This is a genomic window from Synechococcus sp. KORDI-49 (assembly GCF_000737575.1).
Classification (GTDB): domain Bacteria; phylum Cyanobacteriota; class Cyanobacteriia; order PCC-6307; family Cyanobiaceae; genus Parasynechococcus.
This window is the reverse complement of record NZ_CP006270.1, coordinates 214850-269732: the sequence shown is the minus strand read 5'-3', so window position 1 is coordinate 269732 and position 54883 is coordinate 214850. Positions and strand designations below refer to the sequence as shown.

Annotated in this window: 60 protein-coding genes and 1 other RNA gene (1 of these 61 only partly in view); 30 read left to right on the top strand and 31 right to left on the bottom strand. The window is 61.8% G+C overall.

The genetic code is table 11. From position 1 onward, the window contains the following. Positions 1-62: 62 nt before the first annotated feature. On the top strand, positions 63-710 hold the full coding sequence (gene psb29 / locus KR49_RS01490; protein WP_043691015.1) for a photosystem II biogenesis protein Psp29: 648 nt from the start codon (positions 63-65) through the stop codon (positions 708-710). Here psb29 and KR49_RS01485 read toward each other — a convergent pair. The 3 genes from KR49_RS01485 to petN are packed head-to-tail and all read right to left on the bottom strand — an operon-like array spanning position 692 to position 2342. Next, positions 692-2074, bottom strand: a complete 1383-nt coding sequence (locus KR49_RS01485; protein WP_162176149.1) for a hypothetical protein — start codon at positions 2072-2074, stop codon at positions 692-694. The two genes, psb29 and KR49_RS01485, sit on opposite strands and share 19 nt — an antisense overlap. Positions 2075-2103: 29 nt before the next feature. Continuing rightward, entirely contained in the window at positions 2104-2235 is a 132-nt protein-coding gene (locus tag KR49_RS14460) for a hypothetical protein (protein ID WP_256381027.1), read from the bottom strand. Positions 2236-2240: 5 nt separating this feature from the next. Further along, positions 2241-2342 (bottom strand): cytochrome b6-f complex subunit PetN, encoded by a 102-nt coding sequence (petN, locus tag KR49_RS01480; RefSeq protein WP_043691012.1) that lies wholly within the window; start codon positions 2340-2342, stop codon positions 2241-2243. A 71-nt stretch (positions 2343-2413) separates the two neighbouring features. Here petN and clpS point away from each other — a divergent pair, with 71 nt between their 5' ends. Beyond that, positions 2414-2710, top strand: coding sequence for an ATP-dependent Clp protease adapter ClpS (clpS, locus tag KR49_RS01475; protein WP_043691010.1), 297 nt, complete (start codon positions 2414-2416; stop codon positions 2708-2710). A gap of 1 nt (position 2711) precedes the next feature. Here the strand turns inward: clpS and KR49_RS01470 are convergent, their stop codons facing one another. Beyond that, positions 2712-2939, bottom strand: coding sequence for a hypothetical protein (locus KR49_RS01470; protein WP_043691007.1), 228 nt, complete (start codon positions 2937-2939; stop codon positions 2712-2714). A 73-nt stretch (positions 2940-3012) separates the two neighbouring features. Between KR49_RS01470 and KR49_RS01465 the strand changes: the two genes are divergently transcribed. Next, on the top strand, positions 3013-3288 hold the full coding sequence (locus KR49_RS01465) for a DUF2103 domain-containing protein (RefSeq protein WP_043696445.1): 276 nt from the start codon (positions 3013-3015) through the stop codon (positions 3286-3288). An 18-nt stretch (positions 3289-3306) separates the two neighbouring features. On the opposite strand, the gene KR49_RS01460 is transcribed toward KR49_RS01465, so the two are convergent. The 4 genes from KR49_RS01460 to KR49_RS01450 all read right to left on the bottom strand — a co-directional run bounded on the left by KR49_RS01460 (position 3307) and on the right by KR49_RS01450 (position 5844). Continuing rightward, entirely contained in the window at positions 3307-3540 is a 234-nt protein-coding gene (locus KR49_RS01460) for a hypothetical protein (protein WP_043691004.1), read from the bottom strand. Positions 3541-3570: 30 nt separating this feature from the next. Beyond that, positions 3571-3753, bottom strand: a non-coding RNA gene (gene ssrS, locus KR49_RS13170) — 6S RNA. A 6-nt stretch (positions 3754-3759) separates the two neighbouring features. Further along, on the bottom strand, positions 3760-4920 hold the full coding sequence (locus KR49_RS01455) for a 5-(carboxyamino)imidazole ribonucleotide synthase (RefSeq protein WP_043691003.1): 1161 nt from the start codon (positions 4918-4920) through the stop codon (positions 3760-3762). Positions 4921-4971: 51 nt separating this feature from the next. Further along, positions 4972-5844, bottom strand: a complete 873-nt coding sequence (locus KR49_RS01450) for a carbohydrate ABC transporter permease (RefSeq protein ID WP_043696442.1) — start codon at positions 5842-5844, stop codon at positions 4972-4974. 79 nt (positions 5845-5923) lie between these two features. Here KR49_RS01450 and aroB point away from each other — a divergent pair, with 79 nt between their 5' ends. After that, entirely contained in the window at positions 5924-7036 is a 1113-nt protein-coding gene (aroB, locus tag KR49_RS01445) for a 3-dehydroquinate synthase (RefSeq protein WP_043691001.1), read from the top strand. Here the strand turns inward: aroB and KR49_RS01440 are convergent, their stop codons facing one another. From KR49_RS01440 to KR49_RS01425, 4 genes are all read right to left on the bottom strand, one after another. Next, positions 7037-8839, bottom strand: coding sequence for a hypothetical protein (locus KR49_RS01440; protein WP_043690999.1), 1803 nt, complete (start codon positions 8837-8839; stop codon positions 7037-7039). Positions 8840-9028: 189 nt separating this feature from the next. Further along, on the bottom strand, positions 9029-14629 hold the full coding sequence (locus tag KR49_RS01435) for an esterase-like activity of phytase family protein (RefSeq protein ID WP_084187924.1): 5601 nt from the start codon (positions 14627-14629) through the stop codon (positions 9029-9031). A 144-nt stretch (positions 14630-14773) separates the two neighbouring features. Beyond that, positions 14774-20443: a lamin tail domain-containing protein gene (locus KR49_RS13505; protein ID WP_084187922.1), complete on the bottom strand. Its 5670-nt coding sequence runs from the start codon at positions 20441-20443 to the stop codon at positions 14774-14776. Positions 20444-20684: 241 nt separating this feature from the next. After that, a complete protein-coding gene (locus KR49_RS01425; protein ID WP_043690995.1) occupies positions 20685-21887 on the bottom strand; it encodes a class I SAM-dependent methyltransferase in 1203 nt (400 codons plus the stop codon). 31 nt (positions 21888-21918) lie between these two features. On the opposite strand from KR49_RS01425, the gene KR49_RS01420 reads away from it, so the two are divergent. Next, on the top strand, positions 21919-22725 hold the full coding sequence (locus KR49_RS01420) for a TPM domain-containing protein (protein WP_043690993.1): 807 nt from the start codon (positions 21919-21921) through the stop codon (positions 22723-22725). A 13-nt stretch (positions 22726-22738) separates the two neighbouring features. On the opposite strand, the gene KR49_RS01415 is transcribed toward KR49_RS01420, so the two are convergent. The 3 genes from KR49_RS01415 to KR49_RS01405 all read right to left on the bottom strand — a co-directional run bounded on the left by KR49_RS01415 (position 22739) and on the right by KR49_RS01405 (position 25576). Beyond that, complete coding sequence (locus tag KR49_RS01415) at positions 22739-23464, bottom strand: glycoside hydrolase family 104 protein (protein WP_043690990.1); 726 nt, start codon at positions 23462-23464, stop codon at positions 22739-22741. 253 nt (positions 23465-23717) lie between these two features. Continuing rightward, complete coding sequence (locus KR49_RS01410) at positions 23718-24794, bottom strand: hypothetical protein (RefSeq protein ID WP_043690989.1); 1077 nt, start codon at positions 24792-24794, stop codon at positions 23718-23720. Then, positions 24788-25576 (bottom strand): TIGR04168 family protein, encoded by a 789-nt coding sequence (locus tag KR49_RS01405; protein ID WP_043690987.1) that lies wholly within the window; start codon positions 25574-25576, stop codon positions 24788-24790. The genes KR49_RS01410 and KR49_RS01405 overlap by 7 nt, the downstream gene beginning before the upstream one ends. Before the next feature lie 113 nt (positions 25577-25689). On the opposite strand from KR49_RS01405, the gene nadA reads away from it, so the two are divergent. Then, positions 25690-26622, top strand: a complete 933-nt coding sequence (gene nadA / locus KR49_RS01400) for a quinolinate synthase NadA (protein WP_043690984.1) — start codon at positions 25690-25692, stop codon at positions 26620-26622. 10 nt (positions 26623-26632) lie between these two features. On the opposite strand, the gene KR49_RS01395 is transcribed toward nadA, so the two are convergent. Further along, a complete protein-coding gene (locus KR49_RS01395; RefSeq protein ID WP_043690981.1) occupies positions 26633-26869 on the bottom strand; it encodes a hypothetical protein in 237 nt (78 codons plus the stop codon). A gap of 68 nt (positions 26870-26937) precedes the next feature. Between KR49_RS01395 and KR49_RS01390 the strand changes: the two genes are divergently transcribed. Then, on the top strand, positions 26938-27924 hold the full coding sequence (locus tag KR49_RS01390; RefSeq protein WP_043690979.1) for a ligase-associated DNA damage response exonuclease: 987 nt from the start codon (positions 26938-26940) through the stop codon (positions 27922-27924). Between the two features lie 16 nt (positions 27925-27940). Here KR49_RS01390 and KR49_RS01385 read toward each other — a convergent pair whose 3' ends face one another. Beyond that, positions 27941-28204 carry a hypothetical protein gene (locus tag KR49_RS01385; protein ID WP_043690978.1) on the bottom strand — a complete coding sequence of 88 codons (264 nt, stop codon included), beginning with the start codon at positions 28202-28204 and terminating at the stop codon, positions 27941-27943. A 195-nt stretch (positions 28205-28399) separates the two neighbouring features. On the opposite strand from KR49_RS01385, the gene KR49_RS01380 reads away from it, so the two are divergent. Then, a complete protein-coding gene (locus tag KR49_RS01380; protein WP_043690977.1) occupies positions 28400-29113 on the top strand; it encodes a GAF domain-containing protein in 714 nt (237 codons plus the stop codon). A gap of 17 nt (positions 29114-29130) precedes the next feature. Here the strand turns inward: KR49_RS01380 and KR49_RS01375 are convergent, their stop codons facing one another. After that, positions 29131-29883, bottom strand: coding sequence for a YdcF family protein (locus tag KR49_RS01375; protein WP_043690976.1), 753 nt, complete (start codon positions 29881-29883; stop codon positions 29131-29133). Positions 29884-29935: 52 nt separating this feature from the next. Here KR49_RS01375 and KR49_RS01370 point away from each other — a divergent pair, with 52 nt between their 5' ends. Then, complete coding sequence (locus tag KR49_RS01370; protein WP_043690974.1) at positions 29936-31603, top strand: ATP-dependent DNA ligase; 1668 nt, start codon at positions 29936-29938, stop codon at positions 31601-31603. Here the strand turns inward: KR49_RS01370 and KR49_RS01365 are convergent. Beyond that, positions 31578-33395: an alpha-amylase family glycosyl hydrolase gene (locus tag KR49_RS01365; protein ID WP_043690972.1), complete on the bottom strand. Its 1818-nt coding sequence runs from the start codon at positions 33393-33395 to the stop codon at positions 31578-31580. The genes KR49_RS01370 and KR49_RS01365 overlap by 26 nt on opposite strands. A 70-nt stretch (positions 33396-33465) precedes the next feature. Here KR49_RS01365 and KR49_RS01360 point away from each other — a divergent pair, with 70 nt between their 5' ends. From KR49_RS01360 to KR49_RS13155, 6 genes are all read left to right on the top strand, one after another. Further along, the gene (locus KR49_RS01360; protein ID WP_043690970.1) at positions 33466-35928 is read left to right on the top strand and encodes a ligase-associated DNA damage response DEXH box helicase; all 2463 of its coding nucleotides are present in this window, start codon (positions 33466-33468) and stop codon (positions 35926-35928) included. Positions 35929-35987: 59 nt separating this feature from the next. Further along, the gene (gene chrA, locus KR49_RS01355) at positions 35988-37190 is read left to right on the top strand and encodes a chromate efflux transporter (RefSeq protein WP_052378126.1); all 1203 of its coding nucleotides are present in this window, start codon (positions 35988-35990) and stop codon (positions 37188-37190) included. A gap of 1 nt (position 37191) precedes the next feature. Beyond that, the gene (locus KR49_RS01350) at positions 37192-37728 is read left to right on the top strand and encodes a DUF1543 domain-containing protein (RefSeq protein ID WP_043690969.1); all 537 of its coding nucleotides are present in this window, start codon (positions 37192-37194) and stop codon (positions 37726-37728) included. A gap of 47 nt (positions 37729-37775) precedes the next feature. After that, positions 37776-38075, top strand: coding sequence for a hypothetical protein (locus KR49_RS01345; RefSeq protein ID WP_043690967.1), 300 nt, complete (start codon positions 37776-37778; stop codon positions 38073-38075). Then, on the top strand, positions 38072-38335 hold the full coding sequence (locus tag KR49_RS01340) for a hypothetical protein (protein ID WP_043690966.1): 264 nt from the start codon (positions 38072-38074) through the stop codon (positions 38333-38335). The genes KR49_RS01345 and KR49_RS01340 overlap by 4 nt, the downstream gene beginning before the upstream one ends. A 153-nt stretch (positions 38336-38488) precedes the next feature. Beyond that, a complete protein-coding gene (locus KR49_RS13155; protein ID WP_071839758.1) occupies positions 38489-38587 on the top strand; it encodes an adenylosuccinate lyase in 99 nt (32 codons plus the stop codon). Between the two features lie 3 nt (positions 38588-38590). On the opposite strand, the gene KR49_RS01335 is transcribed toward KR49_RS13155, so the two are convergent. Together KR49_RS01335 and KR49_RS01330 are read right to left on the bottom strand one after the other, a co-directional pair. Beyond that, a complete protein-coding gene (locus KR49_RS01335) occupies positions 38591-38917 on the bottom strand; it encodes a molecular chaperone DnaJ (RefSeq protein WP_043690964.1) in 327 nt (108 codons plus the stop codon). 136 nt (positions 38918-39053) lie between these two features. Beyond that, entirely contained in the window at positions 39054-39251 is a 198-nt protein-coding gene (locus KR49_RS01330) for a hypothetical protein (protein WP_043690962.1), read from the bottom strand. A 172-nt stretch (positions 39252-39423) separates the two neighbouring features. Between KR49_RS01330 and KR49_RS01325 the strand changes: the two genes are divergently transcribed. Then, positions 39424-39897 (top strand): DUF427 domain-containing protein, encoded by a 474-nt coding sequence (locus KR49_RS01325; RefSeq protein WP_043690961.1) that lies wholly within the window; start codon positions 39424-39426, stop codon positions 39895-39897. On the opposite strand, the gene KR49_RS01320 is transcribed toward KR49_RS01325, so the two are convergent. From KR49_RS01320 to KR49_RS01310, 3 genes are read right to left on the bottom strand one after another with little or no spacing between them, the layout of a single operon-like run. Beyond that, positions 39898-40554: a class I SAM-dependent methyltransferase gene (locus tag KR49_RS01320; RefSeq protein ID WP_043690959.1), complete on the bottom strand. Its 657-nt coding sequence runs from the start codon at positions 40552-40554 to the stop codon at positions 39898-39900. A 3-nt stretch (positions 40555-40557) separates the two neighbouring features. After that, positions 40558-40779 carry a chlorophyll a/b-binding protein gene (locus KR49_RS01315; RefSeq protein ID WP_043690957.1) on the bottom strand — a complete coding sequence of 74 codons (222 nt, stop codon included), beginning with the start codon at positions 40777-40779 and terminating at the stop codon, positions 40558-40560. Then, on the bottom strand, positions 40776-41231 hold the full coding sequence (locus tag KR49_RS01310; RefSeq protein WP_043690955.1) for a hypothetical protein: 456 nt from the start codon (positions 41229-41231) through the stop codon (positions 40776-40778). Before KR49_RS01310 ends, KR49_RS01315 begins: the two co-directional genes overlap by 4 nt. 24 nt (positions 41232-41255) lie before the next feature. Between KR49_RS01310 and KR49_RS01305 the strand changes: the two genes are divergently transcribed. Beyond that, the gene (locus KR49_RS01305) at positions 41256-41792 is read left to right on the top strand and encodes a PAP/fibrillin family protein (protein ID WP_043690953.1); all 537 of its coding nucleotides are present in this window, start codon (positions 41256-41258) and stop codon (positions 41790-41792) included. Positions 41793-41805: 13 nt separating this feature from the next. On the opposite strand, the gene KR49_RS01300 is transcribed toward KR49_RS01305, so the two are convergent. Then, complete coding sequence (locus tag KR49_RS01300; RefSeq protein ID WP_043690952.1) at positions 41806-42492, bottom strand: peroxiredoxin-like family protein; 687 nt, start codon at positions 42490-42492, stop codon at positions 41806-41808. Between the two features lie 85 nt (positions 42493-42577). Here KR49_RS01300 and KR49_RS01295 point away from each other — a divergent pair, with 85 nt between their 5' ends. After that, positions 42578-42811: a hypothetical protein gene (locus KR49_RS01295; protein ID WP_043690950.1), complete on the top strand. Its 234-nt coding sequence runs from the start codon at positions 42578-42580 to the stop codon at positions 42809-42811. A 208-nt stretch (positions 42812-43019) separates the two neighbouring features. Here the strand turns inward: KR49_RS01295 and KR49_RS01290 are convergent, their stop codons facing one another. Next, on the bottom strand, positions 43020-43223 hold the full coding sequence (locus KR49_RS01290) for a hypothetical protein (protein ID WP_156957071.1): 204 nt from the start codon (positions 43221-43223) through the stop codon (positions 43020-43022). A 175-nt stretch (positions 43224-43398) separates the two neighbouring features. Between KR49_RS01290 and KR49_RS01285 the strand changes: the two genes are divergently transcribed. Further along, positions 43399-43578, top strand: a complete 180-nt coding sequence (locus KR49_RS01285; RefSeq protein WP_071839757.1) for a hypothetical protein — start codon at positions 43399-43401, stop codon at positions 43576-43578. Positions 43579-43590: 12 nt separating this feature from the next. Here KR49_RS01285 and KR49_RS01280 read toward each other — a convergent pair whose 3' ends face one another. Beyond that, positions 43591-43767: a hypothetical protein gene (locus tag KR49_RS01280; RefSeq protein ID WP_371257641.1), complete on the bottom strand. Its 177-nt coding sequence runs from the start codon at positions 43765-43767 to the stop codon at positions 43591-43593. Between the two features lie 23 nt (positions 43768-43790). On the opposite strand from KR49_RS01280, the gene KR49_RS01275 reads away from it, so the two are divergent. The 4 genes from KR49_RS01275 (at position 43791) to KR49_RS01260 (ending at position 46099) form a co-directional block, all read left to right on the top strand. Beyond that, positions 43791-44276 (top strand): hypothetical protein, encoded by a 486-nt coding sequence (locus KR49_RS01275; RefSeq protein WP_043696431.1) that lies wholly within the window; start codon positions 43791-43793, stop codon positions 44274-44276. A gap of 72 nt (positions 44277-44348) precedes the next feature. Further along, the gene (locus KR49_RS01270) at positions 44349-44858 is read left to right on the top strand and encodes a hypothetical protein (RefSeq protein ID WP_043690944.1); all 510 of its coding nucleotides are present in this window, start codon (positions 44349-44351) and stop codon (positions 44856-44858) included. 16 nt (positions 44859-44874) lie between these two features. Continuing rightward, positions 44875-45303 carry an NUDIX hydrolase gene (locus KR49_RS01265; RefSeq protein WP_043690941.1) on the top strand — a complete coding sequence of 143 codons (429 nt, stop codon included), beginning with the start codon at positions 44875-44877 and terminating at the stop codon, positions 45301-45303. Next, positions 45296-46099 carry an ABC transporter ATP-binding protein gene (locus tag KR49_RS01260; RefSeq protein WP_043690939.1) on the top strand — a complete coding sequence of 268 codons (804 nt, stop codon included), beginning with the start codon at positions 45296-45298 and terminating at the stop codon, positions 46097-46099. Before KR49_RS01265 ends, KR49_RS01260 begins: the two co-directional genes overlap by 8 nt. On the opposite strand, the gene KR49_RS01255 is transcribed toward KR49_RS01260, so the two are convergent. Together KR49_RS01255 and KR49_RS01250 are read right to left on the bottom strand one after the other, a co-directional pair. After that, positions 46080-46358, bottom strand: a complete 279-nt coding sequence (locus KR49_RS01255; RefSeq protein WP_043690936.1) for a DUF3764 family protein — start codon at positions 46356-46358, stop codon at positions 46080-46082. The genes KR49_RS01260 and KR49_RS01255 overlap by 20 nt on opposite strands. A gap of 16 nt (positions 46359-46374) precedes the next feature. After that, the gene (locus KR49_RS01250; protein WP_043690934.1) at positions 46375-47214 is read right to left on the bottom strand and encodes a metal ABC transporter permease; all 840 of its coding nucleotides are present in this window, start codon (positions 47212-47214) and stop codon (positions 46375-46377) included. A gap of 131 nt (positions 47215-47345) precedes the next feature. On the opposite strand from KR49_RS01250, the gene KR49_RS01245 reads away from it, so the two are divergent. Genes KR49_RS01245 through KR49_RS01225 form a run of 5 tightly spaced genes read left to right on the top strand, consistent with a single transcriptional unit; the run spans position 47346 to position 52080 of the window. Next, on the top strand, positions 47346-48665 hold the full coding sequence (locus KR49_RS01245; RefSeq protein WP_043690929.1) for a 1-acyl-sn-glycerol-3-phosphate acyltransferase: 1320 nt from the start codon (positions 47346-47348) through the stop codon (positions 48663-48665). Positions 48666-48677: 12 nt separating this feature from the next. Then, positions 48678-49178, top strand: coding sequence for an NfeD family protein (locus tag KR49_RS01240; protein WP_043690926.1), 501 nt, complete (start codon positions 48678-48680; stop codon positions 49176-49178). A gap of 50 nt (positions 49179-49228) precedes the next feature. Beyond that, positions 49229-50572, top strand: coding sequence for a flotillin family protein (locus tag KR49_RS01235; RefSeq protein ID WP_043690924.1), 1344 nt, complete (start codon positions 49229-49231; stop codon positions 50570-50572). Beyond that, positions 50572-51798, top strand: a complete 1227-nt coding sequence (locus KR49_RS01230; RefSeq protein ID WP_043690922.1) for a flotillin family protein — start codon at positions 50572-50574, stop codon at positions 51796-51798. Before KR49_RS01235 ends, KR49_RS01230 begins: the two co-directional genes overlap by 1 nt. 30 nt (positions 51799-51828) lie before the next feature. Further along, positions 51829-52080, top strand: coding sequence for a hypothetical protein (locus tag KR49_RS01225; RefSeq protein ID WP_043690920.1), 252 nt, complete (start codon positions 51829-51831; stop codon positions 52078-52080). Here the strand turns inward: KR49_RS01225 and KR49_RS01220 are convergent, their stop codons facing one another. Further along, positions 52081-52836: a metal ABC transporter ATP-binding protein gene (locus tag KR49_RS01220; RefSeq protein WP_043690918.1), complete on the bottom strand. Its 756-nt coding sequence runs from the start codon at positions 52834-52836 to the stop codon at positions 52081-52083. Next, positions 52836-53711, bottom strand: coding sequence for a metal ABC transporter substrate-binding protein (locus tag KR49_RS01215; protein ID WP_084188073.1), 876 nt, complete (start codon positions 53709-53711; stop codon positions 52836-52838). The genes KR49_RS01220 and KR49_RS01215 overlap by 1 nt, the downstream gene beginning before the upstream one ends. 198 nt (positions 53712-53909) lie before the next feature. Between KR49_RS01215 and KR49_RS01210 the strand changes: the two genes are divergently transcribed. Beyond that, a complete protein-coding gene (locus KR49_RS01210) occupies positions 53910-54290 on the top strand; it encodes a DUF6447 family protein (protein WP_043690914.1) in 381 nt (126 codons plus the stop codon). 6 nt (positions 54291-54296) lie between these two features. Further along, positions 54297-54883, top strand: partial view of an endonuclease III gene (gene nth, locus KR49_RS01205; protein ID WP_043690911.1) — the 5' portion only. 67 nt of this gene lie beyond the right edge of the window; only the first 587 of its 654 coding nucleotides appear in the window; the start codon lies at positions 54297-54299; its stop codon lies beyond the right edge, outside the window.

Below are 54883 nucleotides of genomic sequence, written 5' to 3'. Positions count from 1 at the left end.
CGTCAATCCTAACGGCGTCGTCCTCGGCGCTATGGTCATTGCCGACATTCCAGGGTTCCGACTTGGGCGATCGTCAGACCATTGCTGACAGCAAGCGGGCGTTTCATCAGGCGTTCCCCCATGTCATCGCCCCCCTCTACCGGCGGGTGAGCGATGAGCTGCTGGTGGAACTGCATCTACTCAGCCATCAGACACAGTTCAGCAGCACGCCACTGTTCGCGGTAGGCCTCGAAAAGGTCTTCACAACCTTCACGCGAGGGTATCGACCGGAAAGCCATCCCGATCGTCTCTTCGAAGCGATCTGCAGCAGCAACGGCTTTGATGCCGACGCCCTGAAACGGGAGGCTTCTCAAACCCGCGACGCCGCTGCCTCCGCAGCGATGGAAGGCATTACGACAATGCTGGCCGAGCAGCGGTTGCCCGAGGGATCGCACTACTCGCGGATGATGGCGATCGGCCTGCTGACCGTGCTCGAAACCGCTCGCGGCAAGCAGGACAGTCCAGACGGCAAGGCTCTGGCCCAACAGGCTGTCGATCTCTGCACTGACCTCAACTTCCCTTCTGAACGGGTGGAGAAGGACCTGAACTTGTTCGCCTCCAACAGTGAACGGATGGAACAGGCCGTGGAACTGATGGAGGAAACCCTGGCCTCCGACCGAAGGAAGCGGGAAAAACGTCAGGATGAAGCCGCTCAGGGAACATCGAGCTGACCACGCACCCATCGCCAGGAGTCGTCCCGGGCTGTCTGCCCACGCAGCGGCATCGTGCGCAGCATCAGCCTTTCCGCTGATCGCACCACAGTCGGCCAGCTGACGGGCAGCAGACCGTGGGTGACCAGATCCCTTGGAGACAGCATGAGATTCATGCTGCTGTCGGAGCCGAGCTCGGCCGTTGCCGAGCGTTTCAGCGTGGGCGCACCGGCAAGCACCATGCGGAGCAGAGCGGGGTGTCCATGGCTTGCATCTCTGGGCAGCCAGGTCCATCCCCCAAGCACCCGTCCAGGGTCCTCGTCATCATCGAGCCAGAGAGTCGCCCGGATGACGGTCTGGCCATCCGGGTGAACCAGATCGACGCGTCGTCGCCGGAATCCCTGCTTCTCGAGACGGGTCGCCGTCAACTCAAGTGCTCGTCTCACGTCCGGATCCCGATAGGGGAGCTGCAGATCGATCTGCACACGGGCCTGGAAAGGACCTTTCGCCTGAGGTTCGACACTCAGGCGCATCGGCACCTCAAGAAGCTGGCGACGCATGGCCAGCGTCAACCCGTAGTCCTTCTCAAGACCGTCCCGGATCAGAGGGCGATTCAGAATTCCACTGAGCACGGGCTCCGCAGTTGAACTGTCCAGCTGCAACATCGGCAGCAGCGAAGGATCGGAAGCCATGGGAGCCCGAAGCCTGCCCGGTGCCAGAGGCGTTGTCCCTCTTGGAGGCTTGAGTCGTCGTGGGGCATCCCGAAGCGGTCGACTGGCAAACACCCCGCTCCAACGCAGATCCTTGGCGTCGACATTCAGGACAAGACAGCCATGGGAGGCCGAATTGAGCATCGAAGCGAGTGGTCCGGCCATCGGAAGCAGGGCCTCCGGCGTCCATCGCACAGCCGTTGAGACCTCGAGGGCCCTCAGACAGAACCGTTCCAACGGTGATGGGTCCCCTGGCTGGGGACGCAACGACTCCATGAAGCTGCTGCGTTCAGCGGGATCGGAAAAGACAAGATCAAACCCGGGCAGGAGCCGATCCAGAGGACTGTTGCCCGCCGTTGAGCCCTGTTGGCGTGGCAGCACAAGCACACTGCTGCCCGAGGAAACCCACCCTTTCCACCAGATCTGCTCCCTGGAGGCACGCCAGCGTCGGGAGGCCTGCTCCGGACCGAGCCGTTCAGACCAGATCTCCGGAACGGATTGCCCGGAATCCACTTGAAAGCTCTGCAACATCACCAGGGATGCGCTGAGCAGATCCAGCTGCTGCGTCAGAGAATCTCTGGGCGAGAGCTCCCGCCGGGCGACATGCGTCAGCCAAGCCGTGGACAGCATCAGCAGCAACAGCAGTGCCGGGGCGGTGATCGGAAAGGTCGCCAAGCGGCGAAACAGACCTGCCGCGACCTTCATCAGCGGCGTCGGCGTCGGTCTTTCCACTCGATCAGCGACAGGTAGATCACCGATACACTCACGAACACCAGCAGAACGGCTGCCGAGACCGCCAGTGACTGACTGATCAGGGAACCATCAAGGGACGGCAACGGCCTCAGAACTTCAGAGTTCCGTCACCGTTGCGACCCCAGACGACCATCGCAATGGAGAAGCTGAATATGGCGGCTAGAGATGCCCAGGCCAGGGTGAACAGCATGTGCTTGACCGCTTCGCTCGTGTGATCCTACCTAGGTTCCCGTCCTCGCAACCCAAGCGCCAGCATCTGTCATGAGCAGCTCCAGCCCGGGATCCACAACGCTGCTGGAGCGTCAGAGGACAACCCAGCGCTATCCAGAGGCCAGGGTCATCGTCCTCGACGATGACGTGAACACCTTTCAGCATGTGGTGGACTGCCTGCGGCGGATCATCCCGGGGATGAGTGAGGAAAAGGCCTGGACCCTGGCGAATCGCATCGACAGTCAGGGGTCTGCAGAAGTGTGGTGCGGCCCGCTCGAGCAGGCCGAGCTCTACCACCAGCAACTGGGATCCGAGGGTCTGACCATGGCACCACTCGAACGCTGCTGATTCAGGCTGCTGGTTTGCGGGTGGCCCGGGTTAACCGCAACAGGTCAACGGTGTCCAGGTGAGACTTCTGTGCATCGAGCACATAGCGCACAACCCGTCCCGGGCAGATGGCGAGGCCGCGCACTTCACTGCCATGCACTTCAGCGGTGAGCATGCGGGCCTGGGGACCGCAGCTGTCGGTGAGTGGACCGGAGACTGCTCGGCGCAGGGCATCCACGGATCTCAGCATGGCGACACAGCACCCTCTCTCCGGCATAGCCATGGCCGCTAACTTCGACCAGTTCCTGGGAAAGTGTTCGGTTTTGGGCCGGGTTGTGATCACCCACAGCACCTACGTCGAGGGTCTGATCCCCTGGCTGAGATCCCTGGCGTCCGAGCAGGGCATCCAGACGATCACCCCGGCGGTGATCAACCGGGTCAAGGGTCGCTGCCCGACCCTTGAACTGCGGGTGTCCACGCCAATCCGGGGCGGCTACAAACTTGTGGCCCGTCGTGGAACGACAGTGCAGGAGGTGTTCATCATCACGGACCTGCCGAAACCGGATCTTCAGCAGGCGATGGAGCGACATCGCCCCTGAAGGGCGCGATGGAGTCGCTCAGGGATTCTCGGGATCGGCCTGCATGGCCAGTCGGCAGGCCTCCGGATGAGCCTCCAACAACGAGGGATCGGTTCGGCAGAGCTCAGCCCAGTCCGCCCGCGTGAAGCACTGAGGAAGGATGGCGCGGCAGGCCACCATGGCATCGTCTGGACGAAAGCTGATCCCGTCGGCCTTCACGGGTGAGGAACAGGCGAGGAGCATCAGAACGATGGTCGGAAACGAGAGATTCACGTGATCTCCTCGAGAACGCCTGAAGAAAGTGGGTGAACCGCCATGCCGTGCGAGCCCCAGTGGTCGACCTGGAAGAACCAGAAGGGGAGTCAAAATGAGGCTTCGTTTCCGGCTGCAAGGCCGGTTTACGGCACCTTCACGACAGTCTCCCCAAGTCGAAAGAGAGTCAGATCAGAGCACTAGAAAAGGCCGTCACCAACACAGCAGTTCAATGCCACGTTAGTCGGAGCCGAAGCAAGGCAACGGCCAGATCTCTCTGATCCTGGTGGTGATCCTGTGCGCTTCATCGGAGCGCTCATCCGCGGTCGCCCCATGCAGCACCACGGTGATGTGGCCGAGTTTCCGCCCCGGCGATTCCGGGCTCTTTCCATACCAGTGGAGCGTGGCATCGGGCAGTTGACGCAGTGAGGCCAGCCGATGATCAAGGGGGGCGGCGATTCCGTCGGACAGACCGAGGAGATTCACCATCACCGCACCCTGGCAGGCGAGCTGAGGAGCTGGCACCGGCAGCCCGGCTGCAATGCACAGCTGCTGATCGAACTGGCTGCTGGTGCAGGCCTCGATCGAGAAATGGCCGGAGTTGTGGGTCCGGGGTGCGATCTCGTTCACCTGAAGACCGTCAGGGCCGAAGAAGAATTCCAGAGCGAGAACCCCGACATAGTTGAGCTTCGTCAGCAGCGACGAGGCTGCGTTGAAAGCAAGCGCTTCCACGGCCTGGGGCACGGCGGCAGGTGCGAGGACCCAGTCGCAGACCTGCTGGCTCTGATGGGTTTCCACCAGGGGGAATGCCCGGACGCATCCGCTGGTGTCGCGGCTGACCACCAACGCCAGTTCGCGCTCGTAGTCCACCCAGGCCTCGAGCATCCACTCCTCGGCAGTGACCGAGCGGATCAACTGAGCCAGCGCATCGATGTCCTTGAGGATCAGGGTGCCCTTGCCGTCGTATCCACCCCTGGCGGCCTTGGCCATCACAGGAAAACTCCAGCCTTGAGGAAGGGCCGGCTGAGCAGGGGACACCAGGCTCAGCGGGCACCAGGGCGGGCTCGGAATCAGAAGATCGGCAAGCAGCTGGCGCTGGGAGAGCTTGTCGACCAGGGGAGAGAGCGCAGCCAGGGAAGGCCGGAAGCGAACTCCTTGCTGCTCAAGGGGGATCAGAGCATCGATATTCACCCATTCGTTCTCAAAGGTGATGCCGCTGCATCCCTCCACCAGCTGGCGCGTACCGGCAACATCCCTGGGATCCGCCGTCACAAGCCTGGAGGCCCCCTCCACGGCAGGGTCGTCATCGGAGCCCGTCTGAACAGCGACGGGAATCTGACGTGAAGCCGCCGCCTGAACCAGCATGCGGGCCAGCTGGCCTCCTCCCACAACGCCGATCATCCAGGTCGAGCAGACTCCCGCAGCTTGCCACCGGGATCCGCGATCGGCTGCTTAGATCAAGGCGCGATCGCCACTGAAGGCCAGGCGGATCAGGGTGAAGAGCATCACCAGCAGGAACAGCGCCAGTCCAAGCGTGCAGGCATAACTGATTTCAAGTTCCGCGAAAGCCTGGTCGTAGACGTAGTAAACGATGGTTCTGGTGGAGTCGGCCGGGCCTCCCTGGGTCATCAGGTACACCTCCTCGAAGACCTTGGTTGCGGCGATGGATGAGACCACGGCAACCAGCGCGACGTAGGGACGCAGCAACGGAAGCGTGATGTCGAGATGCTGACGCCAGCCTTCGCTGCCGTCGAGCTCGGCAGCCTCGTACAACTCCTTGGGAATCCCCTGAAGACCGGCCAGAAAGATGACCATGTAATAGCCGAGTCCTTTCCAGAGCGTCACCAGCATCACGGCCGGCAGGGCCAGCTGCGGCGTGGTGAGAAACCCGATCGGCGAAAAGGTTTCACCGAACCAGGCCACAAGCCAGCCGTTGACCAGACCGTTTTCCGCGTAGAGCCAGCGGAACGCGATCGCTGCCACGACGATCGACACCAACACAGGCGTGTAGAAGGCCCCCCGCAGCACATGGATGCCGGGAAGGCTGCGGTTCACCAGCACGGCCAGGGCCAGGGAACCCAGCACGATCGGCGGAACAACACCGATCAGATAGAGAAGGGTGGTGGTCATCACCCGCAGGGCCATGGGGTCGCTGATCAGCCGGCGGAGATTGGCCAAGCCCACGAACTGCAGGGGCTCACTCACATCGAGGCCCGTGGTCGTGAAGCTCATGACGAGCGCCATGACGGCCGGGATGAGGACGGACAGGCTGATCAGAACAACCGCTGGCAGCAGGAAGGCCCAGGCAGTGAGGCTGTTGCGCATGAGCCCCGGGGTGCTGGCGTGAGGGTAGGCGCGCGTGACCGTCGCAGAGCGGCAGAGTGGGCAGGTTGGTTGAGCTCCCATGTCCATCACCCAGTCCGCGCCGTTCCGTCGCATTGCTGTGGAACTGGAGACGACGCCCTACCAGGTGGTGATCGGTGATGGAGCCTTGAGGAGCGTCGGAACTGAGCTGATTGCGGCCGGGGTGCGTCCCGGCCGCAAGATTCTCGTGGTCAGCAACGCGGATGTGGCCGGCCCCTACGGCGATCGTTGCCTGAACAGTCTCAGGAGCAGCGGTTTCCAGGTGGAACTCCTGGTGATCGAGGCCGGTGAAGAGCAGAAAACGCCCGCGACCGTGGCACGCATTCATGACGCGGCCTTCGCGATGAAGCTGGAACGCAGCTCACTGATGCTCGCCCTCGGTGGAGGGGTGGTCGGCGATATGACCGGGTTCGCAGCGGCCACCTGGTTGCGAGGAATCGCTGTGGTTCAGGTTCCGACGACACTCCTGGCGATGGTGGATGCCTCGATCGGAGGCAAGACGGGAGTGAACCATCCCGGCGGCAAGAACCTGATCGGAGCCTTTCACCAGCCGACACTCGTGCTGATGGACCCGGAAACCCTGGCCACCCTGCCGGTACGCGAATTCCGCGCCGGGATGGCTGAGGTGATCAAGTATGGAATCCTCGGTGATACGGAGCTGTTCGAAACCCTTGAGGCGATCGCCGACCCGAGTTGCGCCGAGGGACTTGCCGGCGACGCTCTGATCAACCTGCTGGAACGATCAGCCACCGCCAAGGCCAGGGTGGTGGCCGCCGACGAAAAAGAGGGAGGGCTGAGGGCGATCCTCAATTACGGCCACACCTTCGGCCATGTCGTGGAGACATTGAGTGGTTACGGAACCTGGCTGCACGGTGAAGCGGTGGCCATCGGAATGGTTGCGGTGGGAGAGCTGGCGGTGCAGCGCAGCAGCTGGAGCCGGGAGGAGGCCGATCGTCAGCGCAGGTTGATCGATCGAGCAGGTCTGCCCACCAGCTGGCCTGATCTGGATCCCGAGTCGGTACTCAGGACGCTTCAGGGTGACAAGAAAGTGCGCGACGGACAGCTTCGCTTCGTGATGCCGACATCAATCGGGACCGTGGAAGTGCGGGATGACATCAGCCGGGAGGAGATCCTGCGATGCCTCGAGGGCTGATCAGAGGAAATCAAACCCCGTCGAGGCATTGGAGTCGCTGGACTCTTCCGGAACAATCGCAGGGGTTTCACCGCGGAAACTCACACTGATCCGGTCAAAATCATTCGACTGAAGATCAGCGTAACCAAAGCTTTCTCCACCGATAATCAGCTCATCCTTTTTATCAAAATTGGTCAGTTTGATCTTCCTCGAGATCAGATTTTCAGACGCAATGGTCACAACATCACCAGCCTTGTCAAAACCGAGGTCAACAAATGCTTTCTTCACCGCACCAGTCATGGTGATCTGATCAGCCCCCTTCCCCAACTCGAACGTTGCCCTTCGGATCTCTGCATCGATCGTTGCCGAATCCGTGCCCTTGCCAAGATCAAAGACAGTATTCCCCTTGATCTTCACTGCGGAATCGAGGAGGACGGCATCACCTCCCTCCCCAGTGGAGAAGAAACTTTTGTTGACAACACCCTGACCAATTTCAACGGAGTCATTCCCCTCACTCATCACGATGGTTGTACCACCGCCAATCTTCTGTACTGAACTGACAAACTCGGCATCCTCTCCTTGAGCAAACTCAATCGTGGAACCAACAACCTTGGAACCCTCCAGCGTCAGCGCCCCACTGTCAATTCGAATGTCAAGACCACGAACTTCAGCTGAGACAGCCAGTTGAGTTCTTTCAGACGAGGTGTTATCCAGAGTGACCTTGTCAACGGCATCAAGAGGAATCGACACAGCAGCTCGAGTACCGATCACGCGGACGGATTGGCCATCCTGGATGACGTCAACGTTGGAGCTGTCACCGACGAAAGCGGGAGACGGACCAGTCGGTGGCACCGACGGCGCAGGGCTGGGTGAGGGAGTAGGACTGGGTGAGGGATCAGGACTGGGTGAGGGATCAGGAGAGGGTGCCACCGGCTCATCGCCCGGTGTAACTGCCAACTGAATCTCACCAAGAACGATGGCACGACCGTCATGAACTCCGTAGGTCACAACGTCATTCCGCGAGCTATTGCTCGGGGGAGCCAGGACGATCTGGAGACCGGAACTGCTGATCCACTCAGGACCCGACAGAATCACAACCGCCAGTTCGTCGTCGTCAGGATCGATCACAGCACCTGCGAGATCGATCAATCCCTGCTGACCTCCCACAAGCTCACGACTGATGCTGCTCAAGGAGTCCTTGAGCACGGGTGCTGCATTCACATCGAATCCCAGTAGCGCCAGATCCGCCTTGAGAGAGGACCATTCACCAGTACGCTCTTCGCCATCGACGAAGACACGATCAACACCAACGTGAAAATCCGCGATCAAAGAAGGATCGTCAGCCGCACTCGCACCTGAATTCGTCAGATAAAAGAGATCCGGAACAGAATCGACCTCAGCAAGATAACGATGAAGGCCGAAGGTAATCGCATTCTCAATCAGTGAACCACCAACGATGTAATCATTGCTCGGAGCGATGACGAAACGATCGCTCCCCTCTTCTCCAACAAGCAAATTATCCGAATAACCATCGATGCTGTAGAGAGAATCGCCGTTATCACCGCCATAGACGGAAGAATTGGTTGAGGCGTAGATGATGTTGCCAGCATCAGATCCACGCACTTCAACGCCAGGGAGCTGCACACCACCAGCAGGAACAACTCCAAAGTCCGCTGGGTTCAGAAGCACCTGCTCTCCACTCGCCAACCGACCAAGGCCGAAAATGAGATCAAGCTCCTGCCAAGCGATATTCCACGGAATCGTTACCGAGGCCGAGGAGACAAGGTCGAGCATTTCCGAATCGTCGACCTGATGATTGCTCACGTGAAATCAAAACATCCCAAAAAAGACTAACAATGAGTGGTTAAGGACCGGCAAAGCCACTGGACAATGGCCTGGCAATCATCAGAAGGTTTGCATGCTCTATAGGCTCATGAATGATCATTGAAAAACAAAAAAAAAGGCGGCCATATGGCCGCCTTTCGGGATGTTAATGATGAATCAGATCGTTGATCAAGCCAAACCAGCAAAGTTGCTGATGTGGAAGTCTTCGGTCGTGGTGTTCATGAACAGGCCAACCTCCGCTCCATTCACCCGCAGCAGCGTGTTTCCACCCTGATACTCAAGGTCAATGTTGTCGTAGCTGACGCCGGAGAGACCGATGACATCTTCATCGGAGTCAAAGTCCATCACCATCTGAGCCTCGGCAGGACGATCACCAGCGCCGGGGATCAGCCAGAACTGGTCAAAGCCATCACCACCGTTCAGGTAGTTGACACCTGCGCCATCGAGAACGTTGAAGACGTCGTCGTGGTCGCCGCCCAGAACTCGGTTGTGGCTGGTGCCGATGTTGAAGACATCGAAGCCATCGTTACCGCTGAGGCGGTTGCCGTCATACGCCGTGGCGAAGGCGGTGTCGTTACCGGAACCACCGATGACCACATCACCTTCACTGGCGTAGATGGTGTCGTCGCCGCTGCCGGTGAAGATGGTGTTCTCTTCACCACTGATGATCTCGGAATCAGCGGTGTCCGTGCCGGCTCCGGTGAACAGCACTTCAGCGTGGCCACTGAAGCCGAGATCATCAACGAGGGTGTCGTCGTCGCCGGCCGTACCCAGAACCAGGTCGGCCTCAGAGGTCAATGCCAACTCAGGGGTCACACCGTCAGGCAGCCCGTAGCTGTAGACATCGAACTGTGACTCGATGGGGTAGTCGTCACCCTCACTGGCCACCAGCAGAACACCGCCGCCGTTGGGGGCTGTCTCGATGAACAGCAAACCCTCGGGGTGCATCGATCCGGTGAACAGATCTGCGTTGCCATCCTCGTCAACACCAGGCTCAACGATGGTGTTGGCAAGGATGTCCACCAGGTGGGAGTCCGCAGGGGTGGTCACGTCGTAAACGACAACCGTGGAATGCGCACCACGCTCAAGACCGATGAAGGCATACATCCTTCCATCGATTTCCTGGGTGAGAACACACTCGGGTTCCATGCCTTTGTCATCACTGCGGCTGTCGCGATAGAGGCCGATACCCTTCATCAGCTCATCCAGCTCATTGCCGGAATCGAACACCAGGTTGCCGACCTCGTCGTAGATGCTGAAGCTGCGTCCACCGAAGGCAAAGGCCTGATCGATGTCGCCATCCCGGTCATAGTCGCCTTCAGTGGCGACCAGGTGAAGACGCTCGCCGAGCTCTTCAACCCAGTAATCCTGGTTTTCCTGGGAGGTCTCCAGGTCTTCCACCAGATCGCCTACGCGCACTTCGTCGATGGTCTCATCGCCATCACGGGCATCCCCCTCGTTGGCCGTGATCACGTAGGTCTCGCCATTCAGTTCGAAGGCATGCAGACCGTCAGGATGCTTGATGCCGTAGACGTTCTTCAGGCCGAATTCACCGCCGGCTTCTCCACGGTTGGAGGTGTCAAGGGGAAGAGGCTCGAACGCCACCTGCGTGACGATGTTGCCTGGCCTGTTGGCCTGGCTGACGAAGTCGTTGTCACTGAACACCATCAGTGATCCATCGTTGGTGTTCAGGGCCAGACCCTCGGTCATCTTGTCGAAGCCGAGGTGGGCACCCAACGACGGCAGGTTGAACAGCTCCACACGGTTGGTGAAGTAGATGTCTTCAGCCGCCAGGTCATCCACCAGGCTGTCGGTGGCGTAAGCCTCAGGCTGAGTCACACCGAGGATGGTCTGCCAGTCGGTGTCGAGAACATTCGTGGCACCGAGAAGATCCACCTCCACAACGCGCTTCGTCGCCGTGGGGTCACCATCCGAGGAATCACGCTCCGAGATCAGGAAGACGCCGCGGTGAGGGTCGTAAACAGCATCACCGACCTTGTCGACACCGTCATTCTTCGCGGAGATATCGGCACTGGGGAGCAGGTGCAGGTACTCAGCCTGCGGTGTGCCGGTGTAGGGATCAACTGCCAGAACACGGATGATCTCGGCGTTTCCGTCCTGATAGCCCTCAGGGCGCATCGGGCTCTGGATGAAGGCGTAGAGCAGGTTGTCGTCGGTGTTGAACGCCATGCTCTCGAAGCCACGGTTGGTGCGGCGATCGGAGTACACCGAAGGAAGCGTGTCGAAGGTGAACCCTTCCACATCCGCCATGTTGTCGGGATAGTCAGCGTCGTAAACGGTGCCTTCGGGAACGTAACGCTGAACGAGATGACCACTCTCGGAATCGAAGAGCAGGATCTGAGGGCCGTACTCATCGGAGATGGCATACATGGAGTCGCCACCGTTGATCTGAGCTGCCGCATCAGCAGCATCAGGGATCAGATTGATCGACTCAGCATCGATACCGAAAGCATCGAGAGGTGCCACCTGGTACTGGTTGAAGGTGCCGAGTTCGGCGTTACCCACAGCCACCAGCTCCATGGCGATGTCGTAGGCAACACCGGCCTCCTGTCCATCCAGACCGGGCAGACCAGTGGACAGACGGAAACCGCCTTCCACAGAACTGTCGGGAACCATCAGCTGGAGGGCGCTCTCTTCGAGAACCACTCCATCGTCATCCGTCAGGGTGTAGACGGTGATCGGATACATCGGGTCGTCAAAGACCTTTTCACCGTCGAACGCATCATCGGGATCATCAAGATCGCGATCACCGATGTCGAAGGCCTGAGGACCACGGTCGGTGACGACCACATAACGGTCCAGACCGTCTTCCTCGTCATCACCGATGTAGAAGGCACCGGAGATGCCACCGGCGATGGCTTCGCCAACATCAACGGCGCCATTGCCATTGGCGTCAGGGCGACCGACGCCGCCGTTGTGAACACTGGGATAAGCGAGATCAAATTCAATGTCGGTCAGAACGGGGCGGCCGTGCACCCAGTCCTTGAAGCCGGTGGTCCACAGATCAACAACTTCTGCCTCGATCAGATCGATCTCGGCAATGGCATTGGCCTCCTGCAGTGAGACATACGCCGTGTCCCCGATGGTCGTGATGAATTCCGGTTCGATGTCCTGACCAACGCTCTCGGCTGAACGGGCGATCCGGATGCCCTGGTTGTTGAGTTGTTCGGTCAGATCATCGAGATAAGAGAAGTCGATGGTCTCGACAGTGAACTCGTCAACAGAACCGGTTTCATCAAAGCTGCTGGTGTCGATGATCGAGATGGTGCCCAGGGCATCATCGGCGAGATCTTCGACATCGTTCGACTGGCCTTCGTTGGCAACGGCCAGGCGAGTGCCGTGGTCGTTGAAGGCCAAAGAGTCAGGCAGAGCACCGACCTCAACGTGGCCGACGAAATTGAGCTGGGCCCGTTCGCCGAAGCCGGTGATGCGGTGGAAAGAGACAACACCAGGATCGGTTTCTGGATCTGACTGATCGGCAACGGCGACGGCGACCAGATCGCCGGCGATGTCGACGCTCTGAACCTCGCCGATCTCAACAATCGAGGAGATCAGTTCGGGCTCGGTCAGATCGGTGAGATCAACGATGTGAACCACATCGCCAGCGGCGTTGCTGTCAACACCAGTCACCAGAACGGCGACCTGATGATCAGGAGCGAAGGCCACGATCTCGGACCCTTCCAGATCGATGGTGCCGATGGGAGCGTGAATCCCGTTGGCACCGGCAATCTCTGCAGCGAATTCATAGGCTGCCAAGTTGTCAGCACCCAGATTCATCGTGCGGGTGTCGAGGAACGCAGGCTCCTCCTCAGCATCGATGGCGCTTTCCGGGGTGGCGTGGAACTCCTGAAGGTATTGGGCAATCGCAACCTGCTCGCCAAGTTCTTCACCGTTGTCATCCAGCAGGTCGATCACACTGGTGGCAACCCCTTCGATGCCCGAGTCGGCATCGTCGGTGAAGGGGTAGCTGTCACCGTTGTTGTTCACCAGGAAATCAAGGGAGACCATTTTGATCTCCATGTCTGGATCAGCAACAAGCTGACCATTGGCGACGATGACCTCGGTGATGTCGTGATCGTCATCAACCAAAGCCAGATCGCGCACACGCTGCTGTCCATCAACAAGCGGATTGAAGTCAGCGTCGTAGTCGAAGCTGAAACGCATTCCAGCGATCTGTGGGAACTGGCCTGGGGTCGAACCCGGTGAACTCGCGTTAACGGAGTGCTCCATCAATTCATGGAGGCCAGCTGCCGTTGTGTTGACGAGAACCAGGTCGTTGTTGAAGGCGGCAACAGCTTCCAGATCAAGCTGTGAGATGGCACCTGCGGGTTTGTCGTAACCATCGACCACTTCAGTCAATGCGGCAGGTGCCGTCAACTCGGAATCAGCGGTAATCGTGCCGATCGGAGCACGGAGTCCACCACCGTTCTTGAGGGAAACCTGGATTTCAGGATCCACCGTGCGTGCATACCAGAGCTGGGCATCAGAGGCAAGGTTGCCCATGTTGGTCTCTTCCGTCCGGATGGATCCCCGGCGGCCTTCCAGCCACACGTCCGTGTAGCCGTAGATGGTCTGATCGTTGGAGACCACGACATCACGTGCAGCCTCAATCAGATCAGCAGCAATCGCAGCTCGTCCTGTGGTGACGTCGCCACCGACAGAAGCCACCCCAGCATCAGTGGAAAGGATCTCCTGAGCCGTAACAGCTGAAGGAACTCCGTTGTCGTCGAAGGTGATGTCAAGAACACCAACCGAGTCGTAGTAGCCATCGATGGAGACCACGTAAGCGGGATCTCCATCGGCATTCACCATCTCAATACCGTCGGAAAGCAACGTGGCCTCCGTACCGGATCCACCGGAGACGATCACATCAACTCCACTCAGAAGCCCGACCAGGGCTTCTTCCATCTCATACTGCTGCAGATGGCTGGCAAGAACAATTTGATCAATGCCGTCTGCGAGCAGGGCATCGATGGTGGGCTGGATGACTGCAGCCAGTGCTTCCGTCACTGCTGCAAGTTCAGCATCGTTCGTGGGATAACCCGTCAGGCCGGCAGTACCGAGCACCTCAACATCACCGGGTGATGAGATAAATTGCACAATGGGGGTTGTGGCCCCCACAACAGCAACCTGCTCAACAACACCATTGTTGTCGAAGTCGAAGATGGCCGCATCAGCCAACGTTCTCGGTTGAGTCCCGCCAGTGGCATTGACAATCCCGTTGGGTGCGTCGGTCACAAAACCGGCGAGATCACTTTCTTCAGAGAAGTCGAGGTTGGTGGTCAGATAAGGGAAGAAAGTACCTGCTGAACGGTCACCAGCAACACCCTCATCACCGCGCTGATCAGCTTCCAGAAGCGTTTCAAAACTGGAGGTGCCAGCGTCAAACTCGTGGTTACCGACAGCCGAAGCGTCGAAACCGATGATGTTCATGAGTGCGATGTCAATCGCACCGGGAGCTCCACGCAAGGCGTCGTACGCCTGTGCGTCGCCCTCCAGAGCCGCAAGGGCGTTGTAGGCAATGTTCAACGCACCAAGAGTTGCGTCGCCATCAACGCGACGCATGGTGCCGTCGTTACCAGCGTTAAAAAAAGGACCTGGAATGTAATTATCGCCAGCCGAAATCAACAGATCGGATGAGCTTTCTGCTCTGAGTGCCTCAACAATCGCTGCAAAATTGATCGTTGAGTCGCGACCCAGCGATTCCTCAAGGTCGGACGCGTAGATCAGCCGAAAGTCGAACGGCATGGCGAGCTAGAAAAGGAGCGCACCCGACTTTATTTAAAACATATTGCAACTGGCAGCATGCAGAATACATTGAGCCTGTATCAAGGAACACAATAGAAATAAGAGTTGTTCACTGGCTTGGGACTCAACCAGAAATCAAAAGGCTCATATCAAAAGGCCTGCAAAATTGCTGATATCAGACAGGGTTGACGGATCGAGATCTCTAAAAACACCTACAGCAAAACCATTGACTGAAAGGCGAGTATCAGAGCCAACCTGCTCAAATGCCAAACTCTCATAACTCACTCCAGCAAGACCAACCACATCTTCGTCCGGGTTGAAATCCATCACCATCTGAGCCTCAGCAGGACGATCGCCTGCGGCGGAGACCAACCAGAAGGCGTCATAGCCATCACCGCCTCTGAGGTAGTTGATACCAGCTCCATCCAAAACATTAATCACATCATCATCAGCACCACCCAAGACGCGGTTGCCGGATGTGCCGACATGGAACACATCAAATCCTTCATTACCAGCAACACGGTTATCACCATCTTCGATCAAGTACGCCGAATCATTTCCTGATCCGCCAATCACGACATCACGATGGCTCGCATAGACCACATCGTCACCGCTTCCAGTGAACACTGTGTTCTCTCGACCGCTAACAATGGCAGCATCTGCGACATCGTCGCCGGAGCCCATGAAGAGAACGTCAGAGGAACCAAAATCCAGCGCATCAGTGAGGGTGTCGTCGTTACCTGCAGTGCCTCTTAGGGGATCGGGGTAAAAACCATCCAATGAGTTGGCGACCGCTCCGTCTTCGGCAATCCACATTTGCAGCTGATCTCCATACACCCTTCGCTCCGTTTCAATCAGCTCATAATTCGAATCAAGAATTGGGAAGCTGTACACGGGGCTTAGTTCAACTTTCGCCTTCACACCCAGGATGTCGTCGACTGGCTCAATATTCACCTCCAAATGACCATAATGCTTGCCTCCATCCATCAACTGAGGCACCCCGTCAACAAGTTGCCAAAGCTCAGGTTCATTCTGATCAGCCGTCCACTGGCTGAATTCTGAATTGTATCCAAACAGTGGTGAATCGAAATCCCGACTGACGGTGCGGTGCTGACCACGCAAGCCATCGCCAGCAACTCCAACATCATAGAAATTGACGCCATGGCCATCGCCATCACCATCCACAAAGCTGCGCTCAAACATTTCGCTGTGGCCACTGAAGACAGCAGCAACGCCATACTCCTCAAACATCTCGCTGTACTGACGTAGAGGGGTACCGGCCTGACCACTGGATTGGTCATGATTCATGGGGAAACCATGAACACCACTGCTGTAGGGAGCATGGTGAAATTGAGCAAAAATGATCTGACCTTGATCGCGGGCGTCTCGGAGCTGGTCTTCAACCCAGTTCCACTGGATACTTCCTGGATTGAAATCTGATAAATCAGTTCCGCCATAGCCCTCATACTGCTCTCTGGTGTAATTGGCCTGCGTGTCCGTCCCGACGTCTGTCAATTCAAGCCCGGTGGCCTGTTCGGGTTGTCCTTCACCTCCGTAATTGCTGCGGCTGTCATCGGGTTCACCGTTGGAACTGTCGAGGGTCAGAATCGTGACAGGGCCATAATCCACACGGTAATAATTGTCTTGATGCTCCGGAGTGCCGTTCTCAGGGGCATCGAAATAAGCATGGTATTTCTGGCGGCCAAACATCGGTCCGAAACGTCCATCCTCATCTTCGCCGTAACCACCATTCAGTGCGCCGTAATTTTCCCAGTTGCCCAGCGCTGGCAGCAGTGGATAGGACGACAAACCACTGGAGAATTCACCAGCGTTATGACGGAAAAACTCATCCCATCCTGGTTGATAACCACCACCCTGCACCAGGTCACCTGGCATGACCAGGAAGTCAGGCTCACGTTCATTGACGATGTCTAGATTGGCTTGATAACCGTCGCGCTGATTCAGGGCATAACGAAGGCTGCCGGATCGGGTGCCAATGATCTCGGCCCACTGGCTGTCATCCATTGACGGACGATCGAGGGAACCCTCCTGCAATGGGCTCGGCTGCCAGTCGCGGGCATCCACCCGACCGTACGGCTCTGTCTCGCTATCCGCCATCGCAATGAAGCGAATGTGGCTCCAATCATCAGAATCCGGTGCTGTCTCAAATGAAGACTGGAACGTTTCTCCGCCCTCAAGGGTAACGATGTAGTTGTAGGTGGCTCCTGATTCCAGACCATCAAGATCAACAACATGCTTGAAGTTGCCACCGGAGATCAACCAAGATTCATCCAATCCACTGATGGTCTGACGACGCTCTGCGGATGTGTACGACAGCAGAGGCTCCTCGGTAACACTGCTTTCGATCAAGCGTTCACCTGTAATTCCCGGGCCGGTCAGTGAAATCGAAGCCAAGCCATCCCGATGCGTGAACCATGTGATCGATGTACCCTCATTGGACGGATTCTGAAGGTAAGGGTTGATTCGGAAGGTATCAGCACGGTCGAAATCAAGGCCCACAACGATCGGATCGTGATCCGATGAGGCAAATGCATCAGCAGCGTAATAATTTTCAGGATTTTGAGCATATTGGTAATTTCCAGTTGTCAAGGCAACGGGTTCGTCACTGTTGATGTGCCACGGCGATGACGATGTGATGGGGAACAGCATTGAGTCACTGACCAAAGCGTGATCCAAGGATCCGAATTGACCTCTGAACTGATAGGTATAATCATCAGTTCCCACAAGATTGGTGTAACCAGCATCCCTGAAGACCATCAACGGGTCTTCCATGCTGTAGGCATTCAAGTCGCCCAAGATGATCACATCAGTGTCGTTGCTGTTGGTTGGATCGGTTTCAAGCCAATCCACAACCGCCTGTGCTTCTCTTGTTCGTTGTCCATTATTGTTTCCAGCACCATCTCCCAGATCTTCGTTTCCATCACCTTGAGCAATGGATCCCTTCGACTTGAAGTGAGCAGAAACCGCGGTGAACACCTCACCACTCGAGATCTCTTCAAAACTGACAGCGATGACCGGACGATTGGCTTCATCTGTTGCTGGATCATCTCCGACCCGCGTATAGCCCAGGTCGAGAACAGCAACTCCGGTATCGGGTGCCAACCGCACAGCATCGGTGCGATAGATGAATCCGTTCGCGATCGCATCGGTTCCAAGAAGGCCCAGGGAGAGCATCGACTGGAATTCGGCATCACTGAAGCTGAGCCCGGAACCATCACGGGTGGCGTGTGGCCCCGTACCAGCACCGGCGTCAGCACCGTGACCAGAAACATTCCAACTGAAGGAGATCTCACCAACGGTGGCACTGATGCCATTGACAAAATTGCTGTCGAATGGAGTGACGGCCTCAAAGTTGGCACTTTCGCCACGGGAGCGTGCAAAGGCATTGATCAGTGAACGGAATTCCAGTTCCGTGGTCACCGAGTTGTGAGAAGGAATCTCATGGGCCAGCCCGCCTGCACTGATCAGATCCGCCGCAACCAGCTCGGAACGTCCGATGCCACCATTCAACAAAGCGTCTGGAACAGTCACATAGGCATAAACAGCGCTATCGCTTACAGCATTCAGGGCATCGACGAGACTGTCGATGGCGCTGAGCTCTTCATAACCGTCGTTTTCAAGTTCCTGGAGGGCGATCACATCGGCATTCAGACCAACAATCGCCGGCACCAACTTGCTGAGCTGCTGGTTGTACGTCTCGATATCCCGTGCCCCCCGTTCCGTGGGGAATCCTCCACCAGCTCCATCACCATTCCAGAAATTGAGAAGATTGAACCCAGCCAGGGTGAGTGAGGCCTGGTCATCAACGATGGGACTGGGGCGGCCATTGCTGGCCTGGAAGTTGGCTGGTTCCGTGGTCTGAACGCGGTAACCCTCGTTCCGTTGATCCAGAACACCGGAAATCGAGTTGATCGTGTCACCCGTTCTCAGTGTGTTGGCTGCCGAGAGGGGCTGACCGCCACGCGCATGAATGGACGTCGCCGGATTATTTTCCGTACTCGCGTCGTCGAGCCAGATCACGCCTCGCTCAAGTTCCGAGAGATAGGCCGTGTAGCCATCTACATCGGGTGCATTCTGCTCTGTGTACTGGAACAGTCGGCCAACTCCGGAAAGACCGACCTGGGAATAACGACCAACGGTGTAATTGTTGGTCACCACCAAGGGTTGATCGACGGCATCAACGCTGACGCGCATTCCCTCGAGAGCCTCAAAGGCCGCCATGTCCGCAGCGGGAAGTGTGAGGTTGGTGAGGGGAGGCAGGTCCGCTCCGGAGCTGAGCACCGTCACAGTCGTGATGGACGTCAACTGGGTGAGGCTGTTCTGCACCTCGGAGGAATCCGAGGTGAAATTCGCGCTTGAACCTGTGTATTCAGCGACGGTGCCGGTGACTTGAACAAGGTCGCCCACAGCACCGCTGAACAAATCATTGCGGTCGTAGACAAACAGGCCTTCGGATGTGGCGGCATTGCCATCACTATCGGAAGTTTCCTCTTGAACGTAGAAACCATCCATCTCAGGATGGATCGCGGTCACGACACCCTCAATCCGATGAACCTCATCAACGTGCGGTGACGTGTCTGCTGAGCCCTGTATCAGGGAAATCAGGGTGTTCTCAGTGACCTCCGGTGCAGCATCGTCTTCCGACGCAGCCGCTGGAATCACAACCGGGGTCGCGGCGGTGCTCTCAAAACTGCCCGGGGATGCGGCTGGATCAGCATCAGCCGTGAGAAAGGCATCGTTGATCAGCACAACCCATTCGCTGTCATCAGCAGTGGTGCCACGGGAGGCATCCCAATCGGCGTTACCCGTGAAAACAGTTGCTTTGCGTTCGAGGGTGTGGTTCTGAGTGCCATTGGTCACGCCAGCCACATCCCAGCCAGACCCCGGATCCGCCCCGAAATCCCCGAGGCGGTCGAGCACGACATAGTCCGACTCACTGCCGCGAACCAGGGCATAGCCGTCATCGCCGTTGCTGAGGAAGCGATGGGTCTGATCCGCCAGTTCCACGATGGAAGCGTCCGCATCCGGGTGAGTGATCAGATAGGTGCCGCCGGCCGCAATGGAGGCACCGTCGCTGAAGGTGTTCCAGTAATCATGAGCACCTTCAACATCAGCTCCATTGCTGGCGTTGGGGAAGGCGTAATCCGCCAGGGAAATCGCAGCCTGCGTGGGGTTGAAAATCTCCAGATATTTGTTGTTACTGCTGCCTTCGGCGTATTCGGAGAAAAACAGCGTGCTCAAGCCGTGTCGGCCTGGCGTGGCCTCGGCAACACCCTCAAGAAAGGCATCCTGAGCTAGTACCACCCATTCGCTGTCGTTCGTGGTTGTACCGCGTGCTGCAGTCCAGTCGCTGTTGCCCTGGACAAGGGTTGATTTTCGGACAAGTGTGTGGTTCTGGGTGCCATTGGTCACGCCAGCCACATCCCAGCCAGACCCCGGATCCGCCCCGAAATCCCCGAGGCGGTCGAGCACGACATAGTCGGTTTCACTGCCGCGAACCAGGGCATAGCCGTCATCGCCGTTGCTGAGGAAGCGATGGGTCTGATCCGCCAGTTCCACGATGGAAGCGTCCGCATCCGGGTGAGTGATCAGATAGGTGCCGCCGGCCGCAATGGAGGCACCGTCGCTGAAGGTGTTCCAGTAATCATGAGCACCTTCAACATCAGCTCCATTGCTGGCGTTGGGGAAGGCGTAATCCGCCAGGGAAATCGCAGCCTGCGTGGGGTTGAAAATCTCCAGATATTTGTTGTTACTGCTGCCTTCGGCGTATTCGGAGAAGAAAAGCGTAGACATTCATCGTTAATCGATCATCGGATTATGAACAGCGCGAATGAATACAAATTTATAGCCTTGTTAAGAAGAGTTGAAGGAAGACATTCAGGCGTATCCAGAGACACTAACAGTCAGTATTCTCCACGACGACTTGCGTTCACGCCAAGCTTGGAGTTCATTCTCTGACTCCAGAAAATCTCTGCAAAATATGTCCAATCGACATGAAATGCCCAAGACCCATTGGTTAAAGAGCAGGATCAGATCAACACGGCGCGGACACAATGTCCCATCCAGTTATTGGCTTATCCGCATCGGTTTGCAGAAAAGTGAGCCAGCGGAACTCTCCAAGACAAACCGGATCCACAAGGCGCAGAAGCGCTTCACGGCGCTGAAGCGCTTGCGGCAGATCAGCCGGTGCCAGCTGTTGCAGCCCATGCAGACGATCGGCCAGACCCAGCGCGAGCAGGGCCTCTCCCTGACGCATCACCTGGCCAGGACTCAGACCGGAACGCCGGGCCGCAACCTGCAGGGTGTCGATGCAGAGATGGGCGGTGAGATCCTGTTGACCGGCCTTCGCCAGGGGATCCGCTCCGGACTGCTGGTGCCGGTAGGCCATCAGCGTGCCCTGATCACGGCGGGCGGTGTAATAGCGACGCGCTTCCAGGGCGTAATCGATCACCAGCACCAGCCCATGGCTGAGGCCCCTGGCCATCTGATCGATGCAACGAAAGGCGTCGCCATGCCATTCCGTCGTCCACCCGGCAGGGGCACCCAACGGGGGCAGGCTGAAACCGCAGGCTTCGGCCATGCCCAGTGCCTCAGCCCGCAGATCGTCTGGCAACGGCATCGACACGCCCGTCAGCGCAGGGGTGCCATCCGCAGATTCCAGCAGCTTCACCCCCTGGCGGCTCAGTTCCCCACCGGACCAGATCAGACGCTCCACCGGCAACGCGTCCAACAGCTCATGGGCCAGAACAACACCGCGCAGCGGTGCACGCTTCAGATCATCCAGAGAGCACCACTGCACCGGGATGGGCACAACCCCCTCCAGCAGTGACTGCTGCTGTTCACGCATGCCTGGATTCAGCTCGACGAGCCGCAGATCCAGACGACCGGCGAGATCGGGATGCAGCAGCAGCAGCTCCCTCACCAGATCCAGCGCAAGCTGACCACTCCCGGGTCCGCACTCCACAAGGCTCAACGGAGCGCCCGGCGGGCTCTCCGCGATCAAACGGGTGAACCACCGGCCCACCTGCTCGGCGAGCAATGCGGCGAAGTCGGATCCCAGGGAGGGTGACGTGACGAAGTCACCCTCCACACCGATCCGGGCACGGCCAGATCCGTAATAGCCATGGCCAGGGTCATTCAGCGCCCAGTCCATGAAGCGGGAGAAGGGCACCACACCACCGGCCTGTTGCAGATGATGCGCCAGCCAGGCGGGACAGGCCGCAACGGAGGAATCCATTGGAGAGAATGCCCGTCACTGCAGCAGATCCATGGGAGCACATCACATCAGCCGGCTGTGGGCCGCGTTGCTGGTGCTGGTGGTCAGCTGCACGGCGGCCACACCGGCGCAGGCCTACGACAACCCGGAGCTGCTGCCGGATCACGCCACACCTGTGATCGATCTGGCCAGGGTCTTCAGCGAGCCGCAGCGGACCGAGCTTGAACGGAGCCTGGAACGGTTTGAAACGGAAACCGGCTGGAAACTGCGGGTTCTCACCCAGTACGAGCGGACACCGGGCCTGGCCGTCCGCGAATTCTGGGGACTGGATGAAAGCAGCCTGCTTCTGGTGGCGGACCCCCGGGGCGGCAACCTGCTGAATTTCAACGTGGGCGATGCCTTCTTCGCTCTGATGCCACGCACCTACTGGGTGGAGCTGCAGACCCGCTTCGGCAATCAGTACTACGTGAAAGACAACGGTGAAGACGGCGCCGTTCTCGATGCCCTGAACGCCGTCGAAATCTGTCTGGAACGCGGGGGGTGCCAGGTGGTTCCCGGTCTGCCGCTGGAGCAGTGGCTGTTGACCCTGAGCACGTCGGTGCTGGGAGGCCTGGTCGCCGGCTTCGCCGCCTATCCCCGGAAGGACGAAGAGACGATCGCCTGGTCCTGGCTGCTGCTGCTCTCACCCCTGTGGGTGATGCTGTTCGGCGTGTTCGGAATCGCTCCGGTAATCACCCGGACCTCGGATCTGCTGCCGATCCTGCGAAACAGCATGGGCTTTCTCGGCAGCGCCGTGGGCGCTTACCTGATCGCACAGGCGACGGTGGGCCGTCGCCTGCAGAACGATGCGGAGGGCTGACCCCTCAGCCTGCTCAGAAACTTGTGGCGCAGAAGATCCGGGAGCCGATACAGACATCTGAGGAGCTCGATCCCTGAGACAGCTCCTCACGTCTCTGATCACGCAGTCGGCGCAGTTCCTCGAGATTGAGGTTGTAGAAGGAACGGAGACGGGCGTACTTCTTGACGGGCTGACCGTAGAAGCTGCGGCCGGAAAGGGTCGGGAACGATGCCCACTCGGGAGCCAGCATCGCCGTGAGCACCGGAGTGAGCGTACCGGCGTCGGTCAGTCCCAGGGCCTTGCGGCGCTGGATCAGAAACAGAGCTCCCTGATCCTGGGCTTCCGGGCCGAAACCGACCACACCGATGCTGCGCCGCACCAGGTTCCAGGTGAAGGGCATGAACTGGTAGGCACCCGCTGCCGCGCTGGCGTAGCGGGTGCTGTAGACGACCCGGTCAGGGTGACGATCCAGGCTGGACATCAGACCACCACCGAACATGACGCGGTAGCCAACATCCATACCGCCCTTCCAGGTGCCCTCGGCGTAGCGGATCGTGTTGAGCATCGCCCGACGCTCGGGGGTGATCACATACGGGATGGCACGGGTGGGCACCGCAGTTGGAGGGCTGAGCAGTTGAGCCCGGGAGGATGGAGGCAGCAGACTGGCCGCAGCAGGAGCCGAAACAAGGGAGGCTGAAAGAGATCCGACGACGACGGTCGCTGCGAGTGCCTGACGACCGATCAGTTCGTGGATAGCCATAAAAAGCGTTCGAAGTACAGATCCCGAGTGGGATAAAGGCTCGATGAACCAGAAGCGGATGGTTGGTTGAGCCGAGGAAGCATTTTTCCTTCGAGGTGACTTTGTCGAACAATTCGATTGGATCAATAGGTATATATGCCAGTCCACGAATCGTCTCGCTATCGACGGATCAGCGATATTTCAGGCGCTCAGTGACATCCAGACGCAAATTGAAGGCGTTGATACACAATATTTTTTCTTGAACGGATATCTGTTATCGCTCGGCGTAGGCGATCAGAGCCCGGGCCGCCTGTTCCGCACCATGGGCGGCAGCCGCAGCCTGCGTGGGGGGCACCAGAGGCTGATCCAGTTGCCAGTCACCAGTCAGCAACTGATCCCGGCTGAGCAGGCGGGAGGAACCATGGCGCGCAAGACCCCGCATCAGAGCCTTGGCCTCTGCGAAATCCCGGCGCTCCACCACATGCAGACCAACGGAGAAGGAGAGCGCCTCACAGAAGGTGCTGAAGCCTGGCTTGCCGAGATGGCGCCGGCAGAACGGAAACACATCCAGCGGACGCACGCCGTCCGGGAGCAGCGTCAGGTTGGGCAGCGCCCTGAGCGCCTCCCGCTCGCGGCTGTCAGCGGGGGGAGCCATCACGAAGTGCTGCTCAGGCCACGCGGCGAAGAGTGGCGGGTTGAGCTTCAGCCCGAGTCCGCCGAAGCCCACCTGAACCGGAGCTCCGGCGGCGAGGAGTCGATCACGCAGCGCAGGCACGAGTGGGCGTGGCTCACCGCAGACCAGCCCGAGTCGTTGCTCCGGCAGGTCCCAGGTCATGGCCAGATCGAATGGACAGCGAAGCAGGAGCTGACCGCGGCGGTAGGCCTGATGGGCCGCCTCCGCATAGCTCTGGAAAGCTTCACCGTACGGCCCGTAAATCTCATCCCAGCCGAAGTTGCTCATCCACACCAGTGGTGCTGTGAGCCGCTCTGCCAGCTCGGCGGCGGCGGGTGGGATGTCTCCGAGAACCAGCACCGGCCTGCCCTGGGATGCAATCCAGGCCGCCTCCTGCTCGATCAGTTCAGGCAGCTGCTGCTGCAGCTCCTCGAGAGCGAGGAGTGTTGCTGCTGCATCCACCCCCAGGGCATCCGCCTGAACCGTTCCCACATCCCAGCGGCAGTGCCGAACATCGATCGTTGCCGAACCCAGCAGGAGCCGCAGGAACCCGGCGGGCACCTGTGAGCTGAGCACCAGTTGCCAATCCGGACGCAGACGACGGAGCTGCTGCAGCACAGCCGCATCACGGGCCGCATGACCGAACCCATGACTGCTGCTGCAGACATAGATCAGCACGCCATCGCCTCCTGCCGTGGCAGCTCTTCCTCATGCATCAGCTGGGCGTCCGGCGAGTACCAGCGGTGACTGAGATGGGTCAGGGACGCACCCCGGAATTCCGCCCAGGAGAAATGCAGCAGCTCACGACCGCTGGCATCACGCCCACTGCGGGGGACGCAGGCGGCATTGAGGAAGGCGGTTCCGCGGCGATCGCGCAGCAGGGTGCGGCGGAGGGCGTTCGAACGCTTCAACTGATGATGCATGTGACCGAAGACCACCAGATCCGGGGGACGCTGCCGACCCATCCGATCCAGAGCGAGGGCGAGATCCTGATCGCCCCAGTCCACCGCCGGCGGTTTCCAGTCGCGACCGCAGGGGCTGTCGGCCTCGGAACCGAGGCCGCTGGGGCCGCAGTGGGCCATCACGATCAGCGGTTGATCCGCAGGAACGGCAGCAGCAGCGGCCACGATGCGATCCGCTGATTGCTCGAGGGTGATCGGGCCATAGACCGCCTGCACGGCATGGGACAGATGAAAGCCTCCGCCGGCACTGCCGGGCCGCCCTCCCACCAGTCCGATGGCGGGCTGGCTCCAACCGCGCTGGGTCCAGCCGCAATGGTTCTCCCCCAGAAGAGCCAGCTGCTGTCGCAGGATCCCTCCGCTGCGATCGCGACCCAGGTCGTGATTACCGAGAATCACCGCCAGTGGGTAGGGCAGCGACGCGATCCTCTTGGTCAGCCGCAGGTCTCCATCGCTCAGATCTCCGACGAACAGCACAGCATCAGGCTGGAGTCGCGCCAGAACCGCCTCATCCGAGGTGCCCCAGGCTCCATGGAGATCACCGGCAATCGCAACGCGAAGATCCGACAGAACCGATGCCTAGGCTGGAGCCATCCTGCCCCGGCCCGGTTCCGATGAGCGCTGACGACGCCCTGGTGGCGGCGATCGAACGACTGAAGCGTGATCGCAACGCCATCGTGCTGGCGCACTACTACCAGGAACCCGAGATCCAGGACATCGCCGACTTCATCGGGGATTCCCTGGAACTGTCCCGCAAGGCCGCCAGCACCGACGCCGATGTGATCGTCTTCTGCGGCGTCCATTTCATGGCGGAGACCGCCAAGATCCTGAGTCCCGAGAAAACGGTGGTGCTGCCGGATCTCGATGCAGGCTGCTCCCTGGCCGATGACTGTCCGGCCGATGCATTCGCCGACTTCCGCGCGAAGCATCCCGACCATGTGGTGGTCAGCTACATCAATTGCACCGCGGCGGTGAAGGCCCAGAGCGACCTCATCTGCACCAGCAGCAATGCCGTGGATCTCGTTCAACAGCTGCCCACGGATCGCCCCGTGCTCTTCGCTCCGGACCAGAACCTCGGACGCTGGGTGCAGCGGCAGAGCGGCCGTGAGCTGACGCTCTGGCCGGGACGCTGCATCGTTCATGAGACCTTCAGCGAGGAAGCACTCCTGGAACTGAAGCTCGAACATCCCGATGCGGAGGTGATCGCCCACCCCGAGTGCCAGGAACACCTCCTCGATCTGGCGGATTTCATCGGATCCACCAGCAAGCTGCTGCACCGCACCCAGAGCAGTGCAGCGGAGACCTTCATCGTGCTCACCGAGCCCGGCATCCTGCATCAGATGAAGCAGCGAGCCCCCGGCAAGACGCTGCTCGATGTGCCCGGTGTCGACGGTTGCAGCTGCAACGCCTGCCCCTACATGCGGCTCAACACCCTGCAGAAGCTGCACGACTGTCTTGAGAGCCTGGAACCGGCGATCGAACTGGAGGAGGAGCTGCGTCTGAGAGCCCTCCAGCCGATTCAGAGAATGCTGGAGATGAGCCGCTGAGCCCGAAGGCTCACTTCCTCCGGCAGTACCCGGCTCCGATGTTCATCCAACCGGAAGGGCAGGCATCCCCTTCCGAAGGCTGCACCTCATAGGCGATGGGGGAGACGCAGGTGGTGCCGAGGGTGTTGACATAGCCGAGCGGGCACTGGTCGTGGCCCTGGGCCTTGGGGATCTTCTTCTGTGCGAGAGCGGCGCCGGGCAGCATCAGCGACAGCAGCGTCATCCCGACGAAGAGGCGTCTGTTCATCGATCGCGGTGCTGAGGTCGCGCTCAAGGTAAGGGAACTCCAGACTTCTGCAGTCAAGACGCGACACCTTGATCGAGCGCACCGCGGAAGGGCTCTACTGCCGGGCGGCAGACGCCTGGGTGGATCCCTGGCGACCGGTGCCCCGGGCTCTGATCACCCACGCCCATGCCGACCATGCCCGGGCGGGATGCGGTGAGTACTGGGCGGTGGATGTCAGCGAAGGCGTGCTGCGTCAGCGACTCGGACAGGAGATCTGCCTGCATCCCGTCCGCTACGGGGAACCGATCTGGCTCGGCCAGTGCCGGGTGTCCTTCCACAGTGCCGGACATGTGCTCGGATCCGCTCAGATCCGTCTGGAGTCTGAGGGGGAGGTCTGGGTGGTGAGCGGGGATTACAAGCGTGACGATGATCCGAGCTGCGCACCGTTCGAACCGGTGGCCTGCGACGTGCTGATCACCGAAGCGACCTTCGGCATGCCGATCTACCGCTGGAAGCCCGGATCCGAGCTGGCCACGGAGATCCGCGATTGGTGGCAGGGGGACCGCAGCCGTCCGTCCCTGCTGTTCTGCTACGCATTCGGGAAGGCCCAGCGGCTGCTGGCGGAACTGAAGGCGATCGGTGTCGAGGAGGAGGTGCTGCTGCACGGTGCCGTGGAGACGGTGACACGTCACTACCGCGAGGCGGCAGTCCCGATGACACCGAGCCGACCCGTCAGCGAGATTCCCAGGAACGAGGCTCTGGCCGGTCGTCTCGTGCTCGCCCCGCCGTCAGCCCACCGATCCAGCTGGATGAGGCGGTTCCGCACGCCACAGACCGGCTTCGCCTCAGGCTGGATGGCGGTGCGCGGCGCGCGCCGCAGGCGGGGTTACGAACGCGGATTCGTGCTCAGCGATCACGCGGACTGGCCTGGCCTGATCCGGACGGTGCGCGAATCAGGTGCCAGGAAGGTCTATGTGACCCATGGTCAGAGCGATGTTCTGGCCCGTTACCTGAGGGAGGTGGAAGGGATCGATGCCGAACCGCTGGAGACCCTGTTCGAGGGAGAAAGCGACTGAAGCTGCTCCATCGCGATCAGCTGTCGATCTCGGAGATCCAGCTGGAGATGCGCTGCTGCATGCCCTCATGCAGCGCATCGCCCTTGTCCTGCGCTGAACGCATGAAATCAACGAATTTGGCCTTCAGAGCCTGATTCTTGGCATCGATCGCATCAGCCTGATCGTCGGCGAACAGCTGGGCTGCCTTGATCTTGGTGACGATGGCATCGACCCCACCATCCAGTGAGCCTTTGAGATCGTCGGCGAGCTGCTCGATCTTGTCCTGATTGGAAGATGCCATTGCAATGAAGCGCCCCACTCCTCCTAGCTGTGATGGATCAACGGTGACTGCGATCTCAGCTCCATCACGGCCGATCCGGACCAGGGCAGGCCTGCAACCGAAAATCCTTACAAAGGTTCTCTTAATCTTCACGGATCTTTATAGCTATTGGGCCGGGGTTTGCTTTAGCAAGAAGGTTGAAAAGCGCCACGCTGAATGACCGGTCCTGCGCCAAAACCGGATAACGAGGTGGCGAGGCTGCGCGCGCTGAGTGAATACCGCATTCTTGGCAGCAAACCGGAGGAAAGTTTCGACAACATCACCAGCATGGCGGCCCTCATTTGCCATGCTCCGATTGCTCTGATCTCCATCGTTGATCACGACCGTCAGTGGTTCAAATCCAAGGTCGGTCTGGAGACGGAGGAAACACCGAGAGACTGGTCATTCTGCGCCCACACCATCCTCTCTCCGAAGCCGATGATCGTTGAGGACGCCCTCTTCGATGATCGCTTCAAGGACAATCCCCTGGTGAAGAAAGATCCCCACATCAGGCTCTACGCGGGATTCCCCCTGCAAACAAATAGACATCACCGGATCGGCACGTTGTGTGTGATCGACAGAATGCCGAAATCGCTGACATCAACGCAATACAAAATCATGGAGCGACTGGCAGCCCAGGTCGTCACTCTTCTGGAACTACGCAAACGTTCTCTGTCGTTGCTTGATGAATTCTGCAGGCTGCATCAACAGAAGGGAATGTTGTGTTCATGCAGTTATTGCCGCCAGGTTCGTGACAGCCAGGGCACATGGCATCCGCTCGAGGAGTTCATGATGCGTCACAGCACTCTGAACTTCAGTCACGGCATCTGTGAATCGTGCATGGAAGAGCATTTCCCAGACGTCGCAGCTCAGCAGAAACAGGTGGTCTGATCGCGGAACCAGCGGGATCACCAGGTGCGGTAGACGATCCTCCCGAGAAGTTCCCTCAAGGCCCGCGAGCTGTCATCGAGAGACCTAGCGGTTGGAAGCCACTGCAGTGGATCCGCCCATGGCGACCCCGCCCAGGAACCACGGGCTTGAAAATCCACCGGGAACGGCACCACAGCGATGCCCTGGCGCTCGAACAGGCGCTGAGCTCTGCGCATGTGGAAAGCACTCGTGACGAGCAGCACCCGCCGGCGACCGGAGGGCAGCAGCGCCCGGATCTCCCTGGCCTCCTCTGCCGTGTTCAGCACCGGCCCTGTGGAGGTCATGGCATCAGCCGGAATCCCGAGAGCTCTGGCCTCGCTGAGGTAGAGACTCCCCTCGGGAGCGAGGCCCTTGCGGAACGGGTTCTGCCCCCCGGTGAACAGCAGCCTTGGAGCCCTGCGGGCCCGGAACAGCTCCACACCAGCGAGAAAGCGGTCGGGGTCATGCCACTCCACAACGCGGGAGGGGCCGGGTGCGGCGTGACGTCCTCCGCTGAGCACGACGATCGCGTCAGCCGTCGGGACCGATGGCGCTGAACGGCGTTGCCAGGGCCGTTCCACGCCTCGCCACAACCACTGGGACACCACGCCAGTGCTGAAGACCCAGAGCACCGTGATCGCCGAGATCAGCGGCCATCGCCACCGGGTGAACCCAGCCAGAAGCAACAGCCCGAGACTCAGACCGAGCGGCAGCACCAGCAGGGGCAGCAGCTTCGAAAGCAGAAACACCACGGCAACGGAGGCAGAGCGGCCCCGTCAGGATGGCGGTGACCGCCCGATCGGCATGCAGGCGTTCCAGGTTCTGTTCGACCGGCTGGATCAGGTCACCGGCACCCGAGCCAAGGTGACGGCCCTGGTGAACCATTTCCGGACCGTGCCGCCAGCGGATGCCGCCTGGGCACTCAGCCTGCTGCTGGGAAAACGCCGACGCCGGATGATCACCGGACGGCGCCTGAGAGAGATCCTGCAGGAGCAGAGCGGGATGCCCCAGTGGCTGATCGACGACTGCCACGGCCAGGTGGGCGACTCGGCCGAAACCATCAGCCTGTTGTGGCCGGCGGTGCGGCAGACCCTCGGGGACGAGCAGGCGTTCCGAGGCGAATCACTCGAGACCCGTCCGCTGCACTGGTGGATGGAATCCCTGCTGCCTGAGCTCAGCCGCCAGCAGGATGAGCAACAGGCGGAAGCCGTTCTGAAGCTCTGGTGTCAGGTGCCGGAGCCCCTGCATTTCATCGTCAACAAACTGCTCACCGGTGGCTTCCGGGTCGGCGTGTCCACAGGTCTGATCAGCCGTGCGGTGGCCGAGGCCTTCTCGCTCGATGAAAGCCTGGTGGTGCAGCGCCTGATGGGAGGGTTCGAACCATCGGCACAGGCCTTCTCCCGGCTCACCGCACCGGCCGGCTCGGAGGAGAGTCGCAGCAGTGCCGCCCCCTACCCGTTCTTCCTGGCCAGCCCCCTAGATCCCGAGCGGCTGTCCGGAGAACCCGCGGAGCACTGGTTGCTGGAGTGGAAATGGGATGGCATCCGCGGCCAGCTGATTCATCGCGGCACAGGGGTGTACCTCTGGAGCCGGGGCGAGGAGCTGGTCAACGACAGCTTCCCTGAACTGGTGACGGTGGGCGATGCCTTGCCGGATGGAACCGCACTGGATGGCGAGATCATCTGCTGGAACGAGGGTGCCGCCGCTCCGCTGGGGTTCGACACACTGCAACGACGGCTGGGTCGCAAAACGGTGGGCACCACCCTGAAGCGGGAGTGCCCGATGCGCTTCATCGCCTACGACCTGCTGGAGCTGGACGGTGCGGACATCCGCGATCAGCCGCTGAGGCAACGCCGCCAGCAGCTCTCGGCCGTGCTCGAGCAGGTCAGCCATCCCGAGCGCTGGCGTCTGACCGCCAGCGTCGGCTGGTCCCTGGAGAGCTGGGCCGAGCTGGATGCCGAACGTCAGCGGGCCGTCGCTCAGCGGGCCGAGGGGCTGATGCTGAAACGACTGGACTCCCCTTATCTCACCGGCCGCCGCCGCGGCCACTGGTGGAAGCACAAACTCGAGCCGATGACCCTCGACGCCGTGCTGCTGTACGCCCAGGCCGGCAGCGGTCGGAGAGCCAACCTGTTCACCGACTACACCTTCGGGCTCTGGAATGACGAGGATCCACCGCAGCTGGTGAGCTTCGCCAAGGCCTACTCCGGCCTCGATGATGCGGAGATCCTTGAGCTGGATCGCTGGATCCGCCGCAACACCGTGCAGCGGTTCGGGCCCGCCCGTTCCGTGAACTGCGAACTGGTCTTCGAGATCGGCTTTGAAGGCATCCATCCCTCCAGACGCCACAAGTCAGGGCTGGCTGTTCGTTTTCCGCGGATCCTGCGCTGGCGTCGTGACAAACCGGCCGGGGAAGCCGACCGGCTTGATGCTGCGCTGAACCTGATCAGAGACGGCTCCAGTTCAGGTTGAGCTTCAGGCGGCCCTGCAGCGGCAGGGTGTAGTGGCGATGCAGGACGTTCTCGTAAACAGGAGGACCTCCATCCCCCAGCACCACGGCCTTGTAGCGGATGCTGCGTCCGATGCTGCGGCTGAACGGAACCTCTGCAAACCAGCAATCCCCGTTGATGTACTCCAGCTCCACGGAAGCAGCCAGATCCCACTCCCCCAGTTCCGGACAATCGCCTGTGAGCACGATGCGCTCTCCGGGATGGGTGGCGTAGCCGTTGACGGCCACCTTCAGCACCACCGGGGCTTCAACGGAGTCCCCGACCACGCTGAACACCCGCCGGGCCATCGGTTCCAGGCGGATCTCGTCAATGGAGCCGTTGGTCACCTGAACGGTCTCCCCCGTGAGCAGACAGCGGTGCAGACCATCGGGCAGGTCGCACTGCGGGATGCCCAGGGTGAGCGGTTCGCCCTGGTTGAGCATCACCAGAACGCGGTTGTCCCGATACCGGCGGGAAAACACGTAGGTCGCGGGATTGATCCAGTGCTGCCGGTGGGATCCATAGGCGAGTGCGCGGTTCTCCTGACGCAGCGCCGTGAGAATCCGGATCAGGCCCACCAGGACGCCGTCCACATCCCAGGAGGTCATCATCGGCCGGTTGTAGGGATCGGCTCCACCGTTGGTGCTGTTCACCAGGTACTGCTCGGTGCCGTAGAAGAGACACGGGATCCCGCGCAGCGTCAGCAGCAGCACTGTGGCGAGTTCGAGCCTGCCGTGATCCGGACAGATCGAGAGGAACCGCGGCATGTCGTGATTGTCAAAGAAGGTCACCAGCTCATTCGCCCTGTCGTAGACGGGGTCCTGCCCCAGCAGGTCCTGCACGGCGCAGAACCCACGCTGGGAATTGGTGAAGGCCTCGCGGACCGCATCGCAGAGGCCGAAGTCGAGAATCGACATCCCGGTGTGATTCGCGTACTCCACCGTGCGCGGCTCCTCGGGGTTGCCGAAGCCGTATTCGCCGAAGATGAAGGTGCTGGGCTTGTGCGCCTGGATGTCCGTGACGAATTCCTGCCAGAACCACACCGGCATGTGCTTCACGGTGTCGATGCGAAGGGCATCGAATCCGGCATCCAGCCAGCTGCAGATCGCTGATTTGATGTAACGGCGATAGTCGGGATTCGACTCGTTGAAGGTCGCCAACCCCATCATTTCGAAGTGGATCAGCTGGAACTCGTCGTTCCAGTCCGTGATGCTCGGGTAATGGTGGTAAAAATCATTGACGTCATTGTTGAAATCAGCCAGAGGCTGACCGTCGTCAAGCACCACTCCCTTGCTGCCGTTGATCTCGGGCGAACTGTGGTTGCACACCACATCCAGGATCAACTTGATGCCTCGGGAATGCATGGTGTCCACGAGCCGACGCAGGGTCCTGGAGCGGTGCACACAGGTGTCATCGCCGGCATCGATGAAATGGGGATTGAGTCGTTTGAAGTCACGGGTCCAGTAGCCATGCATCGGGGCGAACTCGTGAAGCTTGTCGTCCACCTGCTCGAACAGGGGAGACAGCCAGAGGGCGGTGACACCGAGGGAGCAGAGGTAATCCGCCTTGGCGATCAGGCCCTCTAGATCTCCCCCCCAGTAGTTGCCCCAGTGCTGATGGGAGGGATCGAACAGACCGGCCCGGCCGACCTCGTCGTTGTCGACCGATCCGCTGAAAAAGCGGTCCACAACGATGAAATAGATGGTCTCCTTGCGGAAGTCCGCCTCCTCGACCACAAGCTGCTGGCTGCTGTCCCGTTGAATGAGCGCGGTCATGGAGCGGGGGCTGTCACTTCCCGTGCACTAGGTGCGGATGGTTAAGACAGCTGCAGAACGGAATCGCGCCGTGAGCCCTGACCCGATCCTGGTGCCGATCCAGTCCTGGTTCGAACGCCGGGGCTGGAGCCCGCTTCCCTTTCAGCAGCGCAGCTGGGCGGCCTATCTCGAGGGCCGCAGCGGTCTGATTCAGGTGCCCACCGGCTCCGGCAAGACCTTCGCCGCCGTGATGGGACCGATCGCCGCAATGCTGGCGGAAACGGGGGAGCATCCGGGCATCCGACTGCTGTACATCACACCCCTGCGCGCGCTCAGCCGTGATCTCGCCCTGGCGATCCGGGAGCCGATCACCGAGATGCGCTGGCCCTTGCGCGTGGGCATCCGCAACGGCGACAGCAGCAGCAGCGAACGTTCGAAACAGCTGAAGTCACCTCCCCAGATCCTGGTCACCACACCGGAATCGCTGACCCTGCTGCTCAGCAACAGCAAAGCGGAGGAGCTGTTCCGCCATCTCGACACGGTGGTGCTCGATGAATGGCACGAACTGATGGGCAGCAAGCGCGGCACGCAGACCGAGCTCTGCCTCAGCTGGCTGCGGCAGCAGCGGCCGTCGTTGCAGACCTGGGCGATCAGCGCCACCATCGGCAACCTCGCTCAGGCCGCCCGCCACGCTCTCGGCACCGACGGCGACCCGGTGATCATCGGGGGAGCACCGGCACGGGTCACGGAGATCCGCAGCCTGCTTCCGGAAACGATCGATGGCTTCCCCTGGGCCGGACATCTCGGGTTGCGGATGTACGAGGACCTGGTGGCGGCGATGAACCCAGGTATCAGCACATTGCTGTTCACCAACACCCGCAACCAGTCGGAACGGTGGTTCCAGTGCCTCAGATTCGCCTGCCCTGAGATGGAGGGAGCCCTGGCTCTGCACCACAGCGCCATCGACCGCAGCGAACGGGAGGCGATCGAAGCGTCGGTGAAAGCCGGCACGATTCGCTGGGTGGTCTGCACCAGCTCCCTGGATCTGGGGGTGGACTTCCAGCCCGTGGAGCAGGTGGTTCAGATCGGCAGCCCCAAGAACCTGGCGCGGCTGCTGCAACGGGCGGGACGCTCCGCACACCTGCCGGGCGGAACTTCCCAGGTGCTGTTCATGCCCACGAATGCTCTGGAGCTGCTCGAACTCAGTGCGGTTCGCCGTGGTCTGGAGGAAGGGCTGGTGGAACAGCGCCGACCGCCGAATGCACCGTTGGACGTTCTGCTGCAGCACCTCACGAGCCTCGCCTGCGGAGCGGGATTCCACCCGGAGGAGACGTTGCGGGCCGTGCGCAGCAGTGCCGCCTTCTCCAACCTGGCTCAGGAGGACTGGGACTGGTGCCTTCGCTTCCTGGAACACGGCGGCGACTGCCTGGCGGCCTATCCCCGCTACCGGAAACTGGAATGGGATGAAGCAGTGCAGCGCTTCCGGGTGCGGGACAGCGCCATCGCACGGCTGCACCGGCTGAACATCGGCACGATCACCGCTGCACCAGCGATCACGGTGCGCTTCGTGCGGGGTGCCGTGCTCGGCCACGTGGAGGAAACCTTCATCGGCCAGCTGAAGCCCAAGGATGTGTTCTTCTTCTCTGGCCGCCAGCTGGAGTTCGTGCGGCTGCGGGACATGACCGCCTACGTGAAGGTGAGCAACCGCAAGAGCCGCACTGTGCCGGCCTGGGCAGGAGGTCAGATGGCGCTCTCGGATCTGCTGACCCACCACCTGCGTCTCGAGGTGGATCGGGCGAGCCGCGGTGAGCTGGACACTCCGGAACTGCAGGCCCTCACACCGCTGTTCGAACGTCAGCAGGATCTCTCGGTTCTCCCCCGCATCGGTCAGCTGCTGATCGAAACCTGCCGCACGCGGGAGGGAACCCATCTCTACGCCTATCCCTTCGAGGGTCGCTTCGTGCATGAAGGCATCGGCTTTCTGTGGGCCTCCCGTCTCACACAGCTGGAGCGAGGCACAATCACCGTCTCCGTGAACGACTACGGCTTCGAGCTGCTGGCACCGAAGACTTACCCGATGGCGGAACTGCTGGAGGACCACAGCGATCTGCTGCTGAACACGGACCATCTGGAACGCGATCTGGAAGCGGCCCTCAACCTCTCGGAACTGCAACGGCGACGCTTCCGTGCCATCGCTCAGGTGGCCGGCCTGATGCATCGAGGCTTTCCAGGATCTGGCAAGAGCACCGGACAGCTGCAGATCAGTGCTTCGCTGCTGTTCGACGTGTTCGAACGCCATGAACCGCAGAACCGTCTGCTGCTGCAGGCGCGCCGTGAAGTGCTCGATGAACAGTTGGAGCTGTCGCGCCTGGAGGCAGCTCTGCAGCGGGCTGCACAGCAGGAATGGCTGCACGTGGCAACGCCGCGGCCCGGCCCCCTGGCCTTCCCGCTGCTGGTGGAGCGGCTCAACAACCGCATGAGCAACGAAACCGTTCTGGAACGCATTCAGAGGATGCAGGAGGAGGCGCTCCGACGGGAGCAATCAGGTGCGTGAGATCACGCTGCTGATCTCAGGACAGATCTAAGTTTCGGGCGGATCGTCACACCGGGCGGATGAGCTCGACGCCATCAGCTGTGCCGGAGAAACAGAACGTGCCCTGGCCTCAGTTCGCCGGACTGTTCCTGCGCATCGGGGTGCTGGGTTTCGGAGGCCCCCAGGCCCACATCGCGATGCTGCGCAACGAGATCGTGGAGATCCGCCAGTGGGTGGATCCTGAGCGCTTCGAGGAAGGCCTCGGCCTCTGTGAAGCCTTGCCGGGGCCGGCCTCCAGTCAGATGGCGATCTACCTGGGATGGCTTCGCCATGGCTGGATCGGCGGACTGGTGAGCGGCACCTGCTTCCTGCTGCCCGGGATGTTGATCGTGCTGCTGCTCAGTGAGCTCTGGCGCAACGGGCAGGCCCTTCCCAGCTTCACGACCGCGCTGCAGACCATCCAACCGGTGGTGGCCGCGATCATCTGGGCCTTCGCCTGGAAACTGATCCGCCGGCGCACCGAGCGGTGGCAGATCCTCACCGCCGCCCTGGTGATGCTGGGGGTTCTGCTCAATACCCTGGGCGACCTGCCGCTTCCCGCCGGTCTGCTGCTGCTGCTGGCGGGTCTGGCCCGGTTGTTCAGCGCCCCGCTGGACCAGTCGAAGGGAGCGGCACTGCTGCTGCCACTGCCCCTGGGTCTGACCGCTGGAGCCGGCAGCGCCGGAACCGGTCTGATGACAGGGCTGTTCAGCGTTTTCTTCAAGACCGGTCTGCTGGTGTTCGGCGGGGGGCTGGTGATCATTCCGCTCCTGCAGCAGCAGGTGGTGGAGCTGGGCTGGCTCAGCCCCGGCGAGTTTCTCGACGGTGTGGCGATCGGACAGATTTCCCCCGGGCCTGTGGTGCTGACCAGCACCTTCGTCGGCTACCAGGCGGGCTGGGATGCCGGAGGCTTCGCAGCGGGCCTGGCCGGCGCGGCGGCTGCCACGATCGGAATCTTCCTGCCCAGCTTCGGCTTCATCCTGCTGGCGACGCCGCTGCTGCAGCGCCTGCGCCGACAGCCACGGGTGCGGATGGTTCTGGAGGGATTGCTGGCAGGCGTTCCGGGAGCGGTGGCCGGGGCGGCGGTGTCGATCAGCGCAACAGCGCTGCAGGTGGGACTGCCCTGGATTCAGCTGCCGTTGTTTGTCGTGAGCCTCTGGCTGAGCGTCAGCGGGCGGATGAAACCACTGCCACTGATCGCCATCGCCCTGATGATCGGCGTGCTGATCGAAGCGCTGGTCTGAGATGGATCTGTTCCTCGTCGTTCTCGGCGGCCGAATCAAGGGATGTCATGTGGAACTTCACGACGTGCGCTGGGTGGTGGGCGACTGCTTTGACGACACCATCCCGGATCTGCGCCGGCAGTGGATCGGTCAGCGCCGGGGGATGCATGTGGACAGCTACCGGCGCATCACCCGTGTGGATGGCCACCGTGTGGAGGTGCTGGAAGAACCGGAGACGGAGGCCCGCAGGAGCGGAACACCGCAACTCTGGTTCGTGAATCTGGGCGCCTATGACCCGAACGACATGGCGGAACGCCATCGCTTCGGGCTGCTGGTGGCCACCTCATCCCAGGCCGCCAAGGCCAGGGCGAAACGGCTGTGGCTGAGGGAATACGACCAGGTGCACAAGGATGATCTGCACTGTCTGGCACCACCGGAGGAGCTGGATGATCTGCTGCCGATCGAAGGGAACGGACGCTGGCGGCTGCAGCTGACCCCGCTGGATCACGGCGAGGACCCTCCGGAGACACCGGACTGGTATGGCTATCGGGTGCTTTAGCGCCACATCACCCCTACGGTTGCCTCGACATTCACGCTCGCGGCGACATGCTGACCTGGCTCGTGCCCGTCCTCGCCGCAGCCGGCGGTGCTGCCGCCGCGGCCGTGATCGGCTCCCGTCAGAACAGACATCTGCGTCGCCGCATTGATTTTCTGGTCAGCGCCTCCGCGTTCACGGTTCTGCGCCTGGAGCCCGCGGCCCGCGCGCAGGAGCTGCAGGGCATGAAGGAGCTGTTCGAGCAGGCCGCCGGCAACCGCAGCCTGTCGCGGGGCAAGCGGGCCAATGCCGCCCTGGTGAAACAGGTTCATGACCTCGTTCTCTCCCGTGAGGCCGAGGCCGACAGATGAGCTCACCGACACCACCGCTGCCGGATCACGATCGGGAGGAGTGGAGAGACTTCCTGCTCCAGGAAGTGGTCACGTATCTGGGAGACCACAAGGAGGAGATCATCGGTCGCTATCAGGAGCAGAGCCGCGGACGTCTGTCACGGGACCAGATCGAAGCGCAGGGGCTGCTCGACTTCGACGTCTCGATCACGCTTCACAGGGATCGACCATCCAGCTTCGGGCTCGGCCAGGGCTTTTTCAAGATCAACCTGATCCGCTGAGGCGCCTGGCTTTTCGGTGGTACGTTCGATCCGGACACAACTGGAAATGGACACCCAGCAGATCATCACCATCGGCACGCCGTTCCTCGTCTTCGGCGCCTTGTTCGTGGTTCTGGTTCTGATCTGGGAGAAGTGACGCCGACCGTCGTCGCGCTGTTCTGGACCCCGTATGCCGACTGGATCTACACGGTGGTGAGCCTCAGCGGACTGCTGCTGATCTGCTGGCTGGTGATCGGGCGCAGCAACGGCTGATCCTCAGCCCGGGATCGCTTCCATCTCAGGTTCGAGCAGAACGTCGCGAGCGTTGTTGAATCGGGTCATCATCTCCGGATCTCCGCCCTTGTCGGGGTGGTGCTGCACCGCGAGCAGCTTGTGAGCACGCTTCACCTGCTGCTCGGTGAGACGACCGGTGAGCGGCAGACCGAGGCTTTGACGGGCCTTGATCGCATCAATGTCGGGATCGCGGCCCATCGGGCACTGCTCACGCCGGTGATTCGACTTGCCGGGTTTTCGCTTGCCGCCGCTGCCACGCTTGCCGCTGCCGCCGCCGTCACTGCCACCGAACCCCGTCGTCTTCGCCACCGTGAACGTCAGTACAAGGGCGTCACAATGACTGATCGCGGGCTCGGTCTCAAGTGATCTGGGTGACGCTCAGGTCTCCAGAACCACCGGACGGGCTGATCAAGCGAGCCGTGTGAGCCCGCCTGATCGCAGTGACTCAGGCGAAAGAAGGGGGATTGATCAATGCACACTGCGGAGTGCTGATCAGGTCGTAGCCGCTGCGGATGCGACTCGCACGGGGATCGAGAACGGTGCTCAGACGCTGGCCTTCCGAAGTGGCTTCCAGAACGATCTGCTGACCGATGAGAACGATCCGGAACGTCCAGGGGAGCAGGCCGGGAAGGGTGAATGTCATGCCGGACCTGTCGGTATCCGAAAGATGCCCCACTATTGGCACATGTCCAGCCTTGAAATGGGAACGATTCGGTTAAGCCGGGGAGAGTCTTAATAATCCCTTCAGAATAAAAACCTCTGCGACAGAGAATTGCTCACCAGCATCAATTTCATCGCGTCTTTATCACGAAATCATGACCGTGGAACGGGTCAGCAGCTACCCAAGACCCCCTCGCCTCGAGCCCAGCCATGAGCACATCCTGGTGAAGGCTCTGGGGCAGACCCTGGTGGAAACGACCCGCAGCCTGCGGGTGCTCGAGACCTTTCATCCACCGACCTACTACCTGCCGCCGGAGGCGATGCGATCGGATCTGATCCAACCGGTGGGCGGACGACCATCGTTCTGCGAATGGAAGGGGGTCGCCAGCTACTTCGATGTCGTCGTTGCAGACCGACGTCTGGCCCGAGCGGTCTGGACCTATCCGAGTCCATCGGAGCGATTCCGCGAGCTGGCCGGCTGGTTCGCCCTCTATCCACAGATGATGGATGGGTGCTGGGTTGAGGGAGAACGGGTCATCCCGCAACAGGGGGGGTTCTACGGAGGCTGGATCACCTCCCGGGTGGAGGGACCCTTCAAAGGGGATCCGAACCACCCTGAGTTGATCTGATCAGCCCAGAGCCTTGTTGGCCACCACCGCAAAGAACGGATCGCCCTTGCCTCCGAGCAGACCCATCACGCCCTGCCCACGGGTCTGTTCGGCGATGATCTCGGGCTTCGGCCATCCCTGGGCCATCAGCACGGTGGCGACGTAGGAGAGGTGATCGCGGTCGTCACCATCGGTCCAGATCTGGGGTGCCTTGCTGAAGAACATCCGGTTGCTGAAGGCACAGATCAGCACCCCATTCGGCCGGGTCACTCGAAGAAGCTCAGCGGCGATGGCCTCCGGCTGCTGCAGATACTGCCAGCCCGCCACGATCAGGGTGACGTCAACACTGGCATCCTCAAGCGGCAGCACCTGATCGCGGTTGAGGTTCTGGACCCAATGGCGGTCGAGCCGTGGATTCGCCGCCAGCTCCTCGTCATTGAGACCGTGACCGATCACCTCGTCGTAGGCGATCTCCTCAGGCAGGTGGCTGACCCAGCTGCTCATCAGATCCAGCACCACGGCGCAGGGGGGGATCCGCTCCCGGTAGAGCTGCGTCAGGGTCGCCCGGAAGCCGGCATCCAGGTGATGCACGAAGCGGGGCTCGCTGTAGAAGAGAGCATCGTCACTGCCATCCAGCTTGTAGCGCTGGGACTCTTCAAGAACGCGGACGGCGGGCATCGCTCAGCCCAGCTCCAGGTACCAGCGCACCACCGCCGTCAGCTGACCGACGATGCCGTGTCCGCTGATCAGTTCCCCGACCACAGCGGCCGTGAAACCGATCATCGCGGCTCTGCCGTTGAGACGTTCGACCGAAGCCAGGGCCGTTGTGTTCCACGGGCGGGAGGTGGTGAGGGATTCCCCGAATCGCTCCGGTTGCTCGTACAGAAAGGCCGGGCGGGTCATGACTGCCTGCAGATCCAGCGGACCTTAACGGCCGTGTCGGGTCGACCGGGGTAGGGGCCCCACTCACCGGATTCATTCCGGCGTTCCATCACGCCCAGATCACAGCGGGCGCGCATCGGGATCGATCGCACGGTCCAGGCTCGCTCTCCGGCCCGCCGCAGCATCACAGCCGCCTCGAAGGTGACCACATCTCCGGAGCGGCTGGGATTGCTCAGATACTCCCCGGCCTCGAGGCGATCCGTGCCCATCGAGTCCATGTACACCCAGTCCGCAGCAGGAAGGCGTCCGGAGGCGAGCAGACGATCACGGCGGATCCTCCAGGCCTCCGGCTCCGCAGCCGGCGCCCAGGCCTCCGATGCCAGCAACGGATGAGGGGCCGTCAAAGGAGTCGTCAGCAGGGCCAGCAGAAGGCCACACAGACGACGGCGGATCGGACGCGGACCGGACAGCATGGCGGCACCTGAACTGCAGGGACGGTGACACAGACGCGGAACACACTGCTGGAGCGGCTGCGCCACGACCCTTCCGCCAAGGATCTGCCCCAGCTGGTGGAGCGGTTGGAACAGGAGCAGCCGGCGGACCTGCCCCTTGACGCTGATCTGCTGAGCGGGGTCTGGGAGCTGCGCTGGAGCAGCTCGACGCAACCCTGGCTGAAACAGGCTCCCTGGCTGGACAACCTGCAGGCCCTGGATCCGGAGAATGGGCGCGGCTGCAACCTGCTGCGGCTGAGAGGTGCTCTGGGGGTTCTCGCCGGCATCAGCGTTCAGGCCGATCTGAAACAGCTGGAGGGATGTCGTGTGGAGGTCCGCTTCCGCCGCGGAGGCTGGGTGGGACCGCAGCTGCCCGGTGGAGGACGCCTGCAACTGCTGCGGGATGTGCAGCAGAGCTTCCCGGCCTGGCTCGACATCACCGTGCTGGATCAGCAGCTGCGCATCTGCCGCGGCAATGCCGGCACCACGTTCGCCCTGCTGCGTCGAGACGATCTGTCCCTGAACGACCTGTTCGACACCTGACGGTGAGGATCGTTCAGACCGCCAGATAGGGATCCAGAAACTGGAGCGGACGATTCATCGTTTCGGAGAACCCGAGGATGCCGCGATCGCGATGCTCGTAGAGCAGGGAATCGTCCTCTTCGAGCAGAAAGGTGCCGCCGCGCTGACACATCCAGCGATCGTCCGGCACATATCGGCGCCAGCGACCCAGCACCTCGATCATGTTGTTCAACCGCACCGTGGCCAGTTCGAACGGTCTCTGGAACCCGTCGCCCCCAGCAAGCCGGAACAGGGGGCTGTCAAACCGCTGCGCTGCCGAGCGATCGCCGCTGTAACCACGGAACACCTCGGCGAGGGTCCCAGGGGAGCCGAACCCGGCGCACATCAGCAGCAGATCAGGCCAGGCACCTGCCCCGGTGGCGAGTCCTTCGTACAGACCACAGGCGCGGTGCAGCTGCGCATCGCTCTCCACCTGCAGCCGATCGCGGGGAAAGCCGGTGAAGGTCGCAAAACGCTCGGCTCCAGCAGAATCCCCGATGCCGATGGCCAGCAGGCGGATGCCGGCCCGATCCAGAGAAGGAAGTGCCGGCACCAACGCCTGGGCGTACTCCAGGGAGTCGAAATCCCCGAGCTGACTGAACAGCAGCACCAGTCGCCGGCAACCCCGCTGCATTCCGGGGATTTCAGCGAGACGGTCCAGCAGGGGCTGAGGTGGGGTCATGAAGGGGTGGCGTCAACGGCAGGTTGACATCGATCGGTGATCAGGCGAATTGGCCAGACTCCTCCCATCGGGAACTGCCTGAGGAATGACGTTCGCAATTTCAGTCGGCGAAGACTCGCGGCAGTACCGCCAGGTGGGCGACTACGAGGATCTCGACGAAGCGATGGAAGCCTTCAATGAGCTGATCAACCGACGGAACTGGAGCGAGAGCGATTTGGTGGTGGCGTTGAGTGATCGTCGCTCCGGAAAACGGTTGGCTCAGTACGGACTGCAGGATTTCAACTATGAACAGCACGGATCACCAGAGCTTGAAGGTTGAAGCTTGAGGAGGCCAGTCGTGCAACATCTGGAAGAGACCGACCAGCACGGAAACCTCCCGAAGAAAATCTGGAGGTGGCATCACCTCCAGACCGCGACGCAACCAAGGTCTTCTTCCTGTTGAGACCTCGGTGAACGCAGTGAACCCCTGGGAGTGATGCTGTCGATACCCCCAAATGGGGTGCTGAATCACTCCGGGATTCGATGGATCAGGCCACCTCCCTGGTCTCTGGGTCTTCTGCTTGGGAGCGAAGGAAGCGTTTCATCTGGGCCGACTCGTAACCGGTCAGCGCGACATCGTTCTGGACGTCGCAGACGTCGGTTTCAGCCAGGACTGGATCAACCGAGCAGAGACGTTTCATCAGCTCCTGATGGTCGTGCTCAGACAGGGAGCCATCCGCAGACCACTTCAAGCAGGTTCGACCGGTGAACGTTTGATGAAAAGCCGACGGGGCCATTGCTGCCTCCTGCCTTGATGGGACCAACCTCCCAACAGGACGAAACGGATCGATACCCCCAAACAGGTGCAATTGCTATCGGTTGGATCTGAACCAACAAGCTCCGCTTCCCTCGGTGTTCAATGGCTTCATGACCAACAGCACCCCGAATCTCGTTGCTTGGATGGCCGAGTACCAGAGGTATCTGGACTTGGTCGACGCAGGGGCTGCGGAAGACGCTGCCGCTCTCAGGCTGGAAATCGAGGAGGGGTTGAAATGGGTGGAGTTGAGCTGGGCTGACCTGGAATTTGCGGTTGGTCAGAAGAGCTGAGGCTCAGCCCGTTCACGCGTCGTCGTTGGGTCCGTCCTCTTCACCTGCGGAACGACGGCGTTCCACCTGAACGAACACGAGCCAGGCGAGGCTGGCCAGACCACCGCCGACCCAGTCGCTGCGCAGCAGTTCAACGATCGCAATCGTGCTGGATCCGATCCGGAGGCCACGCAGGAGAAATGTCGTCAAAGATGGCAGGGCTGCGTCTGCCCATGATCCCAACCGACAGCCTTCCCAGCGGCGAGGATCTGCTGGCTCTCGAGCGGCAGTGCCGCCGCAGCGGCAGCGGCATCACCATGGCCTCCCTGATCGGGACCTGGCGGCTCAGGGCCACATGGAGCCGTGACGGAACCCCGGCTCCGGCAGCCTCCGCGGCCCTGCTCAGAGGACTCGGCGCCTGCCTGATCCTCAGCGGAGAGGAGACGGACGGAGCCCTGCGGATCGCCAATCAGGTGAATCTCGGTTCGCTGCGTCTTCGCTTCGATGGAGAAGCCGAACTCACAGGTCGACGGCCGCTGCTGATGTTCAGCTTCAGGAGCGTTCGCCTCAGCCTTGGCACGCTGACGCTGTTCGAGCGGGGCCTGCCGCAGCCCGACGCCCGACGCATGCCGTTCTTCGCGCTGATCGGTCTGGATCGGGAACAGGGTCGGCTCAGCGCCAGAGGACGCGGCGGCGGACTGGCCCTCTGGATGCGCTAGGCGAGACAGACGGGACCAGGGACTTGCACCCGATCCGACGAGGGGATGTGATGACCGCAGCGCCTGTTCCCCATGACGACATCCAACCGTCGCGACGAGCTGCTGCTGGCCTACCGCTGGCCCGCAGCCATCGTGGTCTCCAGCATCGTGCTCGCGGCGGCAGCGGTGGTGCTCGCCTGGACCGCGGTCCGTCTGCTGAGGAATCCGATCCCAGTGCGCATCGAGGGCGGACTGGATGTGGAACGTCTGGTGATGCCCGCGGCCATCACGATCCGCACCGAAGACCCGCTGCCCGTGACAGGCACGGTCGGCGTGAAGGATCAGGTCGAGATCAGCGGCCAGGCGCCGCTGGCGATCAAGGGCCCGATCACCGTTCGGAGCATCGAGGCCCCGGTGAAGGTCGGTGGTGCGGTGACAGCCCGGGTGGATGCCATCGAACAACCCATCAGCGTGACCGCCAGGGACAGCTTCCCCGTGACCGGAACGGTGAAGGTGGACGACACGGTCCGCATCGGGGGGTCGGTGAAAGTGGAGGGCAAGGTCGGCGCCGACGTTCACCCGAAGCTGCTGCCCATCAAATGATTCGGCAGACCGTTCGATGACCTACTCCGTCGCCCTGGCGATGCTGCAACGCGACGGCTGCTGGCTGCTGCAGCTGCGCGATGACATCGACACGATCATCTACCCGGGCCACTGGGGTCTGTTCGGCGGACACGTCGAAGCGGGAGAGGCCCCGGAGCAGGCGGTGCTGCGCGAACTGGAGGAGGAGATCGGCTGGAGACCGGAGACGGCCCTGCCGCTCTGGTTCAGCCACGACAACGGCAGCCGCATCGCCCACGTGTTCCGAGGAGACCTGACCGATCCGATCGAACGTCTGCATCTGCAGGAGGGGCAGGACCTGAAGCTGACATCGATGGAGGAACTGAGCAGCGGCCACGTCTGGAGCGATCATTGCGGCGAGACGCGGCCGATCGCTCCTGGCCTCCGGGTGGTGATCGACCGGCTGCTGGCGGAAGCCGATGGCTGAGGTGTGGTTCGAAGCCCGGCAGGTGGAGGCCTGGCTGAGCGGCCGGCCCGTGATCCATCAGCTCAATCTGACCCTTGCACTGGGGCAGTCGACAACGGTGCTGGGACCCAACGGGGCCGGCAAAAGCACGTTGGTGAAACTGATCGAGCGCAGCCTCCATCCGATCGTGCAGGCTGACGCCCACCTGAAGCTGTTCGGCAGCGAGACGGTGAATCTCTGGCAGCTGCGAAGCCGGCTCGGGGTGGTGACCACGGAGCTGGAAACGCGTTTTCCCCCAGGGATCGAAGCCCGTGATGTGGTGCTCAGCGGCCTGTTCGGCTCGATGCGTCTCGGCCGGGATCAGACGCCCACTCCCAACCAACGCCGCCATGGCGATGCCCTGCTGCACCAGCTGGGTCTGGAGACCATCGCAGAGCAGCGCTTCGGGCAGCTGTCCGATGGCCAGCGACGACGGCTGATGATCGCCCGCGCCCTCGTGCACTCGCCCGAGGTTCTGGTGCTCGATGAACCGAGCCGTGCCCTTGATCTGAAGGCCGCCCATCAGCTGCTGCAGACCCTGCGGCAGCTGTGCCGCAACGGCACGACGGTGGTGCAGGTGACGCATCGCATCGACACCATCGTTCCTGAAATGCAGCGGGTGCTGTTTCTGGATGGTGGAACTGTGGTGGGGGATGGATCACCGGCAGAGATGCTCACCGCCGAGCGGCTGAGCGCTCTGTTCGACACCGATCTCACCGTGGTTGAGGCCAACGGCTACCGGCAGGTGCTGCCGGCCTTCAGGCCAGCCAGCGGGTGATCACGGTGCCGTCGTAGACGTGTCCGGAGGCTTCCACCACAGGCTTGGTCTCCGGGTTGATGAACACATCGTGGAGGACGTTCTCAGGCCCCTGGAACATCACGGTGGCCCGCGTCGGATCGTCCTTGCAGACACCGATGTAGAAGGTGCTGACGCCCATCTGAGCGAACATCGCCTGCTGCTCCGGGGCGTTCATGTGATCGCGGTACTCCTCGAAGCTGTTGCTGAGCCTGAAATCCAGAACAGTGGTCTCGGTCATGGATGCGAACCGCGGATCAGGGGCTGAGGTTGGAGTGACTCCTCAGCACACCGTGGCGGGGGGCCAGCAGAAAGGCCAGCAGGAACTGGGCCGTCTGCACCAGCACGATGCAACCGGCTGTGGAGCTGTCGCTCCAGTAGCTGATGAACACCCCCAGCACACTGGAGAGCACGCTGCTGAGCACCGCCAGCAGGGTCATCCGATCGAAGCGATCCGTGAGCAGGTAAGCCGTGGCCCCGGGGGTCACCAGCATCGCCACCACCAGGATGATGCCGACGGTCTGCAGACCGGCGACGGCAGCCAGCGACAGCAGCCCCAGCAGCATGTAGTGGAGCAGTCCGGTGTTGATGCCGATCGAGCGGGCGTGGGTGGGATCGAAGCAGAACAGCATCAGATCGCGCCGGAACAGCAGCAGCAGCGACACCACCAGAGCGGAGATGAGCAGGGTCTGCTGCAGGTCGGCCGAGGAGATGCCCAGAACGTTGCCGAACAGGATGTGGGTGAGGTCGATGTTGCTGCGGGTCTTCGACACCAGCACCAGCCCGAGGGCGAAGAAACCGGTGAACACCAGACCGATCACCGTGTCCTCCTTCACGCGCGATTTCTGCTTGACGAAGCCGATGGCAGCCACCGAGCCGACGCCGAAGACGAAGGCACCGAGGGAGAACGGCAGGCCGAGGGCATAGGCCACCACCACGCCGGGAAGCACCGCATGGGAAACGGCGTCGCCCATCAGCGCCCAGCCCTTGAGCGTCATGTAGCAGGAGAGCAGACCGCAGACTCCTCCCACCAGGGCACTGACCAGCAGCGCCCGCACCATGAAGGCATGACTGAGGGGGTCCAGCAGGAACGACATCACCGCCGCATCGGGCCGCAGACCTCAGTCTTTCAGTCCGGTCGACCGGGCAGGTCCAGGTGCGGGTCCGTCCCGGGGAGGGACCTGATTCCCCAGCAGCCGATCAGGCTCGGGTGGTCTGCCTCTGACGCGTGCCGCACGCATCGATCCAGTCCGCCAGACCAGCCCTGAGGCGTCTGCCGACCCGGGCAAGCCGCACGGTGCAGGGCGTGTTGCGTCGTCTGCTGCCTTGGGTGTTCGCCAGTCAGCGGCTGCAACTGGACCATGGCAATGCCGACGAGGGGCTGGCGCGGGAATTCGCCGCCCAGCAGCAGGGGGAGCGAACCCTTCTGCTCGCCTTCCGGCATCCCAGCCCGCGGGATCCGCTGGTGCTGGCGGATCTGTTCTGGACGCGGGTGCCTGAGGCTGCGCGCCGGCTTGGACTGACACTGCCGCGCCCGATCGAACTGCGGTTCCTCTACGACCGCGGCATCCCGCTCTGGGCCGGACCGTTGATCGGTTGGCTGCTGCAGCGGTGCGGCGGCATCGCGATCCACCGGGGACGGCTCGACCGACCTGCACTGAAACAGGCCCGCGATGCTCTGGCCCAGGGTCGCCACGCCCTGGTGGTGGCCCCTGAAGGAGCGACCAACAACCTCTCCGGCGAGATGGCTCCCCTCGAACCGGGGGTGGCCCAGCTGGCCTTCTGGGCAGCGGAAGACATGGATGAAGCGGACGATCCCCGTCCGCTTCATGTGATTCCTGTCGGCATCCGCTACAGCTGGCGTCGACCGGACTGGGCGGCTCTGGAAGCGCGGCTGACCGCACTCGAGCAGCACCTCGGGCTGAGCCCGGAGGATCAGGGGAACCGCCGGGAACGGCTTCTGCGCATCGGCGCGGAGCTGATCGAGGCCCTCGAACAGCTGGAACGGCTGCGTCCGGAGCAGGATCAACCGTTGACCCAGCGGATCGAGGCCTACCGACTGCATGGACTTCGCAAGGCTGAAAGCCATTTCGGACTGCGGGCCAGCGGCACATTGCAGGAGCGCTGCCGCCGCATCGAACAGGCGGCCTGGGACCGCATCTACCGCGAGAACCTCGATCAGCTGCCACCGCTCGAGCGCAGCCTGGCGGACTGGGAGGCGCGAGAAGCGGATCAGCAGCTGACGCGCATGCGCCTGGTGGAGCACTTCACCAGCGTCAGCGGTCACTACGTGAGCGATCAACCGGACTTCGACCGCTTCGCCGAGATGGTGCTGCTGGTGGAGGAGGCGATCGGATGGATCGAGGCCAGCCCCTGGAACGGCAAGCCTTCCCTCGGTCCGCAGCGGGTCGAACTGAGTCTCGGAGAGGCGCTCGCCGTGCAACCACGGGTGGCCGACTACCGCAGCAACCGCCGCCGGGCCGTGCAGCAGCTCACCAACGATCTCGAGCAGGCACTCACGGAGCTGATGCGAGCCAGACTGGAGTGAGCACCGCCAACCATGCTGCTCACCTACCTGTTCTGCCTGCTTGCCGGGGGTGTGCTCATCGCCCTGTCTCTGGAGGGCGACAGCGGGGCCGACGCCGATGGAGCCGGCGGCAATCTCAGCCTGCTGTTCAGCACCCCGTTCTGGTCCTTCGGCCTGTGCGGGTTCGGTCTGTGCGGTCTGCTGCTCAGCCTGCTGACCCGCAGCGGCACCGTTCTGCCGACGGTGGTCGTGGCTCTTGGGATGGGAGTGGCCATGGGACTGGCCGCAGCACGGCTGCTGGGCCTGATGGGCCGGCGGGACGTCGACAGCCTGGTGCGCAGCGCTGATCTGATCGGGCGGGAGGGCATCGTCACCCTGGCGATCGAAGCGGAGAGCCGCGGCTTCGTGGAGCTGACGGCCCGCGGCAGCCTGATCCGCCGACCGGCCGTCAGCAACGGGGGAAGCTTGCCACAGGGCACCACGGTGGTGGTGGTGGCCTGTGACGGGCACACCCTGCGGGTGGATCGCATTTGATGGCGGATCGACAGGATCGGCGCTAGGGAAGACATCTCCTGCCGAATCGAATGAAAGGGCCACCACTTCAGAAGCAGCCCCTGCTGCAGGTGCAACCGGCATCCCCGCCGATGTGGAGCAACGGGCGCAGTGACAACTCCGTTGTGCTGGGCGCTGTCGGCGGTGTCTTCATCGGGCTGATCGCCCTGACTCTGATCAGCCGCTGGATGATCCGCATCTGCCGACCCAACGAGATGCTCGTGGTGACCGGTTCCCGCTCGGACCAGGGCAGCCAGGGCATGAAGGGATACCGGGTGGTGGCCAACGGTGGCTGGACCTTCGTCAAGCCGATTCTCGAAACCGCCCGCCGTGTCGACGTCACGCTGCTGCCGGTGGTGGTGGAGGTGCGCAACGCCTATTCCCACGGCGGAACCCCGCTGAACATCCAGGCCATCGCCAACGTCAAGGTGAGCACCGATCCGGAGGTGCGCAACAACGCCATCGAGCGCTTCCTCGGTCATGACCCCTCGGAGATCGTGCAGGTGGCCAAGGAGAACCTCGAAGGCAATCTGCGCAGTGTGCTGGCCCAGCTCACCCCCGAACAGGTCAACGAAGACCGGCTCCGCTTCGCCGAGCAGATCGCCGAGGATGTGGGTCAGGACATGCGTCGACTGGGGCTGCAGCTGGACACGCTCAAGATCCAGAGCGTCTTCGATGACGTGGACTACCTGAATTCGATCAGCCGACGCCGCGTCGCCCAGATCGTCCGCGATGCGGAGATCGCCGAAGCGGAGGCGATCGGTCAGGCCGAGCGGGTGGAAGCGCAGATGGAGGAGGTGGCCGAGGTGATGCGCACCGAGGCGGACACCGTTGTGCTGCAGAAAACCAATGAGGTGCGCACCAAGGTGGCGCAGATGGACAAGCAGGCCCGCTCCGAGGAGGAGCGCACGAAGGCGGCTGAGCAGGAGGCCAGGGCCCGAGCCGAGCAGCAGCTGCAGAGGGTGCGTGCGGAGCTGGAGCGCCTGCGGCTGAAGGCGGAGGAGGTGCTGCCGGCCCAAGCCAGTCAGAAGGCCAAGGAACTGCGGGCCCGAGGCCAGGCGGCGGCCACGGCGGAGGACGTCAAGGCCAGTGCTCTGGTCAATGACCTGCTCACCCAGGTGTGGGAGGAAGCGGGCAGCACCGCGGAGCTGGTGTTTCTGCTGCAGCAGATCGAGATGGTGCTCTCCCAGGCCACGCGTCTGCCGGCCCGCCTGAAACTTCAGCGGGTCACCGCTCTGGATGGCAACGGCGCCCAGTCCCTCGCCAGTCTTGTGGCCCTCAACCACGTGGTGGTGCGCCAGTTCTTCGAGCAGGTGAACGAGATTCTCGGCATCGATCTGCTCGGCACCCTGACCAACTCCCAGGAGAATCACTGATGTTCATCGCACTCGGTCTCACCGGCGCCGCCGGCATCTGGGCGTTCGTCGTGCTGCTGCGTCAGCTGTACTACATCTGCCAGCCCAGTGAAGTGCTGATCTTCGCCGGCCTGCGGCGGACCACCGGCAGCGGTCAGCCGGTGGGATATCGCACCGTGCGAGGCGGCAGCGCCCTGCGCATCCCCCTGCTTGAGGAGGTGATGCGCCTTGACCTCAGCAACATGATCATCGACCTGAGGGTGGAGAACGCCTACTCCCGGGGCGGGATTCCCCTGAACGTCTCCGGCGTCGCGAACATCAAGATCTCCGGTGATGAGCCGGGCATCCACAACGCGATCGAACGCCTGATCGGCAAATCACAGGACGAGATCCGACACATCGCCAAGGAGACGCTGGAGGGCAATCTGCGCGGTGTGATGGCCAGCCTCACCCCCGAGCAGCTCAACGAGGACAAGGTGACCTTCGCCCGCACCCTGCTGGAGGAGGCGGAGGACGATCTGCAGAAACTCGGACTGGTGCTGGACACCCTGCAGATCCAGAACATCTCCGATGACGTTCGCTATCTCGATTCGATCGGTCGCAAGCAGCTGGTGGAGCTGAAGCGGGACTCGCGCATCGCCGAAGCGGAGGCCAGCTCCCAGTCAGCGGTGAAGAAGGCCGAGAACGAGCGGATCACCGCGCTGCGCCGACTGGACAAGGAGCTGGCGGTGGCGACAGCGGAGGCGGAGAAACGCATGCAGGATGCCCTCACCGGCCGTGATGCGTTGGTGGCGGAGGTGGAAGCGATGGTCGGAGCCGAGCTGGCCCGGGCCCAGGCCGAAGTGCCTGTGCAGGAGGAACGCATCAAGCAGGTGATGCAACAGCTCGAAGCCGATGTGATCGCACCGGCGGAATCCGAATCGCTGACGATGATCGCCGATGCCAAGGGTGAGGCCGCCACGATCGTGGAACAGGGTCGTTCCCAGGCCGAGGGTCTCCGGGAACTGGTGGAGTCGCTCCGACGCTCCGGCGACGACGCCAAACGGTTGTTCCTGTTGCAAAAGCTGGAGCCGTTGCTCACCATGCTGAGCGACACGGTTCAGCCGGTCGAGGTTGAAGAAGTGACCCTGATCGGCGAGCGCGAGGGGCAGGTCAACCTGTCCCTGGCCACCCTGCTCAAGCAGCTGCAGGACAGCACGGGAATCCGGCTGCTGCAGAACGACTCCGAGCCCTCCAACGGCTCCTGATCCCCTTCCACGATCTCCACCCTCCCCGCCATGTCCCGCGCCACCCGACTGATCCGTCGTCTCGACAAGGTTCTGAACCGCCATGACAGCTTCGGCGACAACCCGGATGGGTTCGTCGATGCCGTGTTCGACGAACTCGAACGCGAGCTGGAGGCGGTTCAGCAGAAATCCAAACCCGAGCACTGGGCCGAGATCTATGTGGAGCGGGACCGGGCCCGCATCAAACAGGCCGTGCTGAACCGGGTGATGGAACGCGGTTCGACAACCGCTGACCAGGCGTGATCAGTGCGGGGCTTCAGGGGTGCTGTTGCCGGTGAGCAGATCCGGCGGCAGCCCCCCGAAGGTCATCGCCAGATTCTCAGGAGTGAACACTTCAGAGGTCTCTCCGTAGGCGAGCACGGTCTTGTTGATCAGCACCACCAGATCGCAGAAGTCGCGCACATGGCTGAGGTCGTGGGTGGAGATCAGGATCGTGCGACCTTCCTCGCGGAACTGCAGAAACAGCTGAGCCATGAGCTGTTCGGTGCGCACGTCCACGCCATTGAACGGCTCATCCAGCAGCAGCACATCAGCCCGCTGAGCGATGGCCCGGGCCAGGAAGGTGCGCTTGCGCTGGCCGCCTGAGAGCGCAGCGATCGGCCGGTTGCGCAGCTCGAGCAGGTCGACCCGCTGCAGTGCATCGCCCACGGCGACACGATCGCTGCTGCGGGGGATCCGCAGCGGATTCATGGAGCCGTAACGGCCCATCATCACCACATCCCATACAGAAACTGGGAACTGACAGTCGACGCCCTCGCTCTGAGGGACGTAGGCCACCGCCTGCTGCCGCTGGGCCTCCCGCACACTGCGGCCGTTGATGCGGATGTGGCCACGGGATGGCCGCACGAAGCCCGTCAGCGCCTTGAACAGGGTGGACTTGCCGGCACCGTTCATGCCCACGAGCCCGCAGATGCAACCCTCAGGCAGATGCAGGCTGGCGTCGTACAACGCAACCGTGCCGTTGTAATCGACGCAGAGCTGCTCCGCCTCGATGCGCATCACCCCTTGCCTCCGGCCAGACCGTCGCGGATCAGCTTCACATTGTGCCGCTGCAGGTCCAGCAGGGTGGATGCCGGGCCATCCGCTGAAGACAGGGAATCGACGTAGAAGGTTCCCCCGAAGCGGGCACCGGTGGCTTCTGCCACCTGACGCTGAGCCGCATCGCTCACGGTGCTCTCACAGAACACCGCCGGCACCTGCCGTTCCCGCACCAGGTCGATCAACCGGGCCATCCGCCTCGGGGTGATCTCACTTTCGGCGTTGACCGGCCACAGATAGGCCTCGCGTAGGCCGTAATCATCCGCGAGGTAAGAGAAGGCCCCCTCGCAGCTCACCAACACGCGCCGCTGCTCAGGAATCCCCGCCAGCGTGCGGCGCAGCTCGTCGTCGAGAGTCTTGAGACGATCCTTGTAGAGGCGGCCGTTGGCGGCGAAGACATCCGCACCAGCGGGATCCAGACGCGTGAAGGCCTGCACCAGACGATCCACATAGGCCATGGTCCGTTTCGGCGACATCCAGGCATGGGGATTGGGCTTGCCGGCGTAGGCGTCCTCTCCGATCAGGAGCGGCTGCATTCCCTCCGTCAGCGTGAGCGTGGGAATGTCGCCGGCCGCGGCGGTGAAGCGCCGGGCCCAGAGCTCCAGACCAAATCCGTTCTCGATGATCAGGGACGCTCCCGCGGCCTGCTCGATGTCGCTGGGGGTGGGCTGATAGCCGTGGATCTCCGCCCCGGGCTTGACGATCGAGCGCACCTGAAGACGCTCGCCGGCCACATTGGCGGCCAGATCCGCCAGCACGGTGAAGGTGGTGAGCACCGTCGGACGCCGGTCCGCGACCTGCTGCACCGGCTCCCGGCCGCAGCCGAGGGTCAGCATGGTCAGCGAGACAAGAAGACAGGAGGCAGAGCGAATCCGCCGCCGCAGGCGCACCGTCAAGATCGAACAAGATCTGACTCACTGTTGCGGAACAGGCAACTTTGCACGATATCGTTACGATATTAACTACATATCTAAACAATATCCCACGCCCAGAAATCGATGGAAGAATGAGTTCGAGGATCAGCGGCTCCCGACATGACGCGTTCAGGCCCCTCTCCGCTGCCCCCGCTGCTTCAGATCGACGGCAACCGCTACAGCCGGGACAGTCTGCCCAGGGACGTGCAGGATCTGGTTCTGCAGCTGCAACGGGCTGACGCCGTGCTCGCGCACTGGCGCCGGGATGTGCTGGTGCTGAAAACGGCCCGCACCGATCTTCAACGGCGACTGAGCGCCGGACTGGCAGGGCTGCCCAGCCAGGCAGAGGCCACCACACCCACACCCACACCATCGCCGGAGCCATCGCACGAGCCGGAGCCCGCCAGCGAAACGCCGGCAGCCCGGGCGGGGGCGGTGCGACGCGCCAAGGACCGGGTGAAGGGACTGTTCCGCCGCTTCGGCGGTGGGCGAGAGGACTGATCGATCGTGCGCAAGAAGGAGCGAGCCGAACGGGTGATGCAACGCCTCGAGGAGCACTACCCCGAAACACCGATCCCCCTGGACCACAGCGATCCGTTCACGCTTCTGATCGCCGTGCTGCTCAGCGCTCAGTGCACGGACAAGAAGGTAAATGAGGTGACACCGGCGCTGTTCGCCGCAGGACCGACTCCTGCTGCGATGGCAGAGCTGGAGGAGGGGGAGATCCTCGGCTTCATCCGCCAGCTCGGACTGGCGAAGACCAAGGCGAAGAACGTGCGCCGGCTGGCCCAGCTGCTGCTGGAGCGCCATGACGGCGCCGTGCCGCAGAGTTTCGAGGAGCTGGAGGCTCTGCCCGGGGTGGGGCACAAGACCGCCAGCGTCGTCATGTCCCAGGCCTTCGGCGTGCCCGCTTTCCCGGTGGACACCCATATCCATCGCCTGGCTCAGCGATGGGGGTTGAGCAACGGGGAGAACGTGGCGCGCACCGAACGGGACCTCAAGGCCCTGTTTCCGGAGAGGGCCTGGAACAGGCTCCACCTCCAGATCATTTTCTACGGGCGCGAATTCTGCACGGCACGCGGATGCGACGGACG

Coding starts and splice junctions, on each gene's coding strand:
- petN (WP_043691012.1), bottom strand. CDS start 2,342: ATGCTGTTCACCCTGGCCTGGGCATCTCTAGCCGCCATATTCAGCTTC.
- clpS (WP_043691010.1), top strand. CDS start 2,414: ATGAGCAGCTCCAGCCCGGGATCCACAACGCTGCTGGAGCGTCAGAGG.
- KR49_RS01470 (WP_043691007.1), bottom strand. CDS start 2,939: ATGCTGAGATCCGTGGATGCCCTGCGCCGAGCAGTCTCCGGTCCACTC.
- KR49_RS01455 (WP_043691003.1), bottom strand. CDS start 4,920: ATGATCGGCGTTGTGGGAGGAGGCCAGCTGGCCCGCATGCTGGTTCAG.
- KR49_RS01450 (WP_043696442.1), bottom strand. CDS start 5,844: ATGCGCAACAGCCTCACTGCCTGGGCCTTCCTGCTGCCAGCGGTTGTT.
- aroB (WP_043691001.1), top strand. CDS start 5,924: ATGTCCATCACCCAGTCCGCGCCGTTCCGTCGCATTGCTGTGGAACTG.
- KR49_RS01435 (WP_084187924.1), bottom strand. CDS start 14,629: ATGCCGTTCGACTTTCGGCTGATCTACGCGTCCGACCTTGAGGAATCG.
- KR49_RS13505 (WP_084187922.1), bottom strand. CDS start 20,443: ATGTCTACGCTTTTCTTCTCCGAATACGCCGAAGGCAGCAGTAACAAC.
- KR49_RS01425 (WP_043690995.1), bottom strand. CDS start 21,887: ATGGATTCCTCCGTTGCGGCCTGTCCCGCCTGGCTGGCGCATCATCTG.
- KR49_RS01420 (WP_043690993.1), top strand. CDS start 21,919: ATGGGAGCACATCACATCAGCCGGCTGTGGGCCGCGTTGCTGGTGCTG.
- KR49_RS01415 (WP_043690990.1), bottom strand. CDS start 23,464: ATGGCTATCCACGAACTGATCGGTCGTCAGGCACTCGCAGCGACCGTC.
- nadA (WP_043690984.1), top strand. CDS start 25,690: ATGAGCGCTGACGACGCCCTGGTGGCGGCGATCGAACGACTGAAGCGT.
- KR49_RS01395 (WP_043690981.1), bottom strand. CDS start 26,869: ATGAACAGACGCCTCTTCGTCGGGATGACGCTGCTGTCGCTGATGCTG.
- KR49_RS01385 (WP_043690978.1), bottom strand. CDS start 28,204: ATGGCATCTTCCAATCAGGACAAGATCGAGCAGCTCGCCGACGATCTC.
- KR49_RS01380 (WP_043690977.1), top strand. CDS start 28,400: ATGACCGGTCCTGCGCCAAAACCGGATAACGAGGTGGCGAGGCTGCGC.
- KR49_RS01370 (WP_043690974.1), top strand. CDS start 29,936: ATGCAGGCGTTCCAGGTTCTGTTCGACCGGCTGGATCAGGTCACCGGC.
- KR49_RS01365 (WP_043690972.1), bottom strand. CDS start 33,395: ATGACCGCGCTCATTCAACGGGACAGCAGCCAGCAGCTTGTGGTCGAG.
- chrA (WP_052378126.1), top strand. CDS start 35,988: ATGAGCTCGACGCCATCAGCTGTGCCGGAGAAACAGAACGTGCCCTGG.
- KR49_RS01350 (WP_043690969.1), top strand. CDS start 37,192: ATGGATCTGTTCCTCGTCGTTCTCGGCGGCCGAATCAAGGGATGTCAT.
- KR49_RS01345 (WP_043690967.1), top strand. CDS start 37,776: ATGCTGACCTGGCTCGTGCCCGTCCTCGCCGCAGCCGGCGGTGCTGCC.
- KR49_RS01340 (WP_043690966.1), top strand. CDS start 38,072: ATGAGCTCACCGACACCACCGCTGCCGGATCACGATCGGGAGGAGTGG.
- KR49_RS01330 (WP_043690962.1), bottom strand. CDS start 39,251: ATGACATTCACCCTTCCCGGCCTGCTCCCCTGGACGTTCCGGATCGTT.
- KR49_RS01325 (WP_043690961.1), top strand. CDS start 39,424: ATGACCGTGGAACGGGTCAGCAGCTACCCAAGACCCCCTCGCCTCGAG.
- KR49_RS01320 (WP_043690959.1), bottom strand. CDS start 40,554: ATGCCCGCCGTCCGCGTTCTTGAAGAGTCCCAGCGCTACAAGCTGGAT.
- KR49_RS01315 (WP_043690957.1), bottom strand. CDS start 40,779: ATGACCCGCCCGGCCTTTCTGTACGAGCAACCGGAGCGATTCGGGGAA.
- KR49_RS01310 (WP_043690955.1), bottom strand. CDS start 41,231: ATGCTGTCCGGTCCGCGTCCGATCCGCCGTCGTCTGTGTGGCCTTCTG.
- KR49_RS01300 (WP_043690952.1), bottom strand. CDS start 42,492: ATGACCCCACCTCAGCCCCTGCTGGACCGTCTCGCTGAAATCCCCGGA.
- KR49_RS01295 (WP_043690950.1), top strand. CDS start 42,578: ATGACGTTCGCAATTTCAGTCGGCGAAGACTCGCGGCAGTACCGCCAG.
- KR49_RS01285 (WP_071839757.1), top strand. CDS start 43,399: ATGACCAACAGCACCCCGAATCTCGTTGCTTGGATGGCCGAGTACCAG.
- KR49_RS01275 (WP_043696431.1), top strand. CDS start 43,791: ATGATCCCAACCGACAGCCTTCCCAGCGGCGAGGATCTGCTGGCTCTC.
- KR49_RS01270 (WP_043690944.1), top strand. CDS start 44,349: ATGACGACATCCAACCGTCGCGACGAGCTGCTGCTGGCCTACCGCTGG.
- KR49_RS01265 (WP_043690941.1), top strand. CDS start 44,875: ATGACCTACTCCGTCGCCCTGGCGATGCTGCAACGCGACGGCTGCTGG.
- KR49_RS01260 (WP_043690939.1), top strand. CDS start 45,296: ATGGCTGAGGTGTGGTTCGAAGCCCGGCAGGTGGAGGCCTGGCTGAGC.
- KR49_RS01255 (WP_043690936.1), bottom strand. CDS start 46,358: ATGACCGAGACCACTGTTCTGGATTTCAGGCTCAGCAACAGCTTCGAG.
- KR49_RS01250 (WP_043690934.1), bottom strand. CDS start 47,214: ATGTCGTTCCTGCTGGACCCCCTCAGTCATGCCTTCATGGTGCGGGCG.
- KR49_RS01240 (WP_043690926.1), top strand. CDS start 48,678: ATGCTGCTCACCTACCTGTTCTGCCTGCTTGCCGGGGGTGTGCTCATC.
- KR49_RS01235 (WP_043690924.1), top strand. CDS start 49,229: ATGAAAGGGCCACCACTTCAGAAGCAGCCCCTGCTGCAGGTGCAACCG.
- KR49_RS01230 (WP_043690922.1), top strand. CDS start 50,572: ATGTTCATCGCACTCGGTCTCACCGGCGCCGCCGGCATCTGGGCGTTC.
- KR49_RS01225 (WP_043690920.1), top strand. CDS start 51,829: ATGTCCCGCGCCACCCGACTGATCCGTCGTCTCGACAAGGTTCTGAAC.
- KR49_RS01220 (WP_043690918.1), bottom strand. CDS start 52,836: ATGCGCATCGAGGCGGAGCAGCTCTGCGTCGATTACAACGGCACGGTT.
- KR49_RS01215 (WP_084188073.1), bottom strand. CDS start 53,711: ATGCTGACCCTCGGCTGCGGCCGGGAGCCGGTGCAGCAGGTCGCGGAC.
- KR49_RS01210 (WP_043690914.1), top strand. CDS start 53,910: ATGACGCGTTCAGGCCCCTCTCCGCTGCCCCCGCTGCTTCAGATCGAC.